The organism is Streptomyces sp. NPDC036764 (assembly GCF_055609385.1).
On the sequence record NZ_JBVJPT010000004.1, the window covers coordinates 338,283 to 393,547 of the forward strand.

Here is a 55,265-nt window from a genome sequence, read left to right on the forward strand (position 1 = left end):
CGCGAACGCCCGCTTGCACTCCGCCACGATCCGCTGCTTCTCCAGATCGTCCGCGCGCACCGCGTCCAGCAGTTCGCGGTAACTCCGCTTGAACGCGGCCGGGTTGGAGATCTGCTCGAAGACGTAGAACCGGACTCCGTCGCCCTTGCGGGTGAAGCCCCATGTCCTCTCGGCCTTGTCGCGGATGATCTGACCGCCGGAGAGGTCGCCGAGGTAGCGGGTGTAGTGGTGGGCGACGTAGCCGGCCGGCCAGTCCTCGGCGCACTCCCGCACCCGCTCCGCGTAGGCCCGGGTGGCGGGCAGGGCGGACACCGCGGAGCGCCACTCGGGGCCCCGCAGATGCGTCAGGTCCCGCTCCAGCGACGCCAGCCGGAACAGCTCCGGCCGGATGAACGGACCGGCCACCGGGTCCGACGCCAGCCGCTCGGCACGGGCCTCCAGCGCCTCGTACACGAACCAGAGCTGCTCGGTGTACCGCGTGTACGCGTCCACGCCCAGCCTGCCGCCGAGCATGTCGCTCATGAACGTCGAGGTCTCCGCCTGCACGTGCTCTTCGTGGGAGGCGGTGCGGATGACTGTCGAGAAGGAGTCCATGTGGGTATTTTCTGAAGTTAGGCTTACCTAAGTCAATAGGTTTGCCGACGTCATGTCGGTAAAAGCGTACCGAGAAAACCCGCCCTCCGCAGAGGACGGGTTCGGGCCGTGTGTACGGGGTCGGCTAGGGCAGCGTGAGGATCTCCGTGCCCGTCTCCGTCACCACCAGTGTGTGCTCGAACTGCGCCGTGCGCCTGCGGTCCTTCGTGACGACCGTCCAGCCGTCGTCCCACATGTCGTACTCGTGCGTGCCCAGCGTCAGCATCGGCTCGATCGTGAAGGTCATCCCGGGCTGGATCACCGTCGTCGCGTGCGGGCTGTCGTAGTGCGGGATGATCAGGCCCGAGTGGAAGGACGAGTTGATGCCGTGGCCGGTGAAGTCACGGACCACGCCGTAGCCGAAGCGCTTGGCGTACGACTCGATCACCCGGCCGATGATGTTGATCTGGCGGCCGGGCTTGACCGCCTTGATCGCCCGGTTCAGGGACTCGCGGGTGCGCTCCACCAGCAGGCGGCTCTCCTCGTCCACGTCACCCACCAGGTACGTGGCGTTGTTGTCGCCGTGCACCCCGCCGATGTACGCCGTCACGTCGAGGTTGATGATGTCGCCGTCCCGCAGGACCGTGGAGTCCGGGATGCCGTGGCAGATGACCTCGTTCAGGCTGGTGCACAGCGACTTCGGGAAGCCGCGGTAGCCGAGCGTGGAGGGGTAGGCCCCGTGGTCGCACATGTACTCGTGCGCCACCTTGTCCAGCTCGTCCGTCGTCACGCCGGGCGCGATGAGCTTGGCCGCCTCGGCCATCGCCCGCGCGGCGATACGGCCGGCGACACGCATCGCCTCGACGGTCTCCGGGGTCTGCACCTCAGGACCCTTGTACGGCGTCGGCGCGGGCTTGCCGACGTACTCGGGCCGGCGGATGTTTCCGGGCACGGAACGGGTGGGAGAAAGCTCCCCTGGTACGAGCAGCGACTGGCCAGACATGCCAGCGAGTCTAAGACAGCGGCCATGGGGGACCATGACCATGGCGAGCTCAGTCGAGAGGAGCGGGTCATGGCCCTGTTCAAGAAGCGCACGGTCGGCAAGCCGGGCGAGTGGTACTACTGCCTCGTCCACAAGAAGGTCGAGGAGGGCCCGGAGTGCCCGGCCAAGGACCGCTTCGGGCCGTACGCGACCCGGGCGGAGGCCCAGCAGTCGATGGACCTGGCGCGCGAACGCAACCTGGAGTGGGAGAGCGACCCCAGGTGGCACGACGCCCCTTCGGGCCCCGCGGACGAGAGCTGACCCCGGCCGCTCAGCGCTCCGCCGGCGCCGCCGCGGGCGTCGGCACGGCCGCTGCCGCCGCCGTCCGCTGCTTGCGCAGCGCTACCGCGTGCTCGTTCGTGCGCGCGTCGTAGGTCATCAGCTTCGGCAGGCACAGCGCCAGCAGCCCCACCGCGCCCACGCACAGCAGCCCGCCCGACCAGACGGACGTCCGCACGCCCTTCCAGGCCGCGACGCCGCCCAGATAGGTCTGGCCGAGCTGCGGGCCCACCGAGTACGACAGCAGTTCGATCCCGGCGAGCCGGCCGCGCAGCTCGTCCGGGATCGTCTGGTTCCACATCACCCCGCGGAAGATGCCGCTGACCATGTCGGCGGCCCCGCCGAGCGCCAGGAACAGCAGCACCAGCCATACGCTGCGGGAGACACCGGCGGCCGCGATGGCCAGGCCCCACAGCGCGGCCGCCAGCACGACGACCCGCCCGTGCCGGTGCACCCGCGAGGTCCAGCCGCTGGTCAGGCTCACCACCATCGCGCCGGCCGGCATCGCGGCGTACATCAGGCCCAGCGACCAGGGGGCGTTCAGCTCGTCCGCGAGGAACGGCAGCACGGCGAGCGGCAGCGCGAAGAGCATCGCCGCGATGTCGACGACGTACGTGCCGAGCAGCTCCTTGCGGCTCCAGGCGTACCGGGCGCCCTCGGCGATGGCCTTCAGGGACGGCTTCGCGGCCTCGTGAGATGCGGGGGAGGGGGCCAGTCCGACGGTGAGGGCGACGGAGGCGACGAACGTCACCAGATCCGTGCCGTACGCCCAGCCGAGGCCCGCGTACGCGACGACCACGCCCGCCAGGGCGGGACCCGCAACACCGCCGACCTGCCAGCGCAGCGCGTTGAGGGAGGCCGCCGCCGGGAGGTGGTCGTGGGCGACGATCCGGGGCAACAGGGCGTCCAGGGCGGGGCGTTGGACCGACCCCAGGGCGGAGGACAGGGCGGCGACCACGTACAGCGGCCAGATCGAGGGGCTCGGCAGCATTGCGTTGACCAGCAGTGCCGCGCTCAGCAGCGCCTGCCCGGCCTCCGTCCACAGGATCAGCTTCCGCTTGTCGAGCGCGTCGGCGAGCGCGCCGCCGTACAGCCCGAACACGATCAGCGGCAGCAGCTCCACGGCCCCGATCGCCCCCACCGCCGCGGCGGATCCGGTGAGCTCCTTGATCTGCACGGGCAGCGCGACGAACGTCAGAAAACTGCCGAAGGTCGACACCAGCCCCGCCACCCACAGCCGCCGGAAGTCGGCGGAGGCCCGCCAAGGGGTGAGATCGGGGAGCACGGAGCGAAGGCGGGACGAAGGGGCGGGGTCTGGCGTGGGGGATTCGGCGGTCACGAAGTGTCATGGTCCGGGCGGGTAGGTGGCTGGGGCAACCGGTTTTCGAGTGGGGCCTGGCCGACGCGATGGCAACGCCGCCCAGCGCGGGGAACTGCGCGACCAGCCCCCACTACCGAAGCCCGCCCGACCTCAGAAACCGCCCCTTCATCCGGCGCATTCACCACCGCGGCGGTGGCGGTGCCGTCAAGGACTCCGCCAGCCTCGACAGACGGTCCCGGAACCGCCGGCGCCCCCGCCCGGAGGGCACCGCGTTCTCGCCCGCCGCGGCGCTGACCAGGTGTTGCACGGTGTCCAGGTCCAGCTCCGCGCCCTCGGGCACGACCAGCCTCTCGTGGGCCATGGTCGTCAGCTCCCCCTCGCCGGTGGCGAGCGCCAGCACCGTCGCCCCGGCCCGCCGGACGTCGTAGATCCGTTCCAGCAGCGGCACCCCCACCCGGTCCGGCGACACCACCACCAGCGTCTCCCCGCGGCGGGCCGCCGCGAGCCGTCCGAGGCCGACCGACAGATGGGCCGGATCCGAGGCACGCGCGTCGTGCCGTACGAGGGTGGGCGCGAGTTCCGGCGTGCCCGACCACGCGGCCTCGTCGACCAGATGTGCCGCCAGATGCCACGGCTCGTACTCCCGCGTGCCGACCAGCAGCAGCCCGCCCCCGTGCGACACCGCCGACGCCCGCAGCGCCCCCGCGAACCGCCGGGTCGCACCCAACCACTCGGTTCCGGCGAGTACTTCGCGCAGCAACGCGACACGTACGGCATCCATGCGACCGCATCCTGCCGCAACCGGCCACTCGTGACCCGGAGTTCACCACGAATTCGCCCAACCTGGGCAGACGCCTTCGTTATCCCGCACGACCACCCGCCGTGGTGATAGGCCATCCGAGGAGCCGCCATGACAGAGACCAGCGTCCCCTTCCGCGCCGGCCGCGAGGGCTACGCGAGCTTCCGTATCCCGGCCGTCGTCGCCACCGCCACCGGCACCCTCCTCGGCTTCTGCGAGGGCCGGGTCAACTCCGCCAGCGACGCCGGGCACATCGACATCGTGCTCAAGCGCTCGACGGACGGCGGCCGCACCTGGGGACCCCTCGCGGTCGTCGCCGACAACAACTGGCACCTCGCCGGCAACCCCGCCCCCGTCGTCCTGGACACCGGCCGCATCCTGCTCGTCTACATCCGCAACCACGCCACAGCCACCGAGGCCGGCATCCTGCGCGGCGAGGTGAGCGACGCCGAGGGCCGCCGGATCTGGGTGCGCCACAGCGACGACGAGGGCGTCACCTGGTCGAGCTCGAAGGAGATCACCGCACAGGTGAAGCAGCCGGGCTGGCGGTGGTACGCCACCACGCCCGGCCACGCGATCCAGCTCGGCACCGGCCGGGTCGTCGTCGCCGCCAACCACACGATCCCGCCCGCCGGCGACGACATCGGCACCGAGGCAAGGTACAACAGCGGCCACTGCCTGCTCAGCGATGACCGCGGTGCCACCTGGAGGATCGGCTACATCGACGAGAACACCGACGGCTACGTCAACGTCAACGAGACCACCGCCGCGGAACTCCCCGACGGCCGCGTCTACTTCAACACCCGCAACGACTCCGTGTCCCCCGGCAACCGCGCCGACGCCTACTCCGAGGACGGCGGCACGACCCTGTTGAAGCCCTTCCGCCCGCAGGCCGGTCTCGTCGCCCCCATCTGCGAGGGCAGCGTGCTCCAGCTCCGCGACCCCGACGTGCTCCTGTTCTCCGGTCCCGCCGACCCCGGCGCCCGCGCCCTGATGACGATCCGGGCCTCCACCGACCACGGCGTCACCTGGCGGTCCGTGTACCCGGTGGACGGGCTGCCCGCCGCGTACTCGGATCTGGTCCGGATCGACGAGGAGACGGTCGGACTCCTGTACGAGACCGGTGACTTCGGGCCGTACGAGAGCATCACCTTCCGGCGGGTGCCCGTGAACCGCCTCACCTGAGCCGACGGGGTCGGCGGCACGGACGTAAAGTCGGCCCATGACCTCTACCGACAGTGCACAGCAGCCCACCGACGCGCCCGCGAAGGCTCCGGCCAAGGATCCCTGGGACCTTCCGGACGTCTCCGGGCTCGTCGTCGGCGTGCTCGGCGGGACCGGGCCGCAGGGCAAGGGCCTGGCCTACCGGCTCGCCCGGGCCGGCCAGAAGGTGATCATCGGCTCGCGGGCCGCCGAGCGGGCCCAGGCCGCCGCCGAGGAGCTCGGTCACGGCATCGAGGGCGCCGAGAACGCCGAGTGCGCGCGGCGCAGTGACATCGTGATCGTCGCCGTCCCGTGGGAGGGACACGGCAAGACCCTGGAAGCGCTGCGCGAGGACCTGGCCGGCAAGCTGGTCGTCGACTGCGTCAACCCGCTCGGCTTCGACAAGAAGGGCGCCTACGCGCTCAAGCCGGAAGAGGGCAGCGCCGCCGAGCAGGCCGCCGCCCTGCTGCCGGACTCCCGGGTGACGGCGGCCTTCCACCATCTGTCGGCGGTCCTGCTGGAGGACCCGGAGATCGACGAGATCGACACCGACGTCATGGTGCTCGGCGAGGTCCGCGCGGACGTGGAGATCGTCCAGGCGCTGGCCGGCCGGATCCCCGGCATGCGCGGCGTCTTCGCCGGGCGGCTGCGCAACGCCCACCAGGTGGAGGCGCTGGTCGCGAACCTGATCTCGGTGAACCGCCGGTACAAGGCGCACGCCGGGCTCCGCGTCACGGACGTATGAGCCGATGGGGGACACTGTTCCGGTAGCAGTGTCCCCCGAAGGAGCCGAGTGAAATGCCCCGCCTTGGTGTCTATGCCCTGATCGTCTGTGTGCTGGCCGTGATCGCGGCCGTGGTCTCCTTCGCGCAGGGTAGCTGGCTCGGGATCGTGTGGGTGCTGCTCGCCGGGCTGTCGTCGAACATGGCGTGGTACTACCTCAAGCGCGCCAGGGACGAGCGGCGCGGCTCCGTCACGGGCTGAGTCAGGCGCCGATCGAGCAGAGCTCGTTGGAGTCCCGCCAGAAGCGGAACAGGTCGTAGCCGCAGTAGGTGTCGAAGTCGCTGATGCCTAGGCCGCGCAGGACGGCGTCGATCATGTCGAAGAACACGCTGTTGACCTCCGGCACCCACAGCAGCGCGAACACGAACAGCAGGCCGAACGGGGCGAACGGCTCCACCTGGCGCTTGACGTTGTGCGACAGCCAGGGCTCGAGCACGCCGTAGCCGTCCAGGCCCGGGACCGGCAGGAAGTTCAGGATCGCGGCCGTGACCTGGAGCAGTGCGAGGAAGGCCAGCGCGAAGCGGAAGTCCCTCGGCACGCCGTCGAGCGCGTCCAGCCAGAACGGGGCGGTGCACACGACGGCGAAGAGCACGTTCGTCAGCGGGCCCGCCGCCGAGATCAGACTGTGCCGCCAGCGGCCCCGGATCCGGCCGCGCTCGATGAAGACGGCACCGCCCGGCAGACCGATGCCGCCCATGATCACGAAGATGACCGGGAGCACGATGCTGAGCAGCGCGTGCGTGTACTTCAGCGGGTTGAGCGTGAGGTAGCCCTTCGCGCCGACCGAGATGTCGCCGCTGTGCAGGGCGGTACGCGCGTGTGCGTACTCGTGCAGGCACAGCGACACGATCCAGGCCGCCGTCACGAACAGGAACACGGCCAGACCGGGCTGCTCGGCGAACCCGGTCCAGGTGGCCCAGCCCGTCACCGCGGTGACGGCCAGGATCCCGACGAAGACGGGGCTGATCCGCCGCTCGCTGCGGCGGCTGAGGGCGGTGGTCATGGGGCTCCCTGAGCTCTCGTGCACGCGGGACCGCGTGGGGACCTGCCCGACCGTACCGGGCGCACGGGGAAAACGTCTCGCGGTGGGGTGGTGGTTCCGGAGAGGGTGGAGCCAAACTGCCCGCCCGCGCCCACCCGGCCGGGCCGCTCCCGCTGTGCCGGGGCCGCCGCGCCTCGGGCCCCAACCCCGTGACCGTCCCCGAGCCCACCAGAGACAATGGATCCCGTGCGCTATCGCATTCTCGGCACCACCCAGGTACTTCGCCCCGACGGCCGCCCCGTTCCGGTCGGCGGGGCGCGGCTTCGTGCCCTGCTGACCGTGCTGGCGCTGCGCGTCGGCCGGACCGTGCCCGTGGGGCTGCTGGTCGACGAGGTGTGGGGCGCCGAGCCGCCCGCCGACGCGACGGGCGCGCTCCAGGCGCTGGTCGGGCGGCTGCGCCGGGCCCTCGGGGCGGACACGATCGTCTCCGCGGACGGCGGCTACCGGCTCAACGCCCGGCCCGACGACATCGACCTGCACCGCTTCGAGCGGCTCGTCGGCGAGGGCACGCGCGCGCTGGCCGACGACGACCCCGCCAAGGCGGCCGGCGTCCTCGACGACGCCCTCGCCCTGTGGCACGGCCCCGCCCTCGCCGACCTCCCCGACCACACCGCGGAGGCGGCCCGCCAGGCGACCCGTCGGCTGGACGCGCTGCGCACCCGCCACGCCGCCGCCCTCGCCCTCGGTCACGCGGAGCAGTCCCTGCCCGAGCTGACCGCCCTGTGCGACTCCCATCCCCTGGACGAACCGCTCCAGGCCCTGCGTCTGCGCGCCCTGCGCGACGCGGGCCGCACGGCGGAGGCGCTGGCCGCCTACGAGGACGTACGACAACTCCTGGCGAACCGGCTCGGCTCGGACCCGGGCCCGGAACTGCGCGCCCTGCACGCGGAGTTGCTCCGGCCGGCACAGGGCAGGGGCGGGGCCGCTCCGCGCACGGGCGGCGGGACCTCCGGCGAGGGGGCGCGTGCTGCCCGTGGGCCCTACGGGGCCCGTCCGCCGGGTGCGCGCGACACGGCGGGCGTCCCGCGCGGTGAGGCGCATGCTGCCCGTGGGCCCTACGAGGCCCGTCCGCCCGGTGCCGCCGACACGGCGGGCGTCCCGCGCGGTGAGGCGCGTGCCGACGGCTCCCCGGGCGGTCTCGGCGCGACCGCCGCCGCCCCGCACGCTCAGGCCCGCACCAACGGCTCCCCGGCCGGCCCGCTCGGCGCCCCCGCCGCGGCCCCGCCCGCGGGCAACCTCCGCGCCCGCCTCACATCCTTCGTCGGCCGCGAAGCCGACATCGACGCCATCCGCGGCGACCTGACCGCCGCCCGGCTGGTCACCCTGCTCGGCCCCGGCGGTGCCGGTAAGACCCGGCTGTCGCAGGAGGCCGCCGAGAGCGTGCGGGACGGTGCGCCGGACGGGGTGTGGCTGGCCGAGCTCGCGCCGGTCGACGACCCCGCGGCCGTACCGGAGGCCGTGCTCACCGCCGTCGGCGCCCGCGAGACCGTGCTCTACGGCGCCGGCGCCGAGGCCATGCGTGCCGGATCGGACCGGTTCGACGACCCCGTCGAGCGGCTCGCCGAGCACTGCGGCAAGCGCCGCATGCTGCTGATCCTCGACAACTGCGAGCACGTCGTCGAGGCCGCCGCCCGCCTCGTCGAGGAACTGCTGGAACGCTGCCCGGGGCTGACCGTGCTGGCCACCAGCCGCGAACCTCTCGGCGTACCGGGGGAGTTGCTGCGCCCCGTGGACCCGCTGCCCGAGCCGGTCGCACTGCGGCTGCTCGCCGACCGGGGATCCGCCGCGCGGCCGGGGTTCAGGATCGACGCCGACGAGGAGAGCGCCGCGGCGTGCGCGGAGATCTGCCGGCGGCTCGACGGTCTGCCGCTCGCCATCGAACTCGCCGCCGCCCGCCTGCGCATGCTGACCCCGCGCCAGATCGCCGACCGGCTCGACGACCGCTTCCGGCTGCTCACCTCCGGCAGCCGTACCGTCCTGCCCCGCCAGCAGACGCTGCGGGCCGTAGTCGACTGGTCCTGGGAACTGCTCGACGAGGACGAACGGGAGGTGCTGCGGCGGCTGTCCGTCTTCGCGGGCGGCTGCGACCTCGCCGCCGCCGAGGCCGTGTGCGGACCGTTCGCCCTGGAGGCGCTCGGCTCCCTCGTCGACAAGTCCCTGGTCGTGGCCGCCCCCTCGGGCGACGGCGAGATGCGCTACCGGCTCCTGGAGACCGTCGCCGAGTACGCGGGCGAACGGCTCGACGACGCCGGGCAGCGTACGCAGGCCGGGCGCGCGCATCTGACGTACTACCGCGAACTCGCCCGCACCACCGACCCGTTGCTGCGCGGACCCGGCCAGCTCGCCGCCGTCCAGCGGCTGGAGCGCGAGTACGAGAACCTGCGCACCGCCCTGCGCCACGCCGTCGCCGGCCGCGAGGAGCAGGAGGCGATGTGCCTGATCCTGTCCCTGGCCTGGTACTGGCAGATGCGTGACCTGCGCATCGAGGCCCGCAACTGGTCCCGGGAGGTCATGGTCCTCGGCCCCGACCCGTTCCCCGAGTCGCCCAGCCCCGCCGCCTCCGTGTGGGAACGCTGCACCGACAGCCCGCCGCCGTGGACCGGGGAGGTCCTCGCCGAGGCCCGACGCGGACTCCATCTGGTCCATCTCGCCTGCATGGACACCGAGCTGGACGCCTGGCAGACCCCCGAGGCGCAGACGAAGCTGCGGTCCATCGCCGCCACCTACGAGCCCGGCCAGCCGCAGACCTGCCGTGTCCCCGGCATGCTCTGGTTCTTCGCCGTCATGCTCTCCGGCGATGTGACACGGCTGCGCACCGTCGCGGATGCCACCGTGCAGACCTCACGCACGACGCCCGGCTACGAGTGGGAACTCGCCTCGAGCCTGCATTGGCGCGCCAACCTGTACGCCAACCGCAGCGACTGGGCGGGCGACGCGACCCGGGACGCCGAGGAGTCGCTGGAGATCTTTCGGCGGCTCGGCGATCTGTGGGGCACCGCCGAGGCGTTCTCCGCGCGGGCCGAGGCCCATGAACGCCAGGGCCGCTACGACCTGGCGGCCGCCGACTACGAGGCGGCGATCGAGATCGCCGAGCGCCTCGGCGCCCGCGCCCAGCGGTCGGTCCTCAGGGCCCGGCTCGGCAGCGCGCTGCTGGAGACCGGCGAGCTCGAGCGCGGCGAAGGGATACTGCGCGAGGTGATCGCGGGGCAGGAGGGCGCGGCCAACGAGGCGATGCCCGCCGCGCGGCTCTTCCTCGCCGGGTGGCTCGCCATGACCGACCGGACCGCCGAGTCGCGTGAGCAGATCCGGCTGCTGCGCGAGCAGTTCAACATCGCGCACTTCGTCATCTTCGACAGCTTCATCCTCGGCATGGAGGCATTCGTGGAGGTCGCCGACGACCGCTACGAGGCCGGCCTGGACAAGGTCCGCCGCGCCCTGGAGCGGGCCGAGGAACCGCTGTCGCAGACCATCGCCCCGCACATGCCCGCGACGTACCTGCACATCGCCGCGGTCGCCCTGGCCGGCGTCGACGGCGGGAGCCGCGCCCGCGACGGGGCCCGCTGCCTCGCCGCGGGCGACGCGCTGCTGCCGGACAACCACGCCCCGACGACCGTGGAGCGCGAGACCCACGCCAGGGCCACGAAGGCGCTGCGCGCCGCACTCGGCGAGAAGGCCTTCGACGCGGCGTACGCGGAGGGCGGCGGGCTCTCCCCCCGGGAGGCCGCCGCCCTCGTGTGAGCCGCGCAGGACCGGCGTCAGCTCTTCGTACGGAACTTGTGGATGGCCACCGGCGCCATGACCGCCGTGATGGCCACCGACCAGCCGAGCGTCACCCACAGGTCGTGCGCGACCGGCCCGCCCACCATCAGACCGCGCGAGGCGTCCGCGAGGGTGGACAGCGGGTTGTAGTCGGTGAAGCCCTGGAGCCAGCCCGGCATCGAACCCGTCGGCGCGAAGATCGACGAGCCGAACTGGAGCGGGAACAGCACCAGGAAGCCCATCGCCTGCACGGACTGCGCGCTCTTCATGATCACGCCGAGGGTGAGGAACACCCACATGATCGACGAGGCGAACGCCGTGGACAGGGCCACGGTCGCGAACAGGCCGGGCCAGCTCGTGATGTCGAACCCGACCAGGACGGCGACGACCATCAGTACGGCGGTGGCGAAGAGCATCCGCAGCAGCTCCACCGAGATCTTCGCGAAGAGCACCGAACCGCGCCCGATGGGCAGGGACCGGAAACGGTCCATGACACCGGAGTTGAAGTCCTGGCTGAAGCCGGTGCCGACGCCCTGGGAGAGCGTCATGCTCATCATCGCGATCATGCCGGGGATGACGTACTGCACGTACTGGTCCTGACCGCCGCCCAGCGCCTGCCCGATCGAGCCGCCGAAGACGAACACGAACAGCAGGGTGAAGATGACCGGCATCAGCAGCGCGTCGGCCATCGATTCCGGGTCCTGCCGGATCCACAGCAGGTTGCGGCGCACGAGCGCGCCGGTGTGCCGCAGGTGCCCGCGCAGCGGGATGCGGGCGTCGTCCTTGAGAGGGGCGCTGGAAGCGGGAGCGGTGGCGGTGGCGCTCATACGGCGACCTCCTCGCGGTCGTCGACGGGTGCGGTGTCCTGCGGGGCACTGGCGCGGTGGCCGGTGAGGGACAGGAACACCTCGTCGAGGCTGGGCAGTTCGGTGGTGATGGAGGCGAGCGTGACGCCGCGGGCGGTGATGGCGCCGACCACGGCGGTGAGCTGCTCGTCGCTGAGGATCGGGATCAGCAGGGTGCCGCCGGCGGTGTCCACGGTGGTGGCCGCGAGCCCGGTGATGCCGAGGTCGTCGAGATATCCGGCGAGCGGGCGCAACTGGAGCGGGTCGACCGGCCGGATCCTGAGGGTCCGCCCGCCCACCTTGGCCTTGAGCTCCTCGATGCCGCCGCCCGCGACGACCTTGCCCCGGTCGACGACGGTCAGTTCGGAGGCGAGCTGCTCGGCCTCCTCCATGTACTGCGTGGTCAGCAGCACGGTCACCCCGTCCCCGACCATGGCCTTGACCTCGTCCCACACCTCGTTGCGGGTGCGCGGGTCGAGCCCCGTGGTCGGCTCGTCGAGGAAGAGCACGGCCGGCCGGCCGATCATGGAGGCGGCCAGGTCGAGCCGCCGCCGCATACCGCCGGAGTAGGTGGAGGCGGGCCGCTTGGCCGCCTCCGTCAGCGAGAACCGCTCCAGCAGCTCGTCGGCACGCGTGCGTGCCTCCTTGCGCGGCAGATCGAGCAGCCGCCCGATCAGATAGAGGTTCTCCCATCCCGGGAGCTTCTCGTCCACGGAGGCGTACTGCCCGGTCAGCCCGATCACCCGGCGCAACTGCCGCGGCTGCCGCACGACGTCGTATCCGACGACGGTCGCCTGCCCGGCGTCCGGCGCCAGCAGCGTCGACAGGATCCGCACCAGGGTGGTCTTGCCCGCCCCGTTCGGTCCCAGCACCCCCATGACGGTGCCCTCACGTACATCCAGGTCCACACCGTCCAGAGCCTTGGTCTCGCCGTAGTGCTTGACCAACCCCCGCACGGAGACGGCGCTGCTCGCGCCGCCCGGCTTCATGTCGATTCGCGTCATGGCAACGACAGTGCCAGCCCCCACCGACAAACCACCGACAGTCCGCCGACACGACCGACAGCGCCCCGAGGGGGCGCGGGGAACTGCGCGACCGGCCACGACGGCGCAGCGGTCGACGGATCACCTAACCCGGCACATCCGTAGTCGAGCCGTCCCCGGAGACGCTCAGTGCCGAACCGTTTCCGCCCGCTCCGGAACCCGCCCCGCGACCACCCGCTCCCGCCCGGCGTACGGAGCGACCCGCCGCCGGTCCACGGCGTACGCCGCCCCCGCCACCCCGAGCCCCAGCACCGCCAGCGCCGCACCCGCCAGCGCCGGAGACGTGACCCCGAAGCCCGCCGCGAGGGCCAGGCCGCCGATCCACGCGCCCCCGGCGTTCGCGAGGTTGAAGGCGGCCTGGTTGGCCGAGGACGCCAGGGACGGGGCCGACGCCGCCTTCTCCATCACCATCAGGTTCAGCGGGGAGCCCGTCACGAACGCCGCCATGCCGAGCAGGGCCACCGCCAGGGCCGCGCTCCACGCCGTGGACATCAGCAGCGGGAACAGCGCCAGGACCGCCGCCAGCGAGATCAGGCCCCCGAACAGCGTCTTGCGCATCGCATGGTCCGCCAGTCGCCCGCCCAGCAGGTTGCCGATGGTCGCGCCCACGCCGAACAGCGCCAGCAGCAGCGTGACGTTGCCGTCGGCGTACCCGGCGGCGTCGGTCAGCATCGGCGTGATGTAGCTGTACGCGGCGAAGAGCGCGCCGAAGCCCGCGACCGTCGTGCCGAGCGCCAGCCACACCGGCACCGAGCGCAGCGCGGCCAGCTCGCCGCGCAGCCCGGCGGCCGGAGCGGCGTTCTCCTGCGCGCGCGGGATCAGCAGCGCCAGCGACGCCATCGCGGCCAGGCCGATCGCGCTCACGCCGAGGAACGTGGCCCGCCAGCCCAGGTGCTGCCCCATGAGGGTGCCGGCCGGCACGCCCGCGATGTTGGCCACCGTCAGACCCAGGAACATCAGCGACACGGAGCGGGCCTTGCGCTCCGGCGCGACCATGCCCGTCGCCACGACCGCGCCGACGCCGAAGAAGGCGCCGTGCGGCAGGCCGCTCAGGAAGCGGGCGGCCACCAGCCAGTCGTAGTCCGGCGCGAACGCGGACAGGGCGTTGCCCGCGACGAACAGGGCCATGAGGCCGATCAGGACGGTACGGCGCGGCATCCGGGCCGTGACCGCCGCGAGCAGCGGGGCGCCGATGACGACGCCGAGCGCGTACGCCGAGACCAGATGCCCGGCGGTGGGGATGGAGATGTGCAGGTCGCTCGCGACTTCGGGCAGCAGGCCCATCATCACGAACTCGGTCGTACCGATACCGAAGGCGCCCACGGCGAGGGCGAGCAGGGCCAGGGGCATGAAGAGCCGATGCCTTTCGGGGTGTCGAGAGCGGTGTTCCGTGACTTCTTATGTTCACGTGCGGAACAAAGCGTCTCAGGTGCAGTATTCCGGCAGATGACAGCCGGGTTGCACACTCCCGTCCAGACGGCGCTGACCTGGGGTTTTCAGGAAGCGGATGTGTCGACCTTCACACGCGCCGCCACCGGCAGATGGTCGCTCCCGGTCTCCGGCAGCGTCCACGAGCTCATCGGCTCGATGCCCTTCACCATGATCTGGTCGATCCGCGCCATCGGGAACGACGCCGGCCAGCTAAATCCCATTCCGCTGCCCGAGGCGCCCTGCGTGGAGCGCATCTGGGCGGTGATGGCCCGCAGCGCGCGGTCGTTCATCGTGCCGTTCAGGTCGCCGAGCAGGACGACCTGCCGCAGCGGTTCGTCTGCGATGGCCTCGCCCAGCGCGTTGGCGCTCTTGTCGCGCTGCCGGGCGGTGAACCCGGCCTCCATCTTCACGCGCACCGACGGCAGATGGGCCACGTACACCGCGACCTGCCCGGCCGGCGTGGTCACCGATGCCCGCATGGCGCGGGTCCAGCCCAGCTTGATGTCGACGGCCCTGACGCCGCTCAGCGGGTACTTGCTCCACAGTCCGACCGTGCCCTGCACCGAGTGGTACCTGTACGTCGACGCCAGCGCCTTCTCGTACGTCGGGACCGCGTCGGACGTCAGCTCCTCCAGCGCCACGACGTCAGCGCCGGACGCGGCCACGTCCTGGGCGGTGCCGGCCGGATCGGTGTTGTCGGCGTTGACGTTGTGCGTGGCCACCGTCAGATCGCCGCCGGAGCCGGTCTTGTCGCTGAGCTGGCCGCCGAAGAGGTTCAGCCACACGATCGCCGGCAGCAGCACGGCGATCAGCGCGGTCGCGGACTTGCGCACCAGGCCCAGCAGGAGAAGAACCGGGATGAACAGGCCCAGCCAGGGCAGAAACGTCTCGATCAGCGAGCCGAGGTTGCCGATCGCGTTCGGGATCCGTGCGTGCAGTCCCATCACCAGGGCCAGGATCGCCGCGAGGGCGGCCAGCACGATGCCGCGCCGCCAGATATGCGGATCGCCGCGCCAGCCCGAGACCAGGCGGCCTCGCAGGCGCCGAAGCCCGGATTCCCGGCGGTCGGGCCCCGAGCCGCCGCTGTCCGTCTCCGTCACGTACGCCTGCTGCGCCATACCGTCGCCTCACTACCTGCCGTGCACACCGTCGTCCCCCCGCGCCCAAAGAAACCCTAGGGGATGATCGGCTCCGTTCCTGCCGTACTCATGACGGCCGTACGGGGTCGAGGACGTACAAGTCGGCTTCGGGAGTTCCGGTCACGGGCGGGGAAAGCGCGCTCTGTGACGAAAGGCGCACATGCGTGCTACGGAGTCGGTGAACTGACGGGCCGTAGACCTTCGAGCACGGCGTCGACCATCTGTTCCGACAGTCCTTCGGGAAGGTCGGCGTCGGGGCGCATGACGGCACGCACCAGCATCGGACCGAAGATCATGTCGTTCATCACGTCCACGTCGATGTCCGTGCGCAGCTCGCCGCTGTCCTGCCCGCGGCGCAGGAGGGCGTGCTGTGTCCTGCGCCGCGGCTCGACGACGATCGAGTGGTAGGCGTCCCAGATCTTCGGGCTGCGCTTCATCTGGGCGATGACGTTGTGCAGGAGCACCGACGAACGGGTCATCAGGCCGCGTTGGCGCAACTGCTCCAGCAGCGTCACGAGATCGTCGCGCACCGAGGTGCCGGGCAGTTCGGGATCCGGGGGCTCGGCGGCGCGCACGACGTCGACGAAGAGCTCCTCCTTGCCGTTCCAGCGGCGGTAGATGGTGGCCTTGCCGACGCCGGCGGTGCGGGCGATGCGCTCGATGGACAGCTCCGCGAGCGGTACGCCCTCCTCCAGCAGCCGCATGACGCCCTCGATGATGGACCGCTCCACGGCCTCGCTGCGGGGGCGGCCCCGGCCGGGTCCGTCCGGCCGGGGATGACTGTCGGCGGGGCTCACTTGGTCGGTCCTTTCCGTGGGCTGTGCTGATTGTCCCCCGGGGTACGACGCCGTGTGCGCGACGCCCGCCTGGGCGCGTCCGCTACTCCGAGGCCACCAACTCCCGCTCCTCCTCGCCCTTCTGGGCCGCGGCGGGCCGTCCCGGCAGGAACAGCGCCACGACCACCGCGCCGAGCACCGCGATGCCCGCCCCCCACAGCGCCGTGATGTGCATGGCGTGCAGGAACGCGTCGTGCGCCGCACCGACCAGGGGCTCGCCGCGCGGGCCGAGCCGGTCGGCGACGCCGAGCGTGGCCTCGATGGACTCGCCCGCCGTGTGCCGAACGCCCGCCGGCAGCGCCGTGAGCCGGTCCTCGATGCCGCTGCGGTACGCCGTCGACAGGACCGAGCCGAGGACGGCGATGCCGAGGGCGCCGCCGACCTGGCGGAAGGTGTTGCTCAGCGCGGAGGCGGAACCGGCCTTCTCGCGGGGCAGGGCCTGCATGATGACGACGCTGATCGGGGTCATGATGTGGGCCATGGCGGCGCCCATGAGGAAGAAGACGACCTCCAGCAGCCAGATCGGCGTGTCCGCCTCGAAGGTCGCGAACGCGGCCAGCGTGAGCGCGATGAGCAGCATGGCGCCGGTGGTCGTGGCCCGGTTGCCGAACCGGTCGACCAGGAGCCGGGCACGCGGCGCGAAGATCATCTGGGCGGCGGCCAGCGGCAGCATCAGCAGGCCGGTCTGCAGGGGCGAGTAGCCGCGCACGCTCTGGGTGTAGAAGACCGAGAAGAAGGTCACGCCCATCAGCGCGAAGAAGACCAGCGCGATGACGCCGATCGCGGCCGAGAAGACCTTGTTGCGGAAGTACGTGATGTCGATGGACGGATGGTCGCTGCGCTTCTCGAACACGACGAACGCGGCGAGGACGGCGAGACCGGCGGCGATGGTCGCGAGGACCGTCACGTCCGTGAAGTCGGCGAGCTGGCCGCCCTTGATGATGCCGTACACGAGCAGGACCAGGCCCACGACGGAGAGCACGACGCCGATGGGGTCGATGCGGCCGGGGTTCGGGTCGCGCGAGTCCGGGACCAGCCACAGCATCAGAGCGAGCGCGAGCAGCACGATCGGCACGTTGATGAGGAAGACCGAGCCCCACCAGAAGTGGTCGAGCAGCACACCGCCCGTGATGGGGCCGATGGCGATGGCGAGTCCGACGCCGCCGGCCCAGATGCCGATGGCCTTGGGCTGCTCGTCCCGTTCGAAGACGTTCATCAGCACGGCGAGGGTGGCCGGCATGACGAAGGCCGCGCCGAGGCCCATCACCGAGCGGAAGGCGATCAGCTCACCGGGGGAGCCGGAGAACGCGGCGAGCGCGGAGCCGATGCCGAACACGGCGAGCCCGCCGAGCAGCACCTTCTTGCGGCCGAGCCGGTCGCCGAGGATGCCCGCGCTGAACAGCAGGCCCGCGAAGACGAGGGTGTAGGCGTTGATCGCCCACTCCAGCTCGCTCTGCGTGGCGCCGAGGCCGGTCGGCGCGGGGGTCGAGATGGTCTTGATGGCGACGTTCAGGATGGAGTTGTCCAGCACGACGATCAGCAGGCTGAGCATCAGCACGCCGAGGATCGCCCAGCGGCGCCGGTGCACCGCTTCGGGTATGCGGGTGGCTGGGGCGGCGGGAGAAGTCATGCGCTCGAAGCTACCGTATTTACGATACGGAACCGTCTCGTATCTTATTTTCTTACCGAGAACTTACGCGGGGTCGATCTCACACGCGGGGGCCTGGCTACGGCCGGCACGAAGTGCCACCATGGAGGGGATCCGGGGACGCCGTAAGGGCGCCTCGAGATGACAGAAGGAGCCGTTGCAATGACGCAGCTTTCGGCTGCCCAGACGCCTCAGGCGAAGCCCTCCGACGGCAGCAAGGCGCTGTACGGGGGCAAGGGCACTCGGCGCATCACCGTTCGCGACATCGCCGCCGCCAAGGAGCGGGGCGAGAAGTGGCCCATGCTCACCGCCTACGACGCGATGACCGCGTCCGTGTTCGACGAGGCCGGCATCCCGGTCATGCTCGTCGGCGACTCGGCGGGCAACTGCCACCTCGGCTACGAGACCACCGTGCCCGTGACGCTCGACGAGATGACCATGCTCTCGGCGGCCGTCGTACGCGGCACCTCCCGCGCCCTGATCGTGGGCGACCTGCCCTTCGGCTCCTACCAGGAGGGCCCGGTGCAGGCGCTGCGCTCGGCGACCCGACTGGTGAAGGAGGCCGGCGTCGGGGCGGTCAAGCTGGAGGGTGGCGAGCGCTCGCACCGCCAGATCGAGCTGCTCGTCGAGTCCGGCATCCCGGTGATGGCGCACATCGGCCTGACCCCGCAGTCCGTCAACGCCATGGGCTACCGCGTCCAGGGCCGCGGCGAGGAGGCGGCCGCGCAGCTCCTGCGGGACGCCAAGGCGGTCCAGGACGCGGGCGCGTTCGCGGTCGTCCTGGAGCTGGTGCCGGCGGAGCTGGCCGCCGAGGTGACGCGCGTGCTGCACATCCCGACCGTGGGCATCGGCGCCGGCCCGGAGACCGACGCGCAGGTCCTGGTCTGGACGGACATGATGGGTCTGACCGGCGGCCGGGTCCCCAAGTTCGTCAAGCAGTACGCCGACCTGCGTCAGGTCATGGGCGACGCGGCGAAGGCGTTCGCGGACGACGTCGTCGGCGGAACGTTCCCGCTGGACGAGCACTCCGTCCACTGAGCCCGGCCCGCCACCACCCCTGAACCACTGCGGCACCAAGCGCCCCGCCGATCTTCCCCCGTCGGCGGGGCGCCTCCTTTTGCCGGTGCTCAGCGGCGGTTGTAGGACTCCACGTAGCCGCCCGCGGGCGTGCCCACGCCCGTCACGTCGTCGTAGCCCTTCACTGCGCTCAGCGAACTGTCCTTGCCGAGGCTGCGAACGGACGTGCTCAGACCCTCCGTCGCGTCATAGCCGTTGACGAAGTCGACGCGGGCCACCGCGAGTCCGGAGCCCGTCGGGTTGTCCGTGACGTCGTGGTACGCCTTCGAGCCGTACCGCGCGTAGATCGCGGGGTTGGCGAAGCCGAGGGGCTTGCCGCCCGCCGCCTCCTGCGCGAGGGCCTGCACGGCCGCGACGACCGGCGCGGCCAGCGAGGTGCCGCCGAGTCGGTACTCGTCGTAGGCCTGCGTCCTGCCGTCCGGCAGCGTCTGCGTCTGGCCCACCAGGAACCCGGTGTTCGGGTCGGCGATGGCCGCGATGTCCGGCACGACCCGGTTGCCGTCGGCGCTGTTGGCCTTCGCCAGCGCCTCCGGGACGACGCCCTGCTGGTAGTAGGGCTCGGCGACGGTCCTGCTCGTGCCGCCGCCCGCGCCCGAGGTGAACGCCCCGGGGAAGCCGGTCCAGCTCTTCCCGTCGGCCGCGAGGGTCGCCTTCTGCGTGCCCCAGCCGGTCTCCCACAGGTACCTGTCGCCCTTGCCGACCGCGAGCGAGGTGCCGCCCACCGCCGTCACCCAGGCCGAACTCGCCGGGATGTCCGTCTGCTTGGTGCCGCTGGCCGCGACCTCGTCGCCGTCGTCGCCGGAGGAGTAGTAGAAGCCGATGCCCTCGACCGCGCCGAACTGGAAGACCTGGTCGTAGGCGGCCGCCAGGTCCGGCGTCTGCGCGTCCTCGGTCTCGCCCCAGGAGTTGGAGACGATGTCGGCGAGATGGTTGTCGACGATCTTGCTGAGCGAGTCGAGCAGGTCCTCGTCGTAGCAGGATGCGGCGCCCACGTACGTGATCTGCGCGCCCGGCGCGACCGCGTGCGCGGACTCGACGTCCAGGGTCTCCTCGCCGTACCAGCCGGCCGCCGAGCACTCCTTGGTCCGCGTGTACTTCGCGGGCAGGACCTGGCGGAGCTGACCCGTGCTCCAGGCCGCGTCCCCGTTGCGCTTGGCGTAGGTGGCCGCGTCGAAGGCGATGGTCGGGGAGGCGTACGCGTCGGTGATGGCGATGCGCACGCCCTTGCCGGTGCGCTTGCCGGCGCCGTACGCGGCACGCAACTGCTTGCCGGTGTAGCCCTTGACGGCGTACGGGATCTTCGTGCCGTAGGCGTCCGGCAGCGTTTTCGCCACGTTCGAGCCGTGGTACGTGGAGAACGGCCCGGCGTTGCGGAACACCGTCTCCGGCGGCGGGAGCTGGTCCTGGTGGCTCGCCAGGTGCGGCGCGTTGTCGAGGCCGGTGACGGTCAGGACGGCGTCCTTCACGGCATCCGGCACCGAGGCCGTCGTCGCGGGGGCACGGTAGGTCCGGGCCCCCTTGGTGTAGTTGTGCAGTTGGGTGCCGAACGCCTTCTCGGCGGCGGCCACATCGCCGCTGACGGCGACATAGTGCTGCGTGACGCCCGTGACCTTCAGCCCCGCGGCCTTCAACCAGCTCTTGACGGCGGCCACCTGGGCCTTCGTCGCGCCGAAGCGGGTCTGTGCCTGCCCGGCGCTCAGGTACTTGCCGTAGGACGCCGAGGCCGGGTCCGACACCGCCTTCGCGTACGCGGCGAGGCCGGCCGCGTCGCGGCCCGCGAGGTAGACGCGAGCGGAGACCTGTGCGCTGTCGGAGGTCGCGCCCTTGTCCGCCCGGGCCGTGGCCCACGCGGGTTTGGTGCCGGCGAGCCGGTCACGGCCCGGGGCGTCGGCGGCGTGCGCCACCGGTATGCCGAGCGCCAGCGCGCCGGTGAGGAGAGGCAGTGTCGCCGCCAGACTCACGGAAGTGCGCAGCGCGGCACGTCGAGATCTCATGGAACCCCCTGTGCGATTCGTGTGCGAGTGGATCACCCGACGGTGGCCACTTAAGCGACGAACCGTTCACGCCAGGGGAATGCGCGGCTCAAGAAGGTCCCAACTAACGCAATGACAAGGCCATTTCAGCAGCTAGGAGCGAGGCTTGGCGTCCCGCTCCTTGAGCATGTCCGCCATCAGCTCGATCTCCGACTGCTGTGCGTCCACCATGCCCTGCGCGAGCCGCTTCTCCACACCGACCGTGCACTTGTCGACACAGCCCTCGGCCATGTGGATGCCGCCCTTGTGATGCTCCGTCATCAACTGGAGGTAGAAGACCTCCGCCTGCCTGCCGCTCAGGCCCTGGAGTTTCTTCATCTCCGCGTTCGTCGCCATGCCCGGCATCAGGGATCCGTCCCCGGCGGAGGGCATGTCACCCATGCCCATCCAGGTCATCGGCGGCTTCGACGACACCTTCGGCAGCTCCCACAGATCCAGCCAGCCCAGCAGCATCCCGCGCTGGTTGGCCTGCGTCTGTGCGATGTCGTACGCCAGCAGCCGCACGTCCTTGTCGTCCGTGCGGTCGCGCACGATGTACGACATCTCCACGGCCTGCTGGTGGTGCACCGCCATGTCCCGGGCGAACCCGGCGTCCGCCGAGCCGGCGTCCGGCGTACCGCTGGATCCGCCGCCGTCCTCGGCGACGGCGTAGGTGAGCGCGCCGACCGCGACGAGCAGTGCCGCCGCGGTCCCCGCGATCCAGCCGACGTGCTGCTTCACTCCGACATACCGCCCGTGCACGCCGCGCCCGGCTCGGGCGTCTGCTCACCCTGGACGTAGGTCTCGAAGAACTTGCCCACGTTCGGGTCCTTCGCGCCGGTCACCGTGCGCTGCACGCCCCAGGCGGTCAGCATGATCGGGTCCTGCTGACTGTCGTCCGGGCTCATCAGCGTGTACGGCGTCTGCTTCACCTTCGCCGCCAGCGCCTCCACGTCGGCCTTGGGCGCCTTGGAGTTGTACGTCACCCACACGGCGCCGTGCTCCAGCGAGTGCACGGCGTTCATGTTGTTGACGGCCTTGGTGTAGACGTCGCCGTTGCAGTTCATCCAGGCCCGGTCGTGATCGCCGCCGACCGGGGGCTCCACCGGGTACTTCACGGCCGTGGTGACGTGGGTGCGCCCCAGCGTCCCCTTCCAGGTCTTCAGGCCGTCCTTGCCCGCGACGAGCTTGCCCGCGGTCTTGACCTTGTCGTCCTTCTTGTCCTTGGCGTCGTTCGCCTCGGCCTTGTCGGCCTGGGACTGCACGACGAAGACACCGCCGACGACGAGCCCCACCACCACCACGGTGCCGGCCACTATCGTCAGGATCCGGTTGCGCCGCTCACGGGCACGCTCGGCGCGCCGCATCTCCTCTATACGCGCCTTGCGCGCCGCGTTGCTCTGGTTCTTGGCGGAGCCCATGGGGTCATGTCCTTCGGGGGGAAAGGGACGATCGGGTGCGCTGATCGTAATGGGGAAGGAGTGACCTCTCGTAGGGAGGTGGCAGGAAAGGCCGGATCGGGCCGACCCGGCTGCGTGCCGACCATATTTTGAACCGTGGATGCGCATTATCTACGCTTCGGGACATGCGGCTGTTGCGCTCCACCGATCTGGCCCTGCGTCTCCTGATGCGGCTCGCCGTCCTGGGGGACGCCACGCCGACGACCCGTGAGGTCGCGGCGGACATGGAGGTGCCGTACACGCATGCCGCGAAAGTCGTCGCCGAGCTCCAGCACATGGGTCTCGTCGACGCCCGCCGGGGCCGCGGCGGCGGGCTCACGCTCAGCGACACGGGCCGTACCGCCTCGGTCGGCGCGATCGTGCGTGCCTTCGAGGGTGACGGCGACGTCGTCGAGTGCGAGGGCGACCACCCCTGCCCGCTCAACTCCGGATGCCGGCTGCGCGGCGCGCTGCGGCGGGCCCAGGAGGCGTTCTTCGCCTCGCTGGACCCGCTGACGGTGGCCGACGTGACCGCTGACCCGACCGGGCCGCTGCTGCTCCAGATCGGCCGCACGCCCTGAGACCGGAGCGGCCTCAGCCCTCCTGGGCCAGCCAGAGGTCCGGCCCGAACACCTCGTAGTGGATGTCGGCCGGTGCCACACCCTTGCCGATGAGCTGCGCCCGCACCGCCCGCATGAAGGGCAGCGGACCGCACAGGTACGCGCGCGTGCCCCGCGGTACGTCGACGCCGGCGAGGTCGACCAGGCCGGTGCGGTGGGCCGCCTCGGAGCGTGCGCCGGCCTCTGAGCCGGCGCCGGCCTCGTAGAAGAAGTGGACCGACGCGTCCGCCAGCTTCCCGGCGTACGCCTCGTGGTCCTCGCGCAGGGCGTGCTCGGCGGGGGAGCGGTCGCCGTGCACGACCAGCACCGGGCCCTCGTGCCCGTGGTCGGCGAGCTGACCCAGCATGGCGACCATCGGCGTCACACCGATGCCCGCCGAGGCGAGGAGCAGCGGCGCGTCGGCCGCGAGGTCCGTGAGGACGAGATCGCCGTACGGCGCCGACAGGCGCAGCCGGTCGCCCGCCTGCACGCGCGCGTGGAGGTGGTTCGAGACCTCGCCGTCGGGCCCTGCCTGGCCGTGCACCCGCTTCACGCTGAACTGGCGGACCGGTGAGCCGGGCGCGGCCGAGAGGCTGTACTGGCGTATCTGCCGGGCCCCGTCCGCAAGCTCCACCTGGACCGAGACGTACTGCCCGGCCCGGAAGCCGGGTGCCGGGCGGCCGTCGGCCGGGCGCAGCCGGAAGGTGGCGACGTCGGCGGTCTCCTCGACGCGGGCGACGACCTCCCACTCCCGCCACTCGTTCCCGCCGCGCTCTTCGTACAGCCGCTTCTCGATCGCGATCAGCGCGTTCGCCATCAGCCAGTAGACCTCGTCCCAGGCGGCCGCGACCTCGGGCGTGACGGCCTCGCCGAGCACCTCGGCGATGGCGGCGAAGAGGTGCTCGTGGACGAGCGCGTACTGCTCCGCCGTGACGCCCAGGGAGGCGTGCTTGTGGGCGATCCGGCTCAGCATCGCGTCGGGCCGTACGTCGGGGCGGGCCACGAGGTGCGTCGCGAACGCGGCGATCGACCCCGCGAGGGCCTGTCGCTGGGTGCCGGCCGCCTGGTTGCCGCGGTTGAACAGGTCGCGCAGCAGATCGGGGCGGGCGGCGAACATCCCGGCGTAGAAGCGCTCGGTGATCTCACCGATGGCCCCGCCGACGACGGGAAGGGTGGCACGCACGGTGGCGGCGGACTGCTCGGACAGCATCGGGTCTCCTCGGTTCGGTCGAGTGCCTCCATTAAAACTTGCATCTGAGATGCAAATTAAAGCGGGGTGGGTCCTGCGGGGCCGGGCATTACGAATAGGGGTCCGAGCAGGCAAGATGGGCGGCAGAGCAGTACACCGGCATACCGGGACCGTGACGGGACACCTGTCGTAGGCCGGACGTTCGACCCGAGGTCGCCCTGGCGATCAAGGTCCGCAACGCGCCTGAAACGGTGTTGTGGTGTGATGCTCAGGTGCCCGACCGCCTCCTGCGGGACACGGAGACAGGCGGCCTGACCAGCAAGGATGGGGAAGCGGAAGATGGACAAGCAGCAGGAGTTCGTGCTCCGGACGTTGGAGGAGCGCGACATCCGTTTCGTACGGCTGTGGTTCACGGACGTGCTGGGCTTCCTCAAGTCCGTGGCCGTGGCCCCCGCCGAGCTTGAGCAGGCCTTCGACGAGGGCATCGGCTTCGACGGCTCGGCGATCGAGGGCTTCGCCCGCGTATACGAGTCCGACATGATCGCCAAGCCGGACCCGTCGACGTTCCAGATCCTGCCGTGGCGCGCCGAGGCCCCCGGTACGGCCCGCATGTTCTGCGACATCCTCATGCCGGACGGCTCCCCGTCCTTCGCCGACCCGCGCTACGTCCTCAAGCGTGCCCTCGCCCGCACCTCCGACCTGGGCTTCACCTTCTACACCCACCCGGAGATCGAGTTCTTCCTGCTCAAGGACCGCCCGCTCGACGGCACGCGCCCGACCCCGGCCGACAACTCCGGCTACTTCGACCACACCCCGCAGAACATCGGCATGGACTTCCGCCGCCAGGCGATCACCATGCTGGAGTCGATGGGCATCTCGGTCGAGTTCTCCCACCACGAGGGCGCGCCGGGCCAGCAGGAGATCGACCTGCGCTACGCCGACGCGCTCTCCACGGCCGACAACATCATGACGTTCCGCCTGGTCATGAAGCAGGTCGCGCTGGAGCAGGGGGTCCAGGCCACGTTCATGCCGAAGCCGTTCTCCGAGCACCCCGGCTCCGGCATGCACACGCACCTGTCCCTCTTCGAGGGCGACCGCAACGCCTTCTACGAGTCGGGCTCCGAGTACCAGCTCTCCAAGGTCGGCCGCTCCTTCATCGCGGGCCTGCTGCGGCACGCGGCGGAGATCTCGGCCGTCACCAACCAGTGGGTGAACTCCTACAAGCGCATCTGGGGCGGCTCGGAGCGCACGGCCGGCGCCGGCGGCGAGGCCCCCTCGTACATCTGCTGGGGCCACAACAACCGCAGCGCCCTCGTCCGCGTCCCGATGTACAAGCCCGGCAAGACCGGCTCCGCGCGCGTGGAGGTCCGCTCCATCGACTCCGGCGCCAACCCGTACCTGGCGTACGCCGTCCTGCTGGCCGCCGGCCTCAAGGGCATCGAGGAGGGCTACGAGCTCCCGCCGGGCGCCGAGGACGACGTCTGGGCCCTCTCCAACGCCGAGCGCCGCGCCATGGGCATCGAGCCCCTGCCGCAGAACCTCGGCGAGGCCCTGACCCTCATGGAGAACAGCGACCTGGTCGCCGAGACCCTGGGCGAACACGTCTTCGACTTCTTCCTGCGCAACAAGCGGCAGGAGTGGGAGGAGTACCGGTCCGAGGTGACGGCGTTCGAGCTGCGGAAGAACCTGCCGGTTCTGTAGGAGCAGGTCAGAGCCGGTTTTCTCTAGATGCGACTAGTGGGGTTGACGGCGGCGAACCGTGAGCCCCACTGAGTTTTGAGGGCACTGGGCCGCCTCTGGGCCGTCGGAACGGTCCTCACCGCACCGTGCCACCGTGCACGAACTCAGCGGTGAACCTTCGGCGTATCGATCCTGGGGCCGCAGCGAGCTAAGGTCCCGGGTAGATCATCGCGGCAACGCTAAAAGTGAGCCCCAGGGCGGGCGCCGTTCGCGAGTGCCGGCAGGGTCGCGGCGTGCGCGCGGGAGCTCTCCTCCGTTCTGCCATTGATTACGGCGAAGCGGAGCAGACGCGGCCCCGGCCGCCGAGGTCGCTCGTACGGTTGCGAACTCCACCGGAACGCCAGGAGCCACGCCTGCTCCACGGTGTGTGGGGCGACGGCACACGGCTGACGAAGTCGCGTTGGATGTGGCGGGCATACTCATTGACGATATGGCCGGGTAGGTATTTCTGAGACATGATTATTCAGAGGTGAGAAAGAGGCTCAAGCGGGTGAAGTGTGCCCTCGATAAGGCCGTATCGAGTCAGGGACGCAAATTTCAGCGGAAGTCTCCCTGTTAGCAGAAGGCAGCAATTAGCCGATCTTCATGTGGTGTGCTGCGTATAGTGTAAAGGCTGTAGTTAGCAGCACAAACAGCTCGGCCAAGAGGATAGACTGTCGGATTCGACGAATCCATGCGCTCAATGTGGAGCTATCTCTGATCAAGAGGAAGGCTGCAGCAAAAGCAACTGGAACGAGAATCAATGTGGCATCTTTCACCGTCAGGCCATCATTAATCTGTGGATACGAGTGTCCGGGAATCGGGGCGTCGGCCGGCGCGGCTGCCGAAAGACCACGGTTGAGGAGCAGCGCGATTCCAAATGCGGTAATAGTCATAGTTAGATAAAGCATCATTGAATGCAGTCTCGTTAGGCGAAGCGGGCATTTAATGTAGAGGCGGTCTTCCCGCTGCCAGTTCGAGCTTTGCCGCAGGTAGAGTTCGAAGGTGCTCTCTTCTTCGTCGCAGTCAATCGTGAGCGGCTTTTTCTTGTCATCCACTGCTTGCGGGCTACACAATCGCACCGACGTGTCTGAAACTCGAATGCTGACGTGGTTGGTTTCTGCGTCACCAAAGGCCACCATGTGCCAAGAATCCTTCTGCCACAGATGTTGCCAAGTTTCTTTCGACCGATACTGACGGCTGGTTCTTCTCCACCACAATTGCCGATCCCTCTTATTCCGTAGGGCTGAAATGGAAAGTGGCGCGTACTTCATCTGCCTCTCAGGCGCGAAATAGATGGCACGCTTTTCCGTTACGGAGATGATGAATGGTTTGTCGATTGGCACTGTGCACCTCGCGAACGCCATCCAGCGATATCCATATGCAAAATACGTAGAAATGAATTTACGGGCGTGTACGTTCTCTTCGGCCACCTCGTGAGCTCCGGCTAGCGCATTTGATAGATACTGCAGGAGTGCCGTCAAATCTGAGTAGCGGAGTTCCACGGCAGGTCGACGTTTCCGCACTTCCTTATGGAAGTAGGAAAGTCCGAGCAGGGGGTTTTCAGCGCCGCTCATGTAATCGGGAAGTGCGTAACTACCAGCCAATCCCTTGATCTCGTCGGCGGCATCCTTCCAGCGGCTGTAAATATCATCTTGAAGGGTCCGAAAAATCTGCTTAAGGTACACGTACTCCTTCTCATCGAGAGAGAGATCTTCAAACTTTCTACAAATTTCCTCGTATGGTTGGAAAGGGAAGTAGAAGAGGAAGGTCAAGAAATCAATCAGGTGTTCTGGTTGGTTATTAGTCATGAAACCGGCACGTTTGGCGAGCCGAACTACATGCCGTGCCTGAATTCTTGCTCCCTCGTCCTTGGATACCCTATATACTTCTTTGCCCGCGACCTCGATCTTTAGATCTAGCAGAGGGATTTTTGGGAGTTCCTTGATCGGCAAAACCAACTCGATCTTCTTCGGCTTGCCGTCTTCTCTGTTAACGAGCAGGCGGGAGAGTGCGTCCCGCAGATCAGGCCTCCCTTCGCCCTCTTCCTGCATGACCTCTTCAAAAGGTCGGACATGGATTTCTCGGTTTCGCTCCGACCAAAAGGCGCTGGATAGTTGAATCTGCTCGACGGCCCGCAGTCGCCACGCGGGAAGGGTGTCGAGAAGTACTTCGGCAGTTTGGTCAAAAAAGTCATATGGTCTACTCATGCACACTCCTGGACTCGACGCGCCACACGTCTATCGTGTACTGGCGTGTTAGCCGATGTGTGTCTCTTTTGCCCCATTTGGGGTGATGGATTCACCCTGGCTGGCAAAAGGCGGGTTTCCAGGCAAAAGAGCGGCAGGCTTGGTGAGTGCCGCTGGGATCAAAAGCCCGCGCGGCGCTCCGGCTAACGCTGCTCGCCTCGCATCCGTGCCTCGTAGTGTGCCTGTGGTGCCGCCAATGGAGGTCGCGATAGCTGATCCCTAGGAGCCTCCGTTGAGTTCGACCGGTAGAGGCTCCTATCGACGTGAGACCATTCGGGGGATTCAGGGCGTTGACGCGATACTTTCGTACAGGCCGTCCACGGCCTTCCGGGCTCGTGCGTCGCTACTCGGCATGAGATGCGTGTACACCCGGAGGGTGAATCCTGGATCGTTGTGTCCGAGGTAGTGACTTAGTGCCTTGATGTTCTCGCCGGCGTCGAGTAGGACAGAGGCGTAGAAGTGCCTGAGAGCGTGCATGCCGTGTTCGCGAGCCGCCTGATACCTATCGCCCGGCTTCGGCTGAGGGAGCACACCGGCCGCGACGAGAGCAGGCTTCCACTCACGATCGTTGAAGTCGGTCCGTCGAACCGCCCCCGTGCCATCGAGACGCGTGAAGACGAGTCGGCGGGTTACGAGGGGGCCGTCCAACCGGAGCCACGGCAACGTGACTGCTACCGGGGGAAAGGCCTCCATGTGCCGTCTGAGGCTGTGTGCCACATGGTCGGCCATAGGGACATCGCGCAGCTTGTCGCGCTTCGGCGGAGCGAACACGAGACCGCCCTTTGTCACCTTTACCTGATTCACGATGTGGAGCCACCCGGAGGCAAAGTCGATCTCGTCCTCCGGGAGTCCGAAAATTTCTCCTTGGCGGAGTCCGGAGCCTGCTCCGAGATCGACTGTCGCGCGGTAGCGGTCTCGTAGCGCTCGCTGGACAGCGAAGACGCGCTGGGGCGTCCACGGCACAACGCGGCCGTTGCCCGCAGCAGGAGGCCGCACCGATTGCGCGTGGCAAGGGTTCTTGGGTAGATGGCCATCGTCCACGGCTGCGTTGAGAATCGTCGACACGTTGTTGTAGATCACGCGTCGGTAGGACGAGGCGGGTACGGCCCGCTCCAATTCGCTAAGCCAATCTCGGATGTGCTCCGGTTTGAAGGAGCCCAGTGGTCGCGAGCCTAGGTAGGGGATCGCATGGCCACGGATCGCGGAATCGACTGACTCCCGTGTGGTTATGCCGGTGACCTGCGTACTCAACCACTTCTCGGCGTACTGTCGGAACGTCACCCGGCTGGCAGCGGGGTCGATGTACTGACCGCGGGACATGTCGGCCTCAATGTGAGCAAGCCACTGGTCGGCCAGTCGCTTCTGTCCGTCAGGGAATGACTTGCTCTTCTCGGTGCCGTCCGGCCCGATGTACCGGGCGCGGTACCGCATGCCCGTGCCGTAGCGATCGGTGCGTACCCGGTGAGGCTTCCCGTTGGTGTCGGTTTCCGTCTTGTACCAGCGGTCTTGGATGTGGCCTGCCATGCGGCGGTGGTCCTTTCTCATGCAGCAGGGAGTGCCGCTGGTAGCGGCTCTCCCTGCTGTGTCTGGCTGGTGTGGGGTTAGTCGGCGTTGCGATCGACGGCCTTTCGGTCGGTGACGTATGCGCGAACGTCGGCGGGGTCGTAGCGGAGGTGTTTGCCGATGCGGAAGCCGGGCGGGCCGGTCCGCTTCTTGCGCCACTGGTAGACGGTTTCGAGGGGAACCTCGAACATCGCGGCGATGTCGTCGGGCGTGAGGTACCGGTCCGGGAGGCCACCCCGGAAGGTGGCGCGGAAGTCGAGGTCTGTCTGGGGTGACAAATGGACTCCTGGCGGGGAGGGAATGGCCGCGTGTGTCCGAGGTTCGGATTTCTGCGTCACAGCGTCACCTGCGTCATTCAGGCGTCTGACCTGCGGGTTTCCGTGACGCAGGGCGCTCGGGGTGCGTCACGCGTGACGCAGGCTGTCCGTCACGCGTGACGCGGTGACGCAGGCGTGACGCAGAATTCGCCGCCTGCGTCACGCTCGTCTGTGCAGGTCACGGGGCGGTTTTCATGATCGTGTGACGCTGTGACGCAGCGCTTCCCTACTTAGGAAAAAGAGGGGGGTTCTGTTGGTGGTGTGGTGCGGCTCAGGGCGTGAAGAAGGAGCCGCTGCGCGGCACGTCCAGCGCAGGGCGGCGCCGCCGCCGAACAGCAAGAGGAGCACCCATGCGGGCCCGGGGTGCTCCTCTTGCTTGTGCGGTCAGGAGCCAGGGAAGCGCTGCTGTTCGTGCGCGGGTGGGGCCGGTTGGCGGGTCATGACGATGTAGCGGCCCTCTCGGGTGCGGCCGAAGTCGATGAGGACGCCACGGGCCGCGAGGGTCGGCTGAAGCCGCTTGAGGCGGTCGGAGAGCACTTTGCCGGTGGTCGGCCAGCCTTTGGGCAGGGGGCGCAAGTCGTCCCCGGTGTAGACGCCGCTGAGGCAGTGCAGCCACTGCGTGGACGTCATCTGCTGCTCGGCTCCCGGGTTCATGTCTGCTGCGTGCTGCAACACGGTCTGTGCCAGAAGGTCGCCCTCAATGACGTCGTCGTTGAGGTCGTCCAGGCTGGCCCGGTAGGCGGCCAGTGCCCCGAGGCCGGTTGCCGCGTCGAGCTGCGCGCACAGGTGCGCGAAGTCTGCCATGCGCAGGTCGGTGGGGGTCTCCGCCTGCGCGGCCCGTACCTTCACGGTCAGGTCCAGCAGGGAGCCGAGCACTATCGGCAGGATCTCCGCGTACTCCGCCCACAGTTCCGCCTCGGTGCGCCGCACCCGGGGCCTGACGAGTCGGAGTGGGAGGAGGCGTTCGGCGAGGTCGGGGCGGATGACGCCGACGTCGATGCCGGTCAGGAGCATGGGGCGGCGGTAGCGGGAGCGGACGACGTCGCCGTCGGTGAAGAGCGCGCGTTTGATGCTCTCGGCGCCGGTGACGATGCAGCACATGAGGTCGGACAGGTCCGGGGGCAGGTGGGAGAGGTTGTCCAGGGCGGTGACCCAGCCGGCGGCGACGGCCGTGATCATGTTCTCCTCGTCCTTCGGTGCCCGGCGCAGGTCGCCGCTCATGCCCTCGATGATCCGCACCAGCATCCGGCCGCCGGTGGACTTGCCCGCCCCTTGGGGGCCGGTGAGGAACGGGGCAGGCACGGGCACGGACGGTTCCAGGCAGCCGATCAGCCAGGCGATGGCCAGGCACTCGGTCTCGGCGCTGGCGAAGTTGCACAGGCGGAGCAGGAGGTCGATGCCCTTGCCGTTGGTCTCCCGAGTGGGCATGGGGAGTTCGCCGGTGAGCTGGGTGCGTCGCCAGCACACCTCGCGGGGGTCGGGGGTGAGGATGGTCCAGCCGGTGGGGTGGATGCGGACGGACGTGCCGTCGTCACGGCCCAGGTCGAGCCAGGTCGCACCGTCGAACCCGGGAGCGACGCGGATGTGGGTGGGCTGTACGTCCTCGGTCAGCGCGAGTGCTTCGATCAAGTCCAACGCCTCCTTGAGTGCCGTGCCGTTGAACACGCCGACCCCGTCCTTGAAGAGGCCGACCATGAGTTCCTGTCGGTGGCTGCCCGTCGTGCCCTGGGAGCGGATGGGCCGGGCCACGGGGTGACCGTTCTTCTGCGCGTAGACGGTGCCGTCGATGGTGCGGAAGTACCGGAAGTGCTCTTGCGCGTAGTCGGTGATGATCTGGCGGGCCGGTGTCTTCTCGTCCTCGGACATGGCTACATCCCCAGTGCGGTGCGGGCGTTGGTCCACGCGTCGTCGCAGTGCCGCGGCGATTCGCCCTTGGCCTGCGCGGCGGTGAACAGCCGCGCCACGTGTGCCTCGGTGAGGCAGCCGCACCGGCCGTGCGTCGACAGCACGGCAAGGAACGTCCGGTACACGGTGGTGTGCACGGCGCTGGTGGCCTCGGTGATGCGCTGTTCGGCCATGGCGATGCCACGATCCAGATAGACGGGCGTGCGGTGACGGCACGCCCCGCCACCAGCCAATGCGGGCACGGAGAGGGCCCGCGGCGCGGGCCGGACCGTGGCGGGCTCCTTCACGGCCAGCGCGCGCACGACGTCCGGCAACTCCGTGATGGTGCCGGTGCCGGGACCGAGCCAACGGGCGTAGGCCATCGTGGACTTGATGTCCACGCCGGGCCGGACCGCGTTCATGGAGCGCATGGGGCCTTGGTAGATCCAGTGCTGACCACGGGTGGTGAGCACGGTCTGGGTGGCGGGCAGGTTCTCGCGCGCCCACGTCACCGCTTCGGCGTTGTCCAGGTCCACGACCGTCAGCCCTGCCCCGCCCGGGTGGTAGGCGACCGCGGTCGCCCGTGCCCATGCGCGGCGCCAGACGCCGGACTGGATGATGTCCGGGTCGGTGGTGGCGGCGGCCCATGCGTGGCAGGGGCCGGGGCAGGCGCAGGGCCCCGCGTTCTTCATGTTGGGGCGGCCGCCGCACGCGTTGTCGGCGCAGCGGCGGCAGTTGCCGAACGGCACCTTGGCTCGTAACGGCAGGACCGGTATGCCGGCGACTGCCAGGGAGAGCGCGGCGCGCAGGTGCTCTCCCCGAATGTCGGTCGGTTGCGTCATGCTGGGAGACCTCCACAGGTCTGTTGACGGCAGGTGGACAAGGGCGGCCCCGGTTCTTTGGCGAGATGCGGGGGCCGCCCTTGGCGTAGCTAGAAAGGCGCTTTGGACCCACAGACGCAGGGCGCCTGTCCGCAGTCCTCGCCCGGGCTGTCGCCGCCGGGGCCAGCGGTGGCGTGGTCGACGCCCTGCTCCTGTTGGCGCCATACGGCGTACTGCTGGCGGACGTAGGCACGCGGGTTGCAGCCCACGACGGCACCGTCCAGGCCCATCAGCCGGGAAGCCAGGTCGAGGGCGCAACTGCCGCTGGCCGTGTAGCCGGGGATGAGGCCACTGGCCATGCGGTCCATGAGGGCCGCGCGGCGCAGCAGCCACTCACGCCCGCGGTCCTCGGTGTTGCTGATCCACACCAGCTCACCGCCCGGATCGGGTGCCGAGGCGTATGGCTGGGTGGCGTTGGGCCACTCCGTGACATCCCGTTTGGGTGTGTGCTTGTGGTCGGCGCGGACGTAGACGCGGTGGTGACCTTCCCGGCCCGGGTAGTGGCGTGCAGGGCCGGCCGTGAACGCGGCGTCGAGTGCGCTCAGGATGTCGTCGGTTTCGGCGGGGTCGCAGATGATCCGGATCTCGAACACACAGGGCTCCTGTCAGCCGTTGAAGTGGTTGCGCTTGAAGATCGCTTTGCGGATGTGGAAGGTGTTGCCGCTCTTGGCGCCGGACGGTTTGAAGATCTGCACGGCGACGAATCCGCCGAAGCAGACGGCGGCGAGCGTGATGAGCTGAGTAATCAGTGCCGTGAGTGCGGCAATGAATGTGGTCAGCAGGAGCAGGCCGCCGCACACGGCAAGGAATCCGACACCCCCGAGAGCGACGTTCACCGCAGCGCGGGAGACGACAGGCTTCGCCGCGAGCGGTTCGGGCTGCATGGGGCTAATGGCGTAGCCGGTGACGACGCGGCCGTCGGGCAGGACCACGCTCGCCACCGTCGGGACGGCGCCCGGCTGCACGGGAACGAGCGGCGCCGGCGTCACGGCCGCGGGGGTGATCGGCGTGGGCTGGTGGACTTCCACGGCCCGCTCATAGGGCGGGTGGCGGGCAGGTTCTGGGTACATGCGGAATCCCTTCCGGCAGTGGGTCAGGGAGGCAGGCACACCCCCTTGGGGAGCGGCTGTGGAGGGGGTTTCAGGGGTCTGACCTGGGGTGCCTCCCTGCCTCCCTGAACGATCATTCGTGCAGGTCAGAGCCAGGTAGGCGGGTCAGGGAGGGGTTCAGGGAGTTCTCCCTGTCTCCCTGACCCGGGCGGGGTCGGCTCCCTGCTCTCATTCCGCGGAAGCGGAACCGTCCGCGTCGCGGTTGGCGAGGGCGCGGGTGAGGCGGTCGCGGCTGACGACCATGACGCCGTCGGACTTGTAGGCGATGTCCGGCCCGGCGTCGTCCAGGACGCGCTTGAGGTCGGTGAACGACCAGCCGCCGTAGGCGTCCTCGTTCAGGCTCGCGAGCCGCGCCAGCACGTCCTTGGTCCGCACCCGCGCGGCCGTGCCGACCACGGAGGCGATGTCGGCGAGCGGGTCGCGCGCCTCGCCCCGCTCGATCACCGTCAGGGTGGTGACCCCATCGCGCAGGGCCTTGGCGCGGTCGGCGATGGCGTGCGCGTCCTCGGTGTCGATGTAGTGCGTGCGCACCGTGATGGACGCCTGCCCCTTGGGGATCTCGATGCCGTCAGAGGCGACCACGAGGGTGCCCTTGTCGAGACCGGGGCGCAGCAGGTGCGGAGCGGCGCCGCCGTCGACGGCCTTGTCCCCAAGCGCCATGCGCGCCTGGGACTCCGTGCCCAGCGCGAGCGAGGCCCGAGTGTGCGCCCCTTCGCGCACGAGCTTGGGAAGGTTCTGATCGGTGGGGTCCTGGGTGCCCTGCCACAGCAGCACGTTCACGGCGCGGCCCTGGTTGTGGAGCTTGCGGCAGCCCATGAAGTAGCGGGAGTTGGACTTCGAGCCGCCGTAAGGGCGCTTGTCCTCGTCCTTGGCGGGGCACATGAACGCGACCTGCGCCTCGTCCACGATCACAACCAGGGGCTCGAACTCGGTGCCGGGCGGCGCCTGGAGGCGGCGGTTCATCTCTTCCACCGCGTCCTCGACCATCTCGGTCGCCTCGATCACATGCTCATCGGTCGGGCCCTGGATCAGCACCGTGGCCAGGCCGTCGAACATGGCCCAGTCGCCGGCGCCCTTGAGGTCGGCGACCCGGAACTCCACCGAGCGATCCAGCGCGAGCCACAGGGCCAGCGCGCGCAGGGCAGCGGTCTTGCCCTGGTTGGACATGCCGGTGACCAGAAGCATCCGCTGAAACAGGCTCAGCAGGGCGGCATCCCCGCGCAGGTCCTGCCCCCACGGCGCCCTGCTCTTCTTGTAGTCGGCCGTCATGGTCTCGTCGGTGACCAGCGGCGACGGGCCGATCGGCTCATCGAGCGCACCCGAGTCGGCGACCCACAACCGCACTGTGCGAGCGGCCTGCGGGAGCGTGATGAACACCTCGTGCTCATGCCTCGTGAGGTTCTCGGCAAGCTTGCGCCGCTTGGTCTGCACCTCGATGGTCGACACCCCCGACGGGAGAGTGACGTCGACCTCGACCCCACACCCGGCGATCGTGATCGGGCCCAGCATCGACGCGCCGGCGTCGCCCATCTCCTTGATGGCGTTGCGCAGCGCGGGAACTCCCAAGTCACGCAGGGCCTTGACCACGATCGACGGGGTGATCGGCTCACCCTCGCTACTGCGGACGTTGGCGGGCAGCGCCCACTGGGGTGCGGCCTGCTGCTTGGAGCCGACCGCCCACAGGGCGAGCAGGGCGAGGAACGGGCCGATCGTGAGCGCGGGACCCCACACGATCTGCACGATCCGGATCAGCAGACCGATGAAGTCGATGGTGGCCGCGAGCGGGGTGATGACGTCCTTGATGTCACCGTTGTTGATGGCCATCACGATCCCGAGCGCGACCAGCGTTCCGATGCTCATGCCGGTGCCGACGGCGATGCCCTTGGCGACCTCGATCGGGGAGTGGAGCAGGTCCATGCGGCGGCGGTGGCGGGCGTCGCGGAACCGCTGAAGGCGCTCCTCCCACTCCTCTGCCAACTCGAAGTTGCCGGCCGCTTCGGCGGCGCGGAGCATGCGTTCGTAGCGGGCGCCGGTCTTGCCGTCCCAGGTGCGGCGGGCCACGATCCGGCCCCCGTTGAACGTGTAGAGGCCGTGCCGGGCGACCGCGCAGACGGTGGTCTTCGTGCCGTCGGCGGTGGCGGCGGTCTTGAGGGCGCGGCCGGAGCGCACCCACAGGGGAACGGGTCGTGCGGGCGGGGCGTCGGGCACCACGGTCAGCGTGGCCACCTGCGCGTCCGGGTCGACGGGTTCGGGTGTCTTGTGGAGGTGGACGACGTTCTCGCTCATGCTGGGAGCGCTCCTGACTGCCCTGCTCAGGGCGGAAATTGGAGGAAGGGCGCCGGGGTGGCCGTGTCCGTGGAAAGAGGCGGACACCCCGGCGTTGTGGCTGGTCAGAGCCAGCGGGAAGACTTCTTCTGCGCCTTGGCGCGGGCGGCCTCGGTGATGAGTCGCTGGCGCTCGCCGTGCAGGGCGGTCAGTTCCGCGTTCAGCCGCGTCTCCACGGCGGAACCGATGGAATCCATGCGGGTTTCCGCGCCGGTCGTGCTGCGGTCGCGGTAGACGCTGCGGGCGTCACTGGCCATCGCGCGGCTCATCGAGAGCCGTTCGCGGCTGGTCAGGGGCCACCACTCGCCCCGGCGCACCGCTTCCAACTTCTTCTGGGTCCGCTGGATCTCCCGATCCAGGCGGCGGATCTCGGAGTTGCCCATCACGTACTCCTCGGTGGCAGGTGAGAGGTCAAGCGGCGGCGTCTTGTGCGGCCAGGCACATGCCGCAGATGCCGTGCGAGCGGGGGATGCAGTAGCCGACGTCCAGACGGCAGGCCGGGCAGGTGCGGCGGGCGAGCATCGCCAGCGCGAGCGCACCCCACTTGCGGGACGTCATCGGCCGCACCGGCTTCGCGCGGTCGATGCGGTAGAGGTAGGCCACCCTCGGGGTGCCGGTGCGGCGGTTGATGCGCATGGTCTGCGCCGCTATCGGCTGACCGCCCGGGCGCAGACCCTCAGCACGTAACTGGCGGCGGGTGGCCAGGCCGTCCGGCGCCAGGCGCCACGGGTAGGTGGGCACCCCGTAGCGGGCGCCGGACGGGTCGAAGCACTTGCCCCACGCGGCCGACATCAGACGACCTCAGCGCGCTCGGCAAGCAGGGTGTCGCGCAGCATCCGTGCGTTCGCCGGCGAGGTGTGGACCTCACGGCGGATGCCCTCGGCAGTCACCTTCACGTCCGGCCAGTCGGCCGTCGCCTTGCGCGCCTCATCGAGCAACTGATCGGGGGTGCGCTTGGGTCGGGGCGGCTTCGCCGACTCCGGCAGTCGACCGGTCGCCCGACGCGGCCGACTCGACTCAGCGCCCACGCTCCGCTGGGTCGACGTCGTAGGCGCCGGCTCGATCGGTGCGGAGATCGCCCGAGCGGGCTTGAGTGGGGGAATCGACTTGCCCAGGTCGACCGCGACCGGATCCGGCACGGTCAGCCGGGTCAACGTCACCACCTGGTCCGCGGTCGATTCCCCCAGTTCAGCCGTAGACCGTTTCATTGTGGTCTCGGTAGATTCCTCCGCATTCGCGACCGGCGCGGGATCGAGAGCGGCAGAGGGGATGACGCCTCCGAACATCGACGCGAGCGCAGCATCCGCGCCCGCGGTGACTCGATCGCGCTGGACGTCGAGCAGCCTCGATCCGAGCGCGACATCGCCGACGCCGACCTTGCGGGCGAGTCGCCACGACGTCCGATCGGACCGCTTCCTGACGCGGTCGCTGGGGTGCTGGGTGGCGCGGGCGCGGTGGTAGGCGAGCGCCTGCACCAGGTCGGCGGTGCGGCGCTCGTGCTCCGCGTCGCGGCCGTCGGTGTGGACGACGATCCGCCGGGCCAGGAACGCCATGCCCTCCGCCGATACGGACATGCCCATCGGAGTCAGGGCGTAGATGACCGTGCGGCCCACATCGGGGGCCGCCATGGCGCCCATGACGGCGGCGGCGGCCGGCAGCGCCCACAAGCCCGCGCGCACGATGCGCGGGGAGGACTGGCCCAGCATGGTCAGACCGAGCAGGACCAGGGCGAGCACGGCCGTGGCGCCCTCGCCCGCGGCGAGGGCACCGAGCGCGGTGCCCTTGCCGTAGGCGTGCCCGATGTTGCTGTAGGTGCCGATACCGCCGATCACGCCCGTGGCGAGCATGGGCACGAACGCGGCTGTTAGGACACCGATCTGAACCTTCGTCAGAGGCTTGCGGGTCATCGGGCACCGCCCCTGCGCAGTGCGCCGTGCCGCACCCAGCCGAGGAACTGCAAGAGGCAGCCGGCCGCGATGAGGTAGCGCCACGGGTGCTCCCCCGTCGCGAAGAAAGCGGCGGCGCCAGCCATGGCGGCCAACGAACCGATCGTGATCAGCAACAGGGCCAGGCCGGTCGGGGAGGTGTTGGACTTCATGCCGCACCTCCCGCCGGGGTCCCGCTCACCGTGCGGTTGATCATTGCGACCCGGGCGGCGAGCGCCCGGCGGCGGGCGCGGCGGATGCGGCGCGCGTCCAGCTCGGTCGGGGTGCGGTCCAGGGTGATGATCTGCGCGTCGAGCAGGTCGACGTCCGCCAGGATGACGGGCATCTCCTGCTCGATCGCGTCCAACTCGATGTCCGTCGGTTCGATCCAGTCGGCGAACGCGATAACAGCGTCCTGAACTGTGACAATGGGGTTCATGGGTCGTGGTCTCCCTAGCAGGTGCAACGGCCCGAACAGCACCCCCGGAGGGCCAACTCCGGGGGTGCGCGCCGTTGAGGGGAAGGAGCCGCACGCAGAGCGGGTGCGGCGCGGCCACCGAGTGGTGGCCGGAGTGCCCCGGGCGGGATTCGATCCCGCGCCCTTCACGGCTGGATGCCGGGGCCGATGGTGCGGGGGTCAGCGGCCGTCGACCTGCTCGGCGGTGGCGCGCTCGTCCTGGAAGTAGAAGCCTTCGTACTCGGACTCGATGTGTTCGGCGACCGTCGTCAGGGCGTGTCCGACGCTGCGGGCGCTGACGTTGGCTTCGACGTGAAGCTTCTCGTCGGTCCACATGGTGTGCGCGGTGCCTCGGACCTGGAACCTGGGCATGGCGGGGTTTCCTCTCGCGGCTGCTGGATGAGTGGGTGGTGCGTGCCCTCGCCCGCGTTTGCGGCGTAGGCCCGGGATCGGCCCGGCGAGGGCTGGAAGAGCGAGGGTCAGAAGTTCTGGCGGATGCCGCTCTTGTTGCCGCCCTCGTGCACCGTGACGTTGTCGCCAGTGATCACGACGGTGTTGTTCTGGGAGGCGTGGTGCTCGTTGGTGACCGTGCCGTTGACCTCGCCCTGAATGAGCGTGCCGGTCACGTCGCCGCTGATGTTGCTGTTGCCGTGCTGAGTCATGAGAGGCGCTCCCTTGAATGGGTGGTTAGGGCCGTCGGTCTGCCGGCTCCCCTTGCCACAGGCGCTCGGTCCTGTGGCGCGGGCAGTCGTCAGCGCTGGACGACGTCCTTGGCCATGTCGCGGTGCGAGACGGTCACGCTGTGCCCGGCGGCGGTGAGCCGCTCCGCGAGGGCACGGGCGAAGGTCGGGGCGCGGTGCCGGCCTCCGGCACATCCGTCGGCCACGGTGACCGTTCCGGCGCTGGGACCGGACGCGAACGCGGCAACCGCCGTGGCGGTGGCCTCCACCAGGGCCGTGATGCCGGGGGTGTTTAGCACGGCGGTGCGGACCGGCGCGTCGTCGGCGGTCATGTAGCGCAGTTCCGGCGATACGTGTGGGTCGCGGAAGTGGTGACGCAGGTCGATGGTCAGGTGCGCGGCCGGCGGAGCGTCGTGCAGGTAGCCGAACGAAACGATCTCGACGGAAGCAGACATGCAGGACTCCTAAGAGGCGAAGGGATGTACCGGCTCCCCACGCCCCGCCCGTACAGCCGAACCGGCCGGACGGGCGAGGGAGGCAACCGGCCGCATGCCCACACGGGCGCTGCGGAACGGAGAGAAGTGCGCGGTCACAGCCGCGCGGCCGTCTTTCGAGTCGGGCAGACGGAACCCGCGATCTTTGCCCTTGTCTCACCGCACGCGTGGATCGTTTGTCCGCCCGGCAGGGGCGGCATGGGAGAAGGTGCTTGCTGCTCGTACGGCAGGGCCTACGGCTTGTCGCAGATGCCTGATACTTCTCGCCTCTATTGAGTTCTCAACCAACGACCGCTGCCTTCGTACTCACCCCTTGCGGGGCTTTCCTCGGGGCGCTGTCAGCACAGGAGGGCACACTTGAAGGTGTTGCACCACCTGCTCAGCTTGTTGGTACAAGCTGACGTAGTGATGCTGCACCCACGGACAGTGAGTCGTCAAGGGATTGGGCCCTACATGTACCAACAAGTTGCGCGAGTGCGTCATGATGAGGGCATGAACAAGCAGCCGAAGTACCGGCAGGTCGCCGATGTCCTACGTCGCGAGATCGCCGACGGCATTCACGCGCCAGGGGCGCGGCTGCCCTCAGAGAGCGACCTACAGCAGCGTTTCGACGCGTCGCGGAACACCATTCGCAACGGCCTGAGCTTGCTGGTCAGCGAGGGGTTGATCTCGTCGAGCCAGGGACTTGGCTATGAGGTCAAGTCTCACGAGGTGTTCGAGCTCAATGCGTCCCGCTTCGAGAACTTGTCGTTCCCGCAGAACGGCGATGCTTACAACACGGACGTGACGAGCGCGGGGCGTCGGCCCCACCAAACGTTCCGTGTCGAGATGCTGCCAGCGTCTCAGGAGATCGCTCAGAGGCTTAAGGTCGAGCCCGGTACGAAGACGGTATTGCGGTTTTGTCATCGCTATGTGGACGACGTTCCTTGGTCCACGCAGGCGACCTACTATCCGTCGTGGCTGGTCGATGCGTCGCCGCGACTGGCCGAGCCTGGAGACATCGCTGAAGGCACAACGCGGTACCTGGCCGCTCAAGGGATCGAGCAGATTGGGTACTTCGATGAGATCGCCTCTCGAATGCCCACCCCGGAGGAGGCTCGCCTGTTGGAGATCGGAGCAGGGGTGCCGGTAATGCTCTGGACGAGGACCGGTTACGCGGCAGACCGCCCGATCCGATGCACGATCACGACCTTCCGGGGTGACCTGAACCGAATGAACTACGAGATCGGCGATCTTTCCGCCCGAAGTGAGAGCGCGTGATCATCACCCCCGCAGAGCCGCACGACGTAGCCAAGCTGTTGGCCTTCCGCGAGGAAGCCGCAGCTTGGATACGCGGCCTCGGTTCCGACCAGTGGAGTCGTCCGTACCCAGCCGACAAGCTACTGGCCACGATCACAGCGGGCACGGTATTCATGCTCCGTGATGGGCACACGACGGCTGGCACCATCACGCTCACTCCGGACGCCGAAGAGGGACTGTGGACCGACAAGGAATTGGCTGAACCCTCGATGTTCGTCAACAAGCTGACTGTGGGTCGCGAGTATGCCGGCCAGAACCTCGGTGGCCGCCTGCTTGATTGGGCTTGTGACCGCGCGCACCGTGCGGGCGCCCGGTGGGTTCGACTGGACGCGTGGACGACGAACGAGGGACTCCAGCGGTATTACCTCGCGCAAGGCTTCACGTACATCCGTACGGTCCGCGAGGGCAATGCGGTGAACGGCGGGCCGCGGGTCTCTGGGTGGCTCGCCCAACGGGAGGCACATCCGGCGGATCACGGATTCACAGACCGTACGCCGAAGCCCGCACGGATTCCATTCGCCGCCTAAAGGGTGCGAGCGCGAACTTGCGGCCCGGACCAGACGCCGCCGCATAGACACAGAACCTTTGAGTTGAGCGTCCTCGCAGGCCGGCTCACTCGTCGGGCAACAGCCACTCGTCGTCCTTGAGCTTGGGGCTCACGATGCTCTCGCCGTTGGACAGCAGTGCCCGGAACCTCAGATGCTTGCGTTCCTTGGCGTCCGTCAAACGTCCCGTAGGCAGGTAGAACGGGTGCGTCATGCCATCGAGAGCGGGCACAACCGGGGGTTCGTCGTGACCCTCGTGGAACCTCTTGCCCCTGACCAGCTCGGGGCTCTTGGACCTGTACCACCTGAGATACGTCACCAGCTCGATGCGCTCGACCTTGACCGGGGTCGTGCCGACGTTGCGGAACCGCAGGATGAACTTGTAGTCGCTCGCCTCGGGGTTCCGTTCCGTGCCCGTCCGCACGCCGGCCCGGAAGAGCGACACCTTCACCTTGGGGCGGACTCGGCGGTACGTCAGGGCCGTGAAGACGACGTTCGTGGCTGCCGCACTCGCAGCAGCGATGGCGATGCCTCGGGCCACCCAGTCAGGCTCCATGGCTACTCCCCCTCTTCCAACTCTTCGAAGGAGAGCTGTTTGGGACGGTCGGGCAACTGATCCAAGAGGGCTTGGAGTCGAGCGGTCTCTTCGGCAATCCAGGTGTTCGGGGGAGGCTTGCCGATCCACTTGCTTCGGACCTTGGTGCCGTTCGACAGGACTGCGGTCAGTCTCACCCGTGAGATAGCGGAAACCATGTGGCTGGAGTCCGTGAATGTCTGAGCCTGCCACTCGATACCGCCGAAGGGTGGAATCTCCTTCTCGTCTTCACCCTTGACAATCTTCAACTGGGACAAAGCCCCGGTTCGCCTGCGGAAGGGATTCCGGGGACGCTCGAACTCCATCCGAAGGGTGAGCCTAGCTACCTTCACGGCGGTCTGGCTCTTGTTGACGAGATGAACGATAAAGAGTCCTTCATCCGCGTCATAGTCGCCAATGGGTTGCACGTCGGGGTACCACCGAGCGTCCATGGAGACACGTGGCCGACCCCGTCGGTAGGTGGCAAGCGAGACAGTCATGTTGGCCCCGGTAAAGAGGGCACTGACCGATGCGACGATGATCGCGATGTCTCCTGAGGGCATAGCTACCCCGCCACTTCAAGATCATCAAACGAGAGTTGCCCGTTATTGGGCTCATCCGGCCTCAGTTCGACCGGCTTAGTAGGTCTCCGGTGCCACCGCCCGTGAATGAACATGCCGTTCGTTAGCTCCGCCGAGACTCTGTACCAGCAGTACTTTTCCTCGATCCATTGGTAATCGTCGAGCCAATCGATGGCAACCATCCACACACCCTTACCGAAGGGCTCGATGGCCGTGTTCGGTTTACCCAATACGAACGTAGGTACTTGCCCGAAGTAGACGCCAGCTTTCTTGAAGCGGTGTTCTCGAAAATCAACCCTGATGGTACGAAGTGTGACTGGGTTCTGACTACTGCTATGCAGGAGAACAGGGATGTGCGTCAGCTCCCCCTTCCTGTTGCCCTCGAAGACCTTGGACTTCAACATTCGGACCCTGGGTCGCACCCTTCGGTACGTGGCGAGAGACACGAGCATGTTGGCCCCTGTGAAGAGGGCACTGACGGACGCCACGACGATGGCGACTACTGCGAGCGACATGGGCCAAGGATGCCCAGCAGCAGCTCCGCTGGCCCCTCACTTGAGGAACTTCAGCGGTGCGGGCCCGGTGCTGCCGTCCGGGCTCTGAGGGGCCCCGCCGGCTCACCCTTTCGGGAACGAGATTTAAGGGTGTAGCGGTCCAACTCCCGCTGACCACAGGCGAGTTGCTGGCGCACCACCCGAACGGGTGAGCGGTGAGGAACACCACAAACCCCCGATTTTGGTTCGGACTGCGTTCTCCGGTGCGTGAAGATCCCTGTCTGACGACGGGCCTCACGACGCGGGGCTATCCCGACAGACGCCAATAGGCGGCTCACGAAGGCAGAGCAGAGCCATGACGGACATGCAGCTCTCCGGGGGCGAGCCCCCGAGGAACGCGAAGCACGAAGCACGGATGGTGGTTTTGATCTCGATCATCGGTGGAGGGGCCGCGGGCATCCTTCACCGCGTCATGGAAGAGGTCTCGTACTTTCAGGCCATGGCGACCGCGAGCGTGTCAGCTCTCGCTCTAGGCACCTTCCTCTTCATGTACCTGACGTTCACACGCCCCAACGCTTAACCGGGAGAGGGGCTCACCTTCCCCGAGCCCCTCGAAATTCCCTACGGCCGTCTCCGGCCCCTCAAGCCACGGCCGGCCTCACCCACCCACTAGCCCACCGTGATCAAGGCTCTCCGGCCTTTTCGTGCCGATATTTGACGCCAGAAATAACGGTAGGCACGGTCAGTTGTCCGTCAAGGGGCAGCGCGCCAAGATGAAGCACCCGGAGACTGACTAATCACGACATCGAATTTCTTTCCAGAATGGAAAGAGTGACTCCAAGGCCCGAAATGAGTAGCCCCACTAGGCTAGCGAACCCAGATGAAGCCACTATGGTGGAAATAGGCAAACTTGCCTTTGGGGCATCATCGGCCCCGATGCCCACCGTTGATGTAACGAGAATCGCCATAAGAAAAACACTCGTAACGAGAAGGCACTTGGCGATATCGTTGCGTGCTTTGGCTAGGTCTTGCTCTCGCCGTCGATCTCGCCCTCTAGCCTCGTTCCGAGGGGAAAATGCGGCCAGGATCGCCACCGCAGCCAAAGTAAATCCCAGCAGTCCGCTGGACGAGCCAGTCAGTGACGAATAGATATCTTTGCGCAGGTCGGGTTTGATGGCGCCAAGGAGCTGCGGGCCTGCGACAGTTTGCATAACAACCGTGGTCACCTCGGCGACGACAAAAGCGATTATGGGAATGACCCACCAGTTCCGGTTGAGTGTCACTGTCAAGCTGGACATGCCATCCCCCTGCTCCTTAGATCATCCCTTGTGCATCAGCTCCGCAGTCGAGACAGTCTCGAACACGTTCCTGCGCTTGAAGTCCTTGTATGCTTGTTCGAGTTCGTAGAAAACAGAACTCACTTGCGGCGCAGACGGAATATCCGAACGCTGTGGCAGATCAACCTCCACATTGAGGCGATCTGTGAGCAGATTAACTACCTCCATTCGATTGGTCCTTTTGTTTCGTCCCCTGACAACCATGCCTGTGAGCAAGTCGCTCGCTTGAGCCGCGAGCTCAAGCAGCTCGTCCTCAATGTGCTGGTCGATGTACTTATCTTTGGGACCATAGCGGCCCATGCCCATACTCACGCGAACGGATGGAAGTTCCTCGCCCGCCACGGCAGGCCACAAATGCCCAAACGTCCCTCGCGGCCTGGTTGCGTACTCCGGCTTAGTCATCGCCAGGTCGAACGATCGAAGCTGCCCTTCCATTTCCCTCAGTTTGCGGAATGCATCCTCATCGTAGAGCGGATCAAAGCTGACGTACTCCCTCATTCGCTGCCGCAAGAAAAACGAGAGTCGCGAGAGTCTTGGTGAGTACCTACCCATGTCATGTGCACAATATCCATCAGGCCAGATGGAAATATGAGTCGCGTCCGCCGGGTATTCATTCGCCAGTAGGGAGATTGGGCCGATCGAGCTGTCAGGATCCCACTTGAAGGGGCGATCCTCCATTCCTCGAAGTGCCAACACTCGAAACTTGACCGGATCCCCAGCGCCCCCCGGCTCTACCACTTCAACCGCGGTGATCACGCCATCCTTATCGACCATTTGGTATGAACTGTTCGCGGAGATTTCCTGTGTCAGTCGACGCGCGACAGCAGGCGGGTCAAAGGGGTCTCGGCCGGCAATGGACGCCCAGCGGTAGAAGACCAGCTTTCGCTTCAGCATTCACCCATGTTAGGAGACGTGATGTTCCTCTGTAGTTGCATCTCCCTATGAATGGCATATGAGATTCTTGTTTAAGATTGTCAGACTTGCCCCGTTTCGTTGGGTCATGCCTGTTCGGCACGAGCTGACTGCAGTATCGACTAGGGCACTGACAATGAAGCTCGCGGTCCCATCGGTGCAGGTCAGCCCTCTCGCCCGTGCACGCGTGCTGCGGTAGATCAGGCTTCATCACCGCATCGAGATTCCGCGCGGCCTGGCGCCGGCCGCCCGCCAGGCGGGGGCCCCGGTTGGCGAGGACCAGGTGTAGACACGCTCCCGCTGTCGCAACTCCGGGCGTGACACTTCGTCGACGCGCCTCGTGGCCATCCCTCGGCCAGGACATCTAGGGATGCCTTATTGAGGAAAGCGCACGTCACACGTGGTGCCAGTTCGAAGCGATCTTGAAAGCCGCCACTGCGCAAGCGCGGTACCTACGGGATCAGGCCCCGCCTCGGACGGGCCGGGGCCTTCGGGTCTTTTTCCTCAAGCCGCTGCCCCTGGCGGTCTCAGGGTTCCATGCTCCTGAAGTGGCATTCTCACTGCGGCACAAACAACAGGCCCCACGGGGCCGGTACACCCCGAACCTCCTGCCTGTTTGGATCGTGGCACCCGTGGCCCTGATAGCCGCCGGTGCTCTCGGCTGGGGCATCTACTACTACGCCTACGAGTATTTTGCGCAGGCAGCCGCTGACCAGAAGCCCTCCAAACCGGTCAACATCAACGATGTCCTCAAAGCGACTGTCACCACGCTGACCTTGATCGGTGCCGTCCTCGCCGGTCTCTATGCCTACCGCAAACAGCTCCTGGCCGAGGGCGACGCACATCGCGCGGACGCAAGCCAGCTCGCCGACCGCTACACCGCCGCCGCCGAACAGCTCGGCCACGACCAGGCCGCGGTGCGCCTCGCCGGCGTTTACGCCCTCGCCCGCCTCGCCGACGACTGGGAAGAACAACGCCAGGTCTGCATCGACGTCCTGTGCGCCTACCTGCGCATGCCCTACGAACCCGACGCGACAGAACCTGGCCACCGGGTGGGAGAGCGGGAAGTCCGGCAGACCATCATCCGCGTTATCCGATCCCACCTACAGCAGCCGGACGTCCCCACCGCCTGGTGCTCGTACAACTTCGATTTCACCGGAGCGGTCTTCGATGGCGGCGACTTCTCAGCAGTCCACTTCCGCGGCAGAGTCGCCTTCGACCGCGCGGTGTTCAGCGGCAGGGTGGTCACCTTTCGCGGCGCCATGTTCAGCGGGGGCACGGTCACGTTCAATGAAGCGGAGTTCACCGACCACACGGTCGTCGACTTCGCCGACGTGGAGTTCAGAACGGGCATGGTCGCCTTCAGTTACACGAAGTTCAGCGGCAGCATGGCCAGTTTCAATGGCGCGGGGTTCAGGGGCAGCACGGTCGCCTTCGTCGACGCGGAGTTCAGTAGCGGCACGGTCAGCTTCCACGGAGCCGAGTTCAACAGCGGCACGGTCAACTTCCACCGCGCGGGGTTCAGGGGCGGCAGGGTCGTCTTCGACGGCGCAGCATTCAGCGGCAGCTTGGTCGGGTTCAATGACGTGGAGTTCAGCGGCAGCACGGTCACCTTCGTTGGCGCTGAGTTCAGCGGCGGCACCGTCGGTTTCGAACGGTCGAGGTTCAGCGGCGGCATGGTCGGCTTCGACGGAGCGACGTTCAGGGGGACCGCGTTTCGCTGGGGCCCTCTATCGGTCCCGGAGGGCGCCTAACGACCTCTAGACCCAGTACTGACGAAGTCAGGTCGATCATGTTTTTGCCACCAGTTGCGTGTCGTCGCCCCCAGACGTCCCCCAGAGAAGCCGTGAGCGATCGAATCACCTGGTCAGGGTGATCAGAGCCAGCCCGCTGTAAATCTGCCGAGCCCGCGGCCGAGACAAGGCTCGGGCCGTCTGTGGGCCGTCGGAGGCCGGCCCAGGGCGACCGATGACGACCAACGATGACTTCTCGGGCGCCTGCCAGGGCTGCCCAGACGTCGACCACGAGAGGTCGCTTCTGGGTCGCATCACTTCCTGCGCAACAAGCGGCAGGAGTGGGAGGAGTACCGGTCCGAGGTGACCGCGTTCGAACTGCGGAAGAACCTGCCGGTGCTGTAGGGGCAGGTCAGGTCAGCTCTCTGCTGATTCGGCGGATGGGCCGGCGGACGTAGACCGTCGGCCCGAGGGCGAAATACGCCGACCGCTCGACAAGTGCCTTGGGAAAGATGATCCGCGCCGATTGACGAAAGCTTCCACAAAACGCAAGCCGCAGATATAGCAGGCGCCGAGGTTCCCAGTCCCGTAGGGCCACTCAAAGGCTTCTTGCGCTGATTACTTCGTCCGGCGGTATCGCATCAAGCTGGGCCGTCCATATCCTCAGGGGATATGGAACTTCGCCCAGCAGTGCTTCGCCCACTTGGATCGCGGGCCGGTACTCGACCCGGCCGCCAAGATGAGGCGGACTCGTGGCTGTCGCAAAACCGAGGCTGGGGTGTCTTTCTGGCTGTTCTCTTGGCGATTGACGCTTTGGCATTCTTGGGCTTCAGTCTGCCGGACATGGGTCGCGTCGAGAGTCTCATCCCCTCGCTTTCGGTCGCAATGCGATTCACGGTCTTTATTCTCAACACCATTGCCTGCATCGGCGTTGTGGGTGAGTTGAGTGGGCGGGCATGGGATTGGAAATTGTGGCCATGGGTTTTTGCTGCCCAGTTGGGGGCTCTTCCATTCCTTTTTATTCCGATCCTGATCGAAATGCGCAGCCCTGTCCATGACGGCCTGGATATCTTGATCCTGCTAATTTCGGCAGCCCTGACACTCGGCGCCTTGGCGGTTGTTTTCTTTGTGTGGGTCACCGGGATGATTCACTTCGGTGCGGCTTGGGGCTTCTTCGTAGCCCTCCTTCCGTTGGCCGGGCTCCTTCAGTTCTGGATCCAGAGCTTCTATCAGCCGGCTCATAGTCGCCCGGAAGTGAATGTACACGCCAGGATCGAGGAACTGGGCCGCTCTCGCAATATTTCGCATTTGCGGGGTACGGTCACGATTCAAAATAATGGCGAAGGAACCGTCGACTCTCTCGGATCACTGTATAAGGTCATCGGCTATGACATGAACGTCGATAGAGAGAGTATGAATTCAGCAATGGACGTGGTCTCGCCCGACCTGAATTACATGGCGGAAAGCGTGAGGCTTCTCAGGGTCGGTGATGTCTTGCCGGGGAGGGAATCCCTGACACCCGGGCAGAAGTATGAGGCGTCATTCGTTTTTGATGCCGATGCCAAGAAGGAGGGGGTCGTACGCATCATTGTGAACCTCGTCCTGATTACGCGCGAGTCAATGAAGAATGATGCTGACGGCTGTGGCTACGCCATGTGTTCGAAAACCTTGTTCAAGCGCTCCACTCTCATGCGTCAGATCCTGGACGACGGTCCTTACGCAGAGACTTACATCAAGTTCGACCCACCGGGTAAATCGACGGTGTCGGGGATTCCTTTTCTCAACACCAAATACGGGTCCACAGAGTCCGACGGTCAGCAATCTCACGTGGAAGATGTCGATGCACTGGTTCGAGACGTGACGCCGGAAGCCGTAGCCGAGTACCGGCTCAAGCCATAGCAAACGAGCCGGCAGCGTGGGGCGCGGGGCGACGTCGGCTCGACGTGCCCCGCGCCCTTTCGTCGGCTCCTACTGGTTCGCCTGCTTCGACAAGACCTCGTGCAGTGGTTCCGTCGCTCGGCGGCGGTACTCCTGGATGGACCAGCCGTTGCCGTCCGGGTCGGTGAAGTACATGAAGGTGGCGCCGTCGTCGGGGGTGTACTGGACCGGCTCGGCGATCTCCAGGCCGCGTTCGACCAGCTCGGCGTGGGCCGCCTTGATGTCGGCCACGCAGAGCTGCAGGCCCTGGTAGGAGCCGGGCTCCGGCTTGGTCTCGCCCTTGGTCATGTCCCAGATGCTGTCGCCGAGGGCGATCGAACAGCCGGAACCCGGAGGGGTGAGCTGGACGATGCGCATGCCCGGCATGACCTCCTGGTCGATGTCGACGTGGAAGCCGACCTTGTCCCGGTAGAAGTCGCGAGCCCGGTCGATGTCGCTCACGGGCAGCGGGATCACTTCGAGGGTGAAGTCCATCGGTGGTCCTCCATGGTGAATCGCCAGCGGGTCTGGCTGAACGGCTCACCCTTACCGAAGCCGAAAACCGTACGGGGCGCCACCGAAAACACGTAAGCGTGTCCCGATCCGTGCCGGAATGCTCCGTTCCCCACCTCGAAGTGCCAGAAGGGCCCGTACTTCGTCTCCCACGCCACCGCCAGCTCGCGCAGCCGGGCGTCGTCGGTGATCCGTTCCGCCACTCCCTCCACCACCAGGTCGTAGCCCTCGTTCCAGAGATTCGCGCCGGTCGTCAGCACCAGGTTCGGGTTCTCCGCGAGGTTCCTCGCCTTGCGCTCCTCCGGGCCCGTGCAGAAGTGCAGCGCACCCCGCGACCACACCGCCGGCAGCGGGGTCACATGCGGACGCCCGTCCGGCCGTACCGTCGAGATCCAGAACAGCTCGGCCTCGGACAGCAGCTTCTCCGCCTCCGGCCAGGCAGTCGCCGTGGCCGTCTCGTCGCTGTAGCGCGCGTCCAGTCGGGTCTGTGGTTGGTTGTCGGTCATCGGCCGCCTCCAGATGTGTCGCCGGACCTCTCCCTCTACAGGAAAGACCGTCCTGACCGCCGTAACTCATCGGCGCCACTTCCAGGGTCTGCGGTTAGGCTCGACCGCGTACGACCTTGATCGGGTGCGTACGACCCCGATCGGACGGGAGGGCGAGCATGACGGCGCCGGGGCGCAGGAGCAGCACCTTCACGCGGCTGCTGCGGCACGGATTCACCGACCCCTCGGCCGCCGAGCGGCTCCTGGAGAGCCCCGAGCTCGCGCCGATCCGCAACGATCCGGTGCTGCTGGAGGCCCTCGGCGCCACCGCCGACCCCGACCTCACCCTGGACGGCCTGGTCCGGCTCGTCGAGGCCCAGCCCGACCCCACCGCCCAGCGGGAACTGCTCGACACGGTGATAGCGGCCAAGCCGCTGCGCGACCGGCTGCTCGGCGTGCTCGGCGCCTCCGCCGCGCTCGCCGACCACCTCGCCCGTCACCCCGCCGACTGGCAGGCGCTGGTCACGTACGAACCGCGCGACCTGCACCCCGAGGTCGAGGAGTTCGAGCAGGGCCTCGCCGACGCCACCGACCCGGTGTCCCTGCGCGTCGCCTACCGGCGCTGTCTGCTGTCCATCGCCGCGCGCGACGTGTGCGGCACCACCGACCTCGCCCAGACCGCCGCCGAGCTCGCCGACCTCGCCACCGCGACCCTGCGCGCCGCCCTCGCCATCGCCCGCGCCGCCGCGCCCGAGGACGCCGCCCAGTGCCGGCTCGCGGTCATCGCGATGGGCAAGTGCGGGGGCCACGAGCTCAATTACGTCTCCGACGTCGACGTCATCTTCGTCGGTGAGACCGCGGACGGAGCCGATGAGGGCAAGGCCCTGCGCTCGGCCACCAAGCTCGCCTCGCACATGATGCGGATCTGCTCCGAGACCACCGTCGAGGGCTCCATCTGGCCCGTGGACGCCAACCTGCGCCCCGAGGGCAGGAACGGCCCCCTGGTGCGCACGCTCAGCAGCCATCTCGCCTACTACCGGCGCTGGGCCAAGACCTGGGAGTTCCAGGCGCTGCTCAAGGCCCGCCCGGTGGCCGGCGACATCGAGCTCGGCGAGGAGTACGTGGACGCCCTCGAACCGCTGGTCTGGAAGGCCGCCGAGCGGGAGAACTTCGTCGCCGACGTGCAGAAGATGCGGCGCAGGGTCGTCGAGAACATCCCGGTCTCGGAGCTGGACCGGCAGCTCAAGCTCGGCCCGGGCGGGCTGCGGGACGTCGAGTTCGCCGTACAGCTCCTGCAGTTGGTGCACGGCCGCGACGACGCCTCGCTGCGCAGCGGCACCACCCTGGACGCCTTGCAGGCGCTCGCCGCGGGCGGCTACGTCGGGCGCGCGGACGCCGCGCAGCTCGACACCGCGTACCGCTTCCTGCGCTCCATGGAGCACCGCATCCAGCTCTACCGGCTGCGGCGCACCCATCTGGTGCCCGAGGACGAGGCCGACCTGCGGCGCATCGGGCGCTCGCTCGGGCTGCGTGCCGATCCGGTCGCCGAGCTGAACCGCGAGTGGAAGCGGCACACGAGTGTCGTACGGCGGCTGCACGAGAAGCTCTTCTACCGGCCGCTGCTCGACGCCGTCGCCCAACTCGCGCCCGGCGAGGCCCGGTTGAGTGCCGGGGCGGCACGGGAGCGGCTGGTCGCGCTCGGTTACGCCGATCCGGCCGCCGCGCTCAGGCATCTGGAGGCGCTGGCCTCCGGGGTCACGCGGAAGGCGGCGATCCAACGCACGCTGCTGCCCGTCCTGTTGGGCTGGTTCGCCGACTCCGCCGATCCGGACGCGGGGCTGCTGAACTTCCGGAAGGTGTCCGACGCGCTCGGCAAGACGCCTTGGTATCTGCGGCTGTTGCGGGACGAGGGCGCCGCCGCCGAGAACCTCGCCCGGGTGCTGTCGGCCGGCCGGCTTGCCCCCGACCTGCTGATGCGGGCACCCGAAGCGGTCGCGCTGCTCGGCGACGGCGACGGCGGCAGCGGTCTCGAACCGCGCTCGCGCGCACACCTGGAGCAGGAGACCCTCGCCGCGGTCGGCCGCGCGGAGGGCGACGTCCAGGCGGTCACGGCCGCCCGTGGCGTGCGGCGCCGGGAGCTGTTCCGTACGGCGGCCGCCGACATCGTCGACTCCTACGGCACCGAGACCAAGCCCGCCGAGGCGGATCAGGGCGCGCTGGTGGACCGGGTCGGGGCCGCGGTGTCCGATCTGACCGCGGCGACCCTGGCGGGTACCTTGCGGGCCGTCGTCCGGGAGGGCTGGGGGGACACCCTGCCGACCCGCTTCGCGATCATCGGCATGGGGCGGTTCGGCGGGCACGAGCTGGGATACGGCAGTGACGCCGACGTCCTGTTCGTGCACGAGCCGCGGGACGGGGTCGACGAGCACGAGGCGGCCGCTGCCGCGAACCGGGTCGTCAGCGAGATGCGGCGGCTGCTCCAGGTACCCAGCGCGGATCCGCCGCTGCTGATCGACGCCGATCTGCGGCCGGAGGGCAAGTCGGGGCCGACGGTGCGCACGCTGAACTCGTACGCGGCCTACTACCGGCGGTGGTCGCTGGTGTGGGAGTCGCAGGCGCTGCTGCGGGCCGAGCCGGTCGCGGGGGACACGGAGCTGGCGGGGCGGTTCATCGAGTTGATCGATCCGCTGCGCTATCCCGCCGAGGGGCTCGGCGACGACGCCGTACGGGAGATCCGGCGGCTGAAGGCCCGCATGGAGTCCGAGCGGCTGCCGCGCGGCTCCGATCCCAAGCTGCACTCCAAGCTCGGGCCTGGCGGGCTGTCCGACGTGGAGTGGACGGTGCAGCTCCTCCAGCTTCAGCACGGGTGGGCCGAGCCGGGGCTGCGTACGACGCGGACCCGGGAGGCCCTCGCCGCCGCCTGTGCGGCCGGGCTCATTCCGGCCGAGGAGGCCGCGATCCTGGACGAGGCATGGGTGCTGGCCACGCGCGTGCGCAACGCGGTGATGCTGGTGCGGGGGCGGGCGGGGGACACCTTCCCGTCGGACGCGCGCGAGCTGGCGGCCGTGGGGCGCTACCTGGGGTACGAGCCCGGTCACGTGGGGGACATGCTCGACGCTTATCGGCGTACGACTCGGCGGGCCCGGGGCGTGGTGGACGAGCTGTTCTACGGGGCGTGACACCCGGCTCGTGGGGTTGCGCCTCGGTGCCTGTGGCGGTGTGTGGGGGTGCGTCTCGATGCCTGCGGCGCCCGTGGGGGTGCGCCCTGTGCCTACGGTCTTGTGGTGGTGCGGGGCCGTGCCGGGGGGTGTCCGTCCTCGGTCGGGCGGTTGCCGTCGGGGAGGCTGTGCTGTTCGTTGACCCCCGCCGCTGCGGGCGGACACCCCCCGGCACGGCCCTCCGTACGCGGCTCGGGCACCGCCCGGGGCAGGGAGTACGGCAGCGCTCCGTACCAGACGCGTGCCACCGTGTAGCCGAAGGCCAGGCAGATGAGGCCGCCGACTGCGTCCAGCCAGAAGTGGTTGGCCGTTGCCACGATCACGATGAGGGTGGCGGTGGGGTAGAGCAGGCCCAGGATGCGGACCCAGGGGGTCCTAGCCAGGGCGAAGATCGTCAGGCCGCTCCAGACCGACCAGCCGATGTGCATCGACGGCATCGCGGCGTACTGGTTCGACATGTTCTTCAGGTCGCCGGAGGCCATCGAGCCCCAGGTGTCGTGGACCAGGACCGTGTCGATGAAGCCGGTGTTCGTCATCAGCCGTGGGGGAGCGAGCGGATACAGGTAGTAACCGATCAGGGCCACGCCGGTGGTGGCGAACAGGACCAGGCGGGTCGCCGCGTAGCGGCCGGGGTGGCTGCGGTAGAGCCAGATCAGGACGCCGAGGGTGATGATGAAATGCAGCGTCGCGTAGTAGTAGTTCATGCCGACGATGAGCCAAGTCACCGAGTTCACGGCATGGTTGACCGACTCCTCCACGGCGATGCCGAGGTGGCGCTCCAGCTCCCAGAGCCAGTCGGCGTTGCGCAGCGCCTCGGCCTTCTGCTCCGGGACCGCGTTGCGGATCAGTGAGTACGTCCAGTAACTCACCGCGATCAGCAGGATCTCGAACCAGAGACGAGGGCGGCGTGGGGTGCGGAGCCGGCGCAGGAGTCCCCGCCCCGTCTCGTCCGCGACGGGGTGCGGAACGGCCGCTTCCCGGCCCTCCAGTGTCGTCACGGTCGTGTCACCCATAGGCACAGAGTCTGCCAGAAAAGACTTCCCCGACCGATCATCCCCCGGTTGGGTTCAGGATGCACGTTCTACGGCCCGCGTACCGGTCCGTTCTCCTACCAACGCAGGGGCGGGCATGGTGATTCTCCGTCCTGCGGACGACTTAGGGACGAACCCTGTCACCAGGTGCCGAAGCGGTCGAACCGCGCACCACCAGCTCCGGCATGAACACGAACTCGCTGTGCGGCGCGGGAGTCCCGCCGACCTCCTCCAGCAACGTGCGCACCGCGGCCTGGCCCATCGCCGGGACCGGCTTGCGGACCGTCGTCAGGGGCGGGTCGGTGAAGGCGATCAGGGGGGAGTCGTCGAAGCCCACGACCGAGATGTCCGTGGGGACCTCGAGGCCGTGACTGCGGGCCGCCCGTATCGCGCCCAGCGCCATCATGTCGCTGGCGCAGACCACCGCGGTGCAGCCGCGCTCGATGAGGGCCGTGGCCGCCGCCTGGCCGCCCTCCAGCGTGTAGAGGGAGTGCTGGATCAGCTCGGTCTCGACGACGTCCGACGGCAGGTCGAGCTGGTCCTGCATCGCGCGGACGAAGCCCTCGATCTTGCGCTGGACCGGGACGAAGCGCTTGGGGCCGAGGGCCAGGCCGATGCGGGTGTGACCCAGGGAGGCGAGATGCGTCACGGCCAGGGTCATCGCCGCGCGGTCGTCGGGGGAGATGAACGGTGCCTGGACCTTGGGGGAGAAGCCGTCCACCAGGACGAAGGGGACGCCCTGGGCGCGCAGTCGTTCATAGCGCTGCATGTCGGCGGTGGTGTCGGCGTGCAGACCGGAGACGTAGATGATGCCCGCGACCCCGCGGTCCACGAGCATCTCGGTGAGCTCGTCCTCCGTGGAGCCGCCGGGGGTCTGGGTGGCCAGCACCGGCGTGTAGCCCTGCCTGGTCAACGCCTGGCCGATGACCTGGGCGAGGGCCGGGAATATCGGGTTCTCCAGCTC

53 protein-coding genes and 1 pseudogene (2 of these 54 cut by a window edge) are annotated in these 55,265 nt (G+C 68.3%); 14 read left to right on the forward strand and 40 right to left on the reverse strand.

Annotated elements, in window-relative coordinates:
- Both ACZ69Q_RS19760 and map read right to left on the reverse strand, forming a co-directional pair.
- On the reverse strand, positions 1-594 hold the 5' portion of the coding sequence (locus ACZ69Q_RS19760; protein WP_471043335.1) for a biliverdin-producing heme oxygenase. 54 nt of this gene lie to the left of the window's left edge; the window shows 594 of its 648 coding nt (coding positions 1-594); its start codon is at positions 592-594; the stop codon falls past the left edge of the window.
- A 124-nt stretch (positions 595-718) separates the two neighbouring features.
- Complete coding sequence (gene map / locus ACZ69Q_RS19765) at positions 719-1,576, reverse strand: type I methionyl aminopeptidase (protein WP_471043337.1); 858 nt, start codon at positions 1,574-1,576, stop codon at positions 719-721.
- 69 nt (positions 1,577-1,645) lie between these two features.
- Here map and ACZ69Q_RS19770 point away from each other — a divergent pair, with 69 nt between their 5' ends.
- The gene (locus ACZ69Q_RS19770; RefSeq protein WP_471043339.1) at positions 1,646-1,876 is read left to right on the forward strand and encodes a hypothetical protein; all 231 of its coding nucleotides are present in this window, start codon (positions 1,646-1,648) and stop codon (positions 1,874-1,876) included.
- A gap of 10 nt (positions 1,877-1,886) precedes the next feature.
- Here the strand turns inward: ACZ69Q_RS19770 and ACZ69Q_RS19775 are convergent, their stop codons facing one another.
- Both ACZ69Q_RS19775 and ACZ69Q_RS19780 read right to left on the reverse strand, forming a co-directional pair.
- Entirely contained in the window at positions 1,887-3,233 is a 1,347-nt protein-coding gene (locus ACZ69Q_RS19775) for an MFS transporter (RefSeq protein WP_471043341.1), read from the reverse strand.
- 160 nt (positions 3,234-3,393) lie between these two features.
- Entirely contained in the window at positions 3,394-3,996 is a 603-nt protein-coding gene (locus tag ACZ69Q_RS19780; protein WP_471043343.1) for a hypothetical protein, read from the reverse strand.
- 129 nt (positions 3,997-4,125) lie between these two features.
- On the opposite strand from ACZ69Q_RS19780, the gene ACZ69Q_RS19785 reads away from it, so the two are divergent.
- The 3 genes from ACZ69Q_RS19785 to ACZ69Q_RS19795 are packed head-to-tail and all read left to right on the forward strand — an operon-like array spanning position 4,126 to position 6,201.
- Complete coding sequence (locus tag ACZ69Q_RS19785) at positions 4,126-5,199, forward strand: sialidase family protein (protein WP_471043345.1); 1,074 nt, start codon at positions 4,126-4,128, stop codon at positions 5,197-5,199.
- Between the two features lie 37 nt (positions 5,200-5,236).
- A complete protein-coding gene (gene npdG / locus ACZ69Q_RS19790) occupies positions 5,237-5,962 on the forward strand; it encodes an NADPH-dependent F420 reductase (protein ID WP_471043347.1) in 726 nt (241 codons plus the stop codon).
- Positions 5,963-6,015: 53 nt separating this feature from the next.
- Complete coding sequence (locus ACZ69Q_RS19795; protein WP_471043349.1) at positions 6,016-6,201, forward strand: hypothetical protein; 186 nt, start codon at positions 6,016-6,018, stop codon at positions 6,199-6,201.
- Between the two features lies 1 nt (position 6,202).
- Here ACZ69Q_RS19795 and ACZ69Q_RS19800 read toward each other — a convergent pair whose 3' ends face one another.
- Positions 6,203-7,003, reverse strand: coding sequence for a site-2 protease family protein (locus ACZ69Q_RS19800; protein ID WP_471043351.1), 801 nt, complete (start codon positions 7,001-7,003; stop codon positions 6,203-6,205).
- Between the two features lie 216 nt (positions 7,004-7,219).
- Between ACZ69Q_RS19800 and ACZ69Q_RS19805 the strand changes: the two genes are divergently transcribed.
- The gene (locus tag ACZ69Q_RS19805) at positions 7,220-10,780 is read left to right on the forward strand and encodes an AfsR/SARP family transcriptional regulator (RefSeq protein ID WP_471043353.1); all 3,561 of its coding nucleotides are present in this window, start codon (positions 7,220-7,222) and stop codon (positions 10,778-10,780) included.
- Between the two features lie 17 nt (positions 10,781-10,797).
- Here ACZ69Q_RS19805 and ACZ69Q_RS19810 read toward each other — a convergent pair whose 3' ends face one another.
- From ACZ69Q_RS19810 to ACZ69Q_RS19835, 6 genes are all read right to left on the reverse strand, one after another.
- Entirely contained in the window at positions 10,798-11,628 is an 831-nt protein-coding gene (locus tag ACZ69Q_RS19810; RefSeq protein ID WP_471043355.1) for an ABC transporter permease, read from the reverse strand.
- Complete coding sequence (locus ACZ69Q_RS19815; protein WP_471043357.1) at positions 11,625-12,650, reverse strand: ATP-binding cassette domain-containing protein; 1,026 nt, start codon at positions 12,648-12,650, stop codon at positions 11,625-11,627. The genes ACZ69Q_RS19810 and ACZ69Q_RS19815 overlap by 4 nt, the downstream gene beginning before the upstream one ends.
- 165 nt (positions 12,651-12,815) lie before the next feature.
- Positions 12,816-14,039 (reverse strand): MFS transporter, encoded by a 1,224-nt coding sequence (locus ACZ69Q_RS19820; RefSeq protein WP_471043359.1) that lies wholly within the window; start codon positions 14,037-14,039, stop codon positions 12,816-12,818.
- A 146-nt stretch (positions 14,040-14,185) separates the two neighbouring features.
- Entirely contained in the window at positions 14,186-15,238 is a 1,053-nt protein-coding gene (locus ACZ69Q_RS19825) for an endonuclease/exonuclease/phosphatase family protein (RefSeq protein WP_471043362.1), read from the reverse strand.
- A 188-nt stretch (positions 15,239-15,426) separates the two neighbouring features.
- Positions 15,427-16,056 (reverse strand): TetR/AcrR family transcriptional regulator, encoded by a 630-nt coding sequence (locus ACZ69Q_RS19830; protein ID WP_471043364.1) that lies wholly within the window; start codon positions 16,054-16,056, stop codon positions 15,427-15,429.
- Between the two features lie 82 nt (positions 16,057-16,138).
- Positions 16,139-17,725, reverse strand: coding sequence for an MFS transporter (locus ACZ69Q_RS19835; RefSeq protein ID WP_471043367.1), 1,587 nt, complete (start codon positions 17,723-17,725; stop codon positions 16,139-16,141).
- Positions 17,726-17,905: 180 nt separating this feature from the next.
- Between ACZ69Q_RS19835 and panB the strand changes: the two genes are divergently transcribed.
- Positions 17,906-18,781: a 3-methyl-2-oxobutanoate hydroxymethyltransferase gene (panB, locus tag ACZ69Q_RS19840; protein WP_471043369.1), complete on the forward strand. Its 876-nt coding sequence runs from the start codon at positions 17,906-17,908 to the stop codon at positions 18,779-18,781.
- A gap of 89 nt (positions 18,782-18,870) precedes the next feature.
- Here panB and ACZ69Q_RS19845 read toward each other — a convergent pair whose 3' ends face one another.
- From ACZ69Q_RS19845 to ACZ69Q_RS19855, 3 genes are all read right to left on the reverse strand, one after another.
- A complete protein-coding gene (locus ACZ69Q_RS19845) occupies positions 18,871-20,814 on the reverse strand; it encodes a S53 family peptidase (RefSeq protein WP_471043371.1) in 1,944 nt (647 codons plus the stop codon).
- 132 nt (positions 20,815-20,946) lie between these two features.
- Positions 20,947-21,573, reverse strand: a complete 627-nt coding sequence (locus ACZ69Q_RS19850; protein ID WP_471043373.1) for a DUF305 domain-containing protein — start codon at positions 21,571-21,573, stop codon at positions 20,947-20,949.
- The gene (locus ACZ69Q_RS19855) at positions 21,570-22,253 is read right to left on the reverse strand and encodes a DUF3105 domain-containing protein (RefSeq protein WP_471043375.1); all 684 of its coding nucleotides are present in this window, start codon (positions 22,251-22,253) and stop codon (positions 21,570-21,572) included. The genes ACZ69Q_RS19850 and ACZ69Q_RS19855 overlap by 4 nt, the downstream gene beginning before the upstream one ends.
- Before the next feature lie 164 nt (positions 22,254-22,417).
- On the opposite strand from ACZ69Q_RS19855, the gene ACZ69Q_RS19860 reads away from it, so the two are divergent.
- Entirely contained in the window at positions 22,418-22,852 is a 435-nt protein-coding gene (locus ACZ69Q_RS19860) for an Rrf2 family transcriptional regulator (RefSeq protein WP_471043377.1), read from the forward strand.
- 13 nt (positions 22,853-22,865) lie between these two features.
- Here the strand turns inward: ACZ69Q_RS19860 and ACZ69Q_RS19865 are convergent, their stop codons facing one another.
- Entirely contained in the window at positions 22,866-24,080 is a 1,215-nt protein-coding gene (locus tag ACZ69Q_RS19865; protein ID WP_471043378.1) for a globin domain-containing protein, read from the reverse strand.
- A gap of 318 nt (positions 24,081-24,398) precedes the next feature.
- Between ACZ69Q_RS19865 and ACZ69Q_RS19870 the strand changes: the two genes are divergently transcribed.
- Positions 24,399-25,760, forward strand: coding sequence for a glutamine synthetase family protein (locus tag ACZ69Q_RS19870; protein ID WP_269639511.1), 1,362 nt, complete (start codon positions 24,399-24,401; stop codon positions 25,758-25,760).
- Positions 25,761-26,371: 611 nt separating this feature from the next.
- Here the strand turns inward: ACZ69Q_RS19870 and ACZ69Q_RS19875 are convergent.
- From ACZ69Q_RS19875 to ACZ69Q_RS19950, 16 genes are all read right to left on the reverse strand, one after another.
- A complete protein-coding gene (locus ACZ69Q_RS19875; protein WP_471043381.1) occupies positions 26,372-27,988 on the reverse strand; it encodes a hypothetical protein in 1,617 nt (538 codons plus the stop codon).
- A 321-nt stretch (positions 27,989-28,309) separates the two neighbouring features.
- Positions 28,310-29,551: a tyrosine-type recombinase/integrase gene (locus ACZ69Q_RS19880; RefSeq protein WP_471043384.1), complete on the reverse strand. Its 1,242-nt coding sequence runs from the start codon at positions 29,549-29,551 to the stop codon at positions 28,310-28,312.
- Between the two features lie 77 nt (positions 29,552-29,628).
- Positions 29,629-29,868, reverse strand: coding sequence for a helix-turn-helix transcriptional regulator (locus ACZ69Q_RS19885; protein ID WP_471043386.1), 240 nt, complete (start codon positions 29,866-29,868; stop codon positions 29,629-29,631).
- Between the two features lie 423 nt (positions 29,869-30,291).
- Positions 30,292-31,773: an ATP-binding protein gene (locus tag ACZ69Q_RS19890; RefSeq protein WP_471043388.1), complete on the reverse strand. Its 1,482-nt coding sequence runs from the start codon at positions 31,771-31,773 to the stop codon at positions 30,292-30,294.
- 2 nt (positions 31,774-31,775) lie between these two features.
- Positions 31,776-32,633, reverse strand: coding sequence for a bifunctional DNA primase/polymerase (locus tag ACZ69Q_RS19895; protein WP_471043389.1), 858 nt, complete (start codon positions 32,631-32,633; stop codon positions 31,776-31,778).
- Between the two features lie 89 nt (positions 32,634-32,722).
- Positions 32,723-33,265, reverse strand: a complete 543-nt coding sequence (locus ACZ69Q_RS19900) for a hypothetical protein (protein WP_471043391.1) — start codon at positions 33,263-33,265, stop codon at positions 32,723-32,725.
- Positions 33,266-33,277: 12 nt separating this feature from the next.
- Positions 33,278-33,742 carry a hypothetical protein gene (locus tag ACZ69Q_RS19905; RefSeq protein WP_471043392.1) on the reverse strand — a complete coding sequence of 155 codons (465 nt, stop codon included), beginning with the start codon at positions 33,740-33,742 and terminating at the stop codon, positions 33,278-33,280.
- Between the two features lie 207 nt (positions 33,743-33,949).
- A complete protein-coding gene (locus tag ACZ69Q_RS19910; protein ID WP_471043394.1) occupies positions 33,950-36,067 on the reverse strand; it encodes an ATP-binding protein in 2,118 nt (705 codons plus the stop codon).
- A 104-nt stretch (positions 36,068-36,171) separates the two neighbouring features.
- The gene (locus ACZ69Q_RS19915; protein WP_471043397.1) at positions 36,172-36,489 is read right to left on the reverse strand and encodes a hypothetical protein; all 318 of its coding nucleotides are present in this window, start codon (positions 36,487-36,489) and stop codon (positions 36,172-36,174) included.
- Between the two features lie 28 nt (positions 36,490-36,517).
- A complete protein-coding gene (locus ACZ69Q_RS19920) occupies positions 36,518-36,898 on the reverse strand; it encodes an RRQRL motif-containing zinc-binding protein (protein ID WP_471043398.1) in 381 nt (126 codons plus the stop codon).
- On the reverse strand, positions 36,898-38,013 hold the full coding sequence (locus ACZ69Q_RS19925) for a conjugal transfer protein (protein WP_471043400.1): 1,116 nt from the start codon (positions 38,011-38,013) through the stop codon (positions 36,898-36,900). Before ACZ69Q_RS19925 ends, ACZ69Q_RS19920 begins: the two co-directional genes overlap by 1 nt.
- On the reverse strand, positions 38,010-38,204 hold the full coding sequence (locus ACZ69Q_RS19930; protein ID WP_471043401.1) for a hypothetical protein: 195 nt from the start codon (positions 38,202-38,204) through the stop codon (positions 38,010-38,012). The genes ACZ69Q_RS19925 and ACZ69Q_RS19930 overlap by 4 nt, the downstream gene beginning before the upstream one ends.
- A complete protein-coding gene (locus ACZ69Q_RS19935; RefSeq protein ID WP_471043404.1) occupies positions 38,201-38,470 on the reverse strand; it encodes a DUF6284 family protein in 270 nt (89 codons plus the stop codon). Before ACZ69Q_RS19935 ends, ACZ69Q_RS19930 begins: the two co-directional genes overlap by 4 nt.
- Before the next feature lie 198 nt (positions 38,471-38,668).
- Positions 38,669-38,860, reverse strand: coding sequence for a hypothetical protein (locus ACZ69Q_RS19940; protein WP_471043406.1), 192 nt, complete (start codon positions 38,858-38,860; stop codon positions 38,669-38,671).
- A 107-nt stretch (positions 38,861-38,967) separates the two neighbouring features.
- A complete protein-coding gene (locus ACZ69Q_RS19945) occupies positions 38,968-39,150 on the reverse strand; it encodes a hypothetical protein (protein WP_471043408.1) in 183 nt (60 codons plus the stop codon).
- Between the two features lie 89 nt (positions 39,151-39,239).
- Positions 39,240-39,623, reverse strand: coding sequence for a RapZ C-terminal domain-containing protein (locus ACZ69Q_RS19950; RefSeq protein ID WP_471043411.1), 384 nt, complete (start codon positions 39,621-39,623; stop codon positions 39,240-39,242).
- Between the two features lie 531 nt (positions 39,624-40,154).
- Between ACZ69Q_RS19950 and ACZ69Q_RS19955 the strand changes: the two genes are divergently transcribed.
- Positions 40,155-40,922 carry a GntR family transcriptional regulator gene (locus ACZ69Q_RS19955; protein WP_471043412.1) on the forward strand — a complete coding sequence of 256 codons (768 nt, stop codon included), beginning with the start codon at positions 40,155-40,157 and terminating at the stop codon, positions 40,920-40,922.
- On the forward strand, positions 40,919-41,488 hold the full coding sequence (locus tag ACZ69Q_RS19960; protein ID WP_471043415.1) for a GNAT family N-acetyltransferase: 570 nt from the start codon (positions 40,919-40,921) through the stop codon (positions 41,486-41,488). Before ACZ69Q_RS19955 ends, ACZ69Q_RS19960 begins: the two co-directional genes overlap by 4 nt.
- An 85-nt stretch (positions 41,489-41,573) precedes the next feature.
- Here the strand turns inward: ACZ69Q_RS19960 and ACZ69Q_RS19965 are convergent, their stop codons facing one another.
- From ACZ69Q_RS19965 to ACZ69Q_RS19985, 5 genes are all read right to left on the reverse strand, one after another.
- On the reverse strand, positions 41,574-42,062 hold the full coding sequence (locus tag ACZ69Q_RS19965; protein ID WP_471043418.1) for a hypothetical protein: 489 nt from the start codon (positions 42,060-42,062) through the stop codon (positions 41,574-41,576).
- A 2-nt stretch (positions 42,063-42,064) separates the two neighbouring features.
- Positions 42,065-42,643, reverse strand: coding sequence for a hypothetical protein (locus tag ACZ69Q_RS19970; protein ID WP_471043420.1), 579 nt, complete (start codon positions 42,641-42,643; stop codon positions 42,065-42,067).
- A gap of 2 nt (positions 42,644-42,645) precedes the next feature.
- A complete protein-coding gene (locus ACZ69Q_RS19975) occupies positions 42,646-43,176 on the reverse strand; it encodes a hypothetical protein (RefSeq protein ID WP_471043422.1) in 531 nt (176 codons plus the stop codon).
- A gap of 776 nt (positions 43,177-43,952) precedes the next feature.
- The gene (locus ACZ69Q_RS19980; RefSeq protein WP_471043425.1) at positions 43,953-44,453 is read right to left on the reverse strand and encodes a hypothetical protein; all 501 of its coding nucleotides are present in this window, start codon (positions 44,451-44,453) and stop codon (positions 43,953-43,955) included.
- A 21-nt stretch (positions 44,454-44,474) separates the two neighbouring features.
- Positions 44,475-45,386: a hypothetical protein gene (locus ACZ69Q_RS19985; protein ID WP_471043428.1), complete on the reverse strand. Its 912-nt coding sequence runs from the start codon at positions 45,384-45,386 to the stop codon at positions 44,475-44,477.
- A gap of 650 nt (positions 45,387-46,036) precedes the next feature.
- Here ACZ69Q_RS19985 and ACZ69Q_RS19990 point away from each other — a divergent pair.
- From ACZ69Q_RS19990 to ACZ69Q_RS20000, 3 genes and pseudogenes are all read left to right on the forward strand, one after another.
- On the forward strand, positions 46,037-47,158 hold the full coding sequence (locus ACZ69Q_RS19990; protein ID WP_471043429.1) for a pentapeptide repeat-containing protein: 1,122 nt from the start codon (positions 46,037-46,039) through the stop codon (positions 47,156-47,158).
- A 297-nt stretch (positions 47,159-47,455) separates the two neighbouring features.
- Positions 47,456-47,542: pseudogene (locus ACZ69Q_RS19995) on the forward strand (glutamine synthetase); the annotation flags it as partial.
- Between the two features lie 267 nt (positions 47,543-47,809).
- Positions 47,810-49,036, forward strand: a complete 1,227-nt coding sequence (locus ACZ69Q_RS20000) for a hypothetical protein (RefSeq protein ID WP_471043432.1) — start codon at positions 47,810-47,812, stop codon at positions 49,034-49,036.
- 69 nt (positions 49,037-49,105) lie between these two features.
- Here ACZ69Q_RS20000 and ACZ69Q_RS20005 read toward each other — a convergent pair whose 3' ends face one another.
- Entirely contained in the window at positions 49,106-49,549 is a 444-nt protein-coding gene (locus tag ACZ69Q_RS20005; protein WP_471043435.1) for a VOC family protein, read from the reverse strand.
- A complete protein-coding gene (locus ACZ69Q_RS20010; protein ID WP_471043437.1) occupies positions 49,528-50,073 on the reverse strand; it encodes a pyridoxamine 5'-phosphate oxidase family protein in 546 nt (181 codons plus the stop codon). The genes ACZ69Q_RS20005 and ACZ69Q_RS20010 overlap by 22 nt, the downstream gene beginning before the upstream one ends.
- A 158-nt stretch (positions 50,074-50,231) precedes the next feature.
- Between ACZ69Q_RS20010 and ACZ69Q_RS20015 the strand changes: the two genes are divergently transcribed.
- Positions 50,232-53,231: a bifunctional [glutamine synthetase] adenylyltransferase/[glutamine synthetase]-adenylyl-L-tyrosine phosphorylase gene (locus ACZ69Q_RS20015; RefSeq protein ID WP_471043440.1), complete on the forward strand. Its 3,000-nt coding sequence runs from the start codon at positions 50,232-50,234 to the stop codon at positions 53,229-53,231.
- A gap of 92 nt (positions 53,232-53,323) precedes the next feature.
- Here ACZ69Q_RS20015 and ACZ69Q_RS20020 read toward each other — a convergent pair whose 3' ends face one another.
- A complete protein-coding gene (locus ACZ69Q_RS20020; RefSeq protein ID WP_471043441.1) occupies positions 53,324-54,283 on the reverse strand; it encodes a phosphatase PAP2 family protein in 960 nt (319 codons plus the stop codon).
- Between the two features lie 142 nt (positions 54,284-54,425).
- Positions 54,426-55,265 carry the 3' portion of a LacI family DNA-binding transcriptional regulator gene (locus ACZ69Q_RS20025; protein WP_471043444.1) on the reverse strand. 195 nt of this gene lie beyond the right edge of the window, so the window shows 840 of its 1,035 coding nt (coding positions 196-1,035); its start codon lies off the right edge, out of view — the gene reads right to left on this strand; its stop codon occupies positions 54,426-54,428.

Excerpts from the sequence above, each read along its gene's own strand:
- map (WP_471043337.1), bottom strand. The coding sequence starts at position 1,576 with ATGTCTGGCCAGTCGCTGCTCGTACCAGGGGAGCTTTCTCCCACCCGT.
- ACZ69Q_RS19770 (WP_471043339.1), top strand. The coding sequence starts at position 1,646 with ATGGCCCTGTTCAAGAAGCGCACGGTCGGCAAGCCGGGCGAGTGGTAC.
- ACZ69Q_RS19780 (WP_471043343.1), bottom strand. The coding sequence starts at position 3,996 with ATGGATGCCGTACGTGTCGCGTTGCTGCGCGAAGTACTCGCCGGAACC.
- ACZ69Q_RS19785 (WP_471043345.1), top strand. The coding sequence starts at position 4,126 with ATGACAGAGACCAGCGTCCCCTTCCGCGCCGGCCGCGAGGGCTACGCG.
- npdG (WP_471043347.1), top strand. The coding sequence starts at position 5,237 with ATGACCTCTACCGACAGTGCACAGCAGCCCACCGACGCGCCCGCGAAG.
- ACZ69Q_RS19795 (WP_471043349.1), top strand. The coding sequence starts at position 6,016 with ATGCCCCGCCTTGGTGTCTATGCCCTGATCGTCTGTGTGCTGGCCGTG.
- ACZ69Q_RS19800 (WP_471043351.1), bottom strand. The coding sequence starts at position 7,003 with ATGACCACCGCCCTCAGCCGCCGCAGCGAGCGGCGGATCAGCCCCGTC.
- ACZ69Q_RS19805 (WP_471043353.1), top strand. The coding sequence starts at position 7,220 with ATGGATCCCGTGCGCTATCGCATTCTCGGCACCACCCAGGTACTTCGC.
- ACZ69Q_RS19810 (WP_471043355.1), bottom strand. The coding sequence starts at position 11,628 with ATGAGCGCCACCGCCACCGCTCCCGCTTCCAGCGCCCCTCTCAAGGAC.
- ACZ69Q_RS19815 (WP_471043357.1), bottom strand. The coding sequence starts at position 12,650 with ATGACGCGAATCGACATGAAGCCGGGCGGCGCGAGCAGCGCCGTCTCC.
- ACZ69Q_RS19820 (WP_471043359.1), bottom strand. The coding sequence starts at position 14,039 with ATGCCCCTGGCCCTGCTCGCCCTCGCCGTGGGCGCCTTCGGTATCGGT.
- ACZ69Q_RS19825 (WP_471043362.1), bottom strand. The coding sequence starts at position 15,238 with ATGGCGCAGCAGGCGTACGTGACGGAGACGGACAGCGGCGGCTCGGGG.
- ACZ69Q_RS19835 (WP_471043367.1), bottom strand. The coding sequence starts at position 17,725 with ATGACTTCTCCCGCCGCCCCAGCCACCCGCATACCCGAAGCGGTGCAC.
- panB (WP_471043369.1), top strand. The coding sequence starts at position 17,906 with ATGACGCAGCTTTCGGCTGCCCAGACGCCTCAGGCGAAGCCCTCCGAC.
- ACZ69Q_RS19845 (WP_471043371.1), bottom strand. The coding sequence starts at position 20,814 with ATGAGATCTCGACGTGCCGCGCTGCGCACTTCCGTGAGTCTGGCGGCG.
- ACZ69Q_RS19855 (WP_471043375.1), bottom strand. The coding sequence starts at position 22,253 with ATGGGCTCCGCCAAGAACCAGAGCAACGCGGCGCGCAAGGCGCGTATA.
- ACZ69Q_RS19860 (WP_471043377.1), top strand. The coding sequence starts at position 22,418 with ATGCGGCTGTTGCGCTCCACCGATCTGGCCCTGCGTCTCCTGATGCGG.
- ACZ69Q_RS19865 (WP_471043378.1), bottom strand. The coding sequence starts at position 24,080 with ATGCTGTCCGAGCAGTCCGCCGCCACCGTGCGTGCCACCCTTCCCGTC.
- ACZ69Q_RS19870 (WP_269639511.1), top strand. The coding sequence starts at position 24,399 with ATGGACAAGCAGCAGGAGTTCGTGCTCCGGACGTTGGAGGAGCGCGAC.
- ACZ69Q_RS19875 (WP_471043381.1), bottom strand. The coding sequence starts at position 27,988 with ATGAGTAGACCATATGACTTTTTTGACCAAACTGCCGAAGTACTTCTC.
- ACZ69Q_RS19880 (WP_471043384.1), bottom strand. The coding sequence starts at position 29,551 with ATGGCAGGCCACATCCAAGACCGCTGGTACAAGACGGAAACCGACACC.
- ACZ69Q_RS19890 (WP_471043388.1), bottom strand. The coding sequence starts at position 31,773 with ATGTCCGAGGACGAGAAGACACCGGCCCGCCAGATCATCACCGACTAC.
- ACZ69Q_RS19895 (WP_471043389.1), bottom strand. The coding sequence starts at position 32,633 with ATGACGCAACCGACCGACATTCGGGGAGAGCACCTGCGCGCCGCGCTC.
- ACZ69Q_RS19905 (WP_471043392.1), bottom strand. The coding sequence starts at position 33,742 with ATGTACCCAGAACCTGCCCGCCACCCGCCCTATGAGCGGGCCGTGGAA.
- ACZ69Q_RS19910 (WP_471043394.1), bottom strand. The coding sequence starts at position 36,067 with ATGAGCGAGAACGTCGTCCACCTCCACAAGACACCCGAACCCGTCGAC.
- ACZ69Q_RS19915 (WP_471043397.1), bottom strand. The coding sequence starts at position 36,489 with ATGGGCAACTCCGAGATCCGCCGCCTGGATCGGGAGATCCAGCGGACC.
- ACZ69Q_RS19920 (WP_471043398.1), bottom strand. The coding sequence starts at position 36,898 with ATGTCGGCCGCGTGGGGCAAGTGCTTCGACCCGTCCGGCGCCCGCTAC.
- ACZ69Q_RS19925 (WP_471043400.1), bottom strand. The coding sequence starts at position 38,013 with ATGACCCGCAAGCCTCTGACGAAGGTTCAGATCGGTGTCCTAACAGCC.
- ACZ69Q_RS19930 (WP_471043401.1), bottom strand. The coding sequence starts at position 38,204 with ATGAAGTCCAACACCTCCCCGACCGGCCTGGCCCTGTTGCTGATCACG.
- ACZ69Q_RS19935 (WP_471043404.1), bottom strand. The coding sequence starts at position 38,470 with ATGAACCCCATTGTCACAGTTCAGGACGCTGTTATCGCGTTCGCCGAC.
- ACZ69Q_RS19940 (WP_471043406.1), bottom strand. The coding sequence starts at position 38,860 with ATGCCCAGGTTCCAGGTCCGAGGCACCGCGCACACCATGTGGACCGAC.
- ACZ69Q_RS19945 (WP_471043408.1), bottom strand. The coding sequence starts at position 39,150 with ATGACTCAGCACGGCAACAGCAACATCAGCGGCGACGTGACCGGCACG.
- ACZ69Q_RS19950 (WP_471043411.1), bottom strand. The coding sequence starts at position 39,623 with ATGTCTGCTTCCGTCGAGATCGTTTCGTTCGGCTACCTGCACGACGCT.
- ACZ69Q_RS19955 (WP_471043412.1), top strand. The coding sequence starts at position 40,155 with ATGAACAAGCAGCCGAAGTACCGGCAGGTCGCCGATGTCCTACGTCGC.
- ACZ69Q_RS19965 (WP_471043418.1), bottom strand. The coding sequence starts at position 42,062 with ATGGAGCCTGACTGGGTGGCCCGAGGCATCGCCATCGCTGCTGCGAGT.
- ACZ69Q_RS19970 (WP_471043420.1), bottom strand. The coding sequence starts at position 42,643 with ATGCCCTCAGGAGACATCGCGATCATCGTCGCATCGGTCAGTGCCCTC.
- ACZ69Q_RS19975 (WP_471043422.1), bottom strand. The coding sequence starts at position 43,176 with ATGTCGCTCGCAGTAGTCGCCATCGTCGTGGCGTCCGTCAGTGCCCTC.
- ACZ69Q_RS19980 (WP_471043425.1), bottom strand. The coding sequence starts at position 44,453 with ATGTCCAGCTTGACAGTGACACTCAACCGGAACTGGTGGGTCATTCCC.
- ACZ69Q_RS19985 (WP_471043428.1), bottom strand. The coding sequence starts at position 45,386 with ATGCTGAAGCGAAAGCTGGTCTTCTACCGCTGGGCGTCCATTGCCGGC.
- ACZ69Q_RS20000 (WP_471043432.1), top strand. The coding sequence starts at position 47,810 with ATGGAACTTCGCCCAGCAGTGCTTCGCCCACTTGGATCGCGGGCCGGT.
- ACZ69Q_RS20005 (WP_471043435.1), bottom strand. The coding sequence starts at position 49,549 with ATGGACTTCACCCTCGAAGTGATCCCGCTGCCCGTGAGCGACATCGAC.
- ACZ69Q_RS20010 (WP_471043437.1), bottom strand. The coding sequence starts at position 50,073 with ATGACCGACAACCAACCACAGACCCGACTGGACGCGCGCTACAGCGAC.
- ACZ69Q_RS20015 (WP_471043440.1), top strand. The coding sequence starts at position 50,232 with ATGACGGCGCCGGGGCGCAGGAGCAGCACCTTCACGCGGCTGCTGCGG.
- ACZ69Q_RS20020 (WP_471043441.1), bottom strand. The coding sequence starts at position 54,283 with ATGGGTGACACGACCGTGACGACACTGGAGGGCCGGGAAGCGGCCGTT.